The following is a 57671-nucleotide window of genomic DNA, read 5'->3' on the forward strand; positions in this document are numbered from 1 at the left end:
CCAAGCTCGGCACCGACGAGGTCGCCGGCCTCAAGGAGGCCCTCGGCCTAGACCCGTCCACAAGCTTCGACGTCCCCGCTGACCTGCTGGACTACACCCGTGGGCACGCGGCCGAGCGCGCCAGGGCTGCTCGCGAGGACTGGGACGCACGCTTCGAGGCCTGGAAGTCCGCCAACACCGAGGGCGCGGCCCTGCTGGAGCGCCTAGAGGCCCACGCCCTGCCCGAGGGCCTGGCCGACGCACTGCCCTCCTGGGGGCTTGGCGAGTCGGTGTCCACCCGCTCCGCCTCCGGCAAGACCCTCACCGCCCTGGCTCCGGTCATGCCGGAGCTGTGGGGCGGCTCGGCCGACCTGGCCGGCTCAAACAACACCTCGATGGCCGGCGAGCCCTCCTTCCTCCCGGCCAGCCTCGCCCGGAACGAGGGGGACGGCCCCTACGGCCGCACCCTCCACTTCGGCATCCGCGAGCACGCCATGGGTGGCATCCTCAACGGCATCGCTCTGGACGGCCTGACCCGCCCTTACGGCGGCACCTTCCTGGTCTTCAGCGACTACATGCGTCCGGCCGTCCGACTGGCCGCCCTCATGGGCCTGCCCTCGACCTTCGTGTGGTCCCACGACTCCATCGGCGTGGGCGAGGACGGTCCCACCCACCAGCCGGTCGAGCACCTGGCCGCCCTGCGTGCCATCCCGGGCCTCGCCGTCGTCCGCCCGGCCGACGCCAACGAGACCGCGGCTGCGTGGCTGGCGGTCCTGGAGCAGCGCGGCCCTGCCGGACTCATCCTGAGCCGCCAGAACCTCCAGGTCGCGGCGACCCCGCAAGCGGCCCGCGAGGGCCTGCGCAAGGGCGCCTACGTCCTGGCCGAGGCCACCGACGCCTCCGGCGCCGAGGTCAGCCCCGCCGTTGTTCTCGTGGCCACCGGCTCCGAGGTGGGCGTGGCGCTGGGCGCCCGCGAGCTGCTGCAGAAGGAGGGCACCCCCGCACGCGTGGTCTCCGCACCCTGCCTGGAGTGGTTCGACGCCCAGGACGAGGCGTACCAGGCCTCCGTCCTGCCCCAGGACGTCACCAAGGTGGCCATCGAGGCGGGCATCGCCATGGGGTGGCGCGAGTACGTGGGCGACGGCGGCGCGATCGTCTCTCTGGAGCACTACGGAGCCTCGGCCCCGGGCTCGCTGCTGTTCGAGGAGTACGGCTTCACGCCCGAGCACGTGGCTGAGGTCGCCGCTCAGGCTCTCAGCAGGGCCTGACACCCCCGTTTGGCCCTCGGGTCACGGATCCCCCGCAGGCGGGGCTGCCACGACGGCGGCCCCGCCTGCTTCCTGTAGTCACCATGCGGATTTTGCCAACAAGAACCTTATGTATTAGGTTGAACTTACTTAGGGTCACCTTTCCTTATCTTCCCGAGAGGTAGGGACCCTCCCTGATCCGACGACTCAAGAGGCCCCATGGTGAACAAGTCCTCCGCCCTCCTTGCCCTGGCAGCAGCCTGCCTTGCCCTGACAGCCTGCGGCTCGACCCCCTCCACATCCGCCACCGCCACTGCATCCTCCACGGCCCAGGAGCAGGCCAGCGGCCCCATCACGATCGAGACGAACAACGGCCCGGTGGAGGTCACCCGTCCCGCGCAGCGCGTCGTGGCACTGGACAACCGCAGCTTCGAGATACTCGCCTCCTGGGGGGTGCCGCTCATCGCCGCCCCCAAACCCCTCATCCCCTCCACTGTCACCGCCTACAACGGCGATGAGGTGACTGACATCGGAAACCACCGCGAGCCCAACCTCGAGGCCCTGGTCGCCGTGGAGCCCGACCTCATCATCTCCGGCCAGCGCTTCAGCCAGCATGATGAGCAGATCGCCACCCTGACCCAGGGCACCCCGCTGCTGGACCTCGAGCCCCGTGAGGACCAGCCGCTGGACAGCGAACTCATTCGCCACGTCACCGCCCTGGGTCAGGTCTTCGGCAAGGAGGCCGAGGCCACCACGCTCATTGACGACTTCAAGGCCGCGCTCGCACGCGCCAAGGAGGCCTATGACGGTTCCTCAACCGTCATGGCGCTCAATGTCTCCGGCGGAGAGATCGGCTACGTGGCCCCTGTCAAGGGACGCACCTTCGGCCCCCTATTCAACCTGCTCGGCCTGTCCCCCGCCCTGACGGTCGACGGTGCCACTACCTCCCACACCGGTGACGACATCTCAGTCGAGGCCATCGCGCAGTCCAACCCGGACTGGATCCTGGTCCTGGACCGTGACGCCGCCGTCGCGGCCAACACGGAGGGCTACACCCCCGCCCAGGACGTCATCTCGGGTAACGCCGCGCTCGGCAACGTCACCGCGCTAAGCAAGAAGCAGGTGGTCTACGCACCAGCCGACACCTACACCAACGAGTCGATCATCACCTACACCGAGATCCTGGGTGCTATCGCCGACGCCTTCGAGGCCGCCGGCAAGCAGGCCTGAGACTCTCTCGCGATGGCTTCTCCCACCCAGTCCTGTCGGGCGCTGGCACCTGCCGGCGCCCGACAGGCCGTCCCAGCCCGGTCCGCACTGTGGTCCCCCGCCCTCGTCCTCGGCGTCGTCGCCGTCCTGGCGCTGCTCGCCCTGAGCCTGGCAACCGGGGAGTACTCCATCAGGTCCCATGACGACGGCTGGCAGATGTTTGGCAACGTCCGCGTGCCACGCACGATCGCACTGGTCCTGGCCGGGGCAGCGATGGCAGCTTGCGGGCTCGTCATGCAGCTGGTGACCCAGAACCGGTTCGTCGAGCCGACGACGACCGGCACCACGGAGTGGGCCGGCCTCGGTCTGCTCGTGTGCATGATCGTCCTGCCACGCGCGAACGTACTGACGCGTATGGCCATGGCCTCCATCAGCGCCTTCATCGGGACGATGGTCTTCTTCCTCCTGCTGCGACGGGTCTCGCTACGTGACTCCCTCCTGGTACCGGTCATGGGGATCATGCTGGGCGCCGTCGTGGGCGCCCTGACCACCTTTCTCGCGCTCCAGGCCGACGCCCTCCAGCAGCTCGGCATCTGGTTCCAGGGCTCTTTCACCTCGGTGTACAAGGGGCAGTACGAGGTGCTGTGGGTAGTGCTCGTGGTCCTGGCCGGGGTGGTCCTCCTCGCCGACCGCCTGACCGTGGCGAGCCTGGGCGAGGAGGTCGCCACGAGTGTGGGCGTCAGCTACCGGCACACGGTGCTGGCCGCCACCGCCCTCATCGCTCTGGCCACAGGCGTGGTGACAGTCGTCGTCGGCTCCCTGCCCTTCCTGGGGCTGGTGGTGCCCAACCTCGTGTCCATGGCACGTGGGGACGATCTGCGCTCGAACCTGCCATGGGTGTGCCTGGTGGGCATCGGCCTCGTCACCGCCTGCGACCTGCTGGCACGCACCATCATCTCCCCCTTCGAGGTCCCCGTGTCCGTAGTACTCGGCATCATCGGTGCCGCCGTCTTTTTGCTCCTCATCATTCGACGCACGAGGGCCGGCGTATGACCCTGACCTCGGCCATCCCCGCAACCCGTGGAGGCGACGCCACCGGCACCCCGCCAGCGACGCCGTCGTCCACGACAGGCCGCGAGCGCTCCTCGGGCGCCTTCCCCACTCTCACCGCACGACGGCGCTGGTGGCTGGTCTACCTGGCCATGACGGCGGCCGCGCTTGTGTGCGCTGTAGGTCTGCTGACCTGGAACAACCCGATGCCCCCCGGCTCACGCGGCTTCTGGCTCATTGCTCAGCGCCGCGCCTGGTCCGTCCTGGCAATGGTCGTAGTCGCTGTGTGCCAGTCCCTGGCCACCATCGCCTTCCAGACCGTGACCGCCAACCGCATTGTGACGCCGTCGATCATGGGCTTTGAGTCCCTCTACCGCGCGATCCACACCTCGACCGTCTTCTTCCTGGGGGCCGCAGGCCTGACAGCAGCACGGACCACAACCACCTTCGTCGGCCAGCTGGTGCTCATGGTCGGCTTGTGCCTGGTGCTGTACTCCTGGCTGCTGACCAGCAAGCAGGCCTCGATGCACGCCATGCTTCTCATCGGCGTCGTCCTGGGGGCGGGGCTGGGATCGGTGTCCACCTTCATGCAGCGCCTGCTGACCCCCAGCGAGTTCGACGTGCTGACGGCACGCCTGTTCGGATCGGTTAACAACGCTGATCCTGCGTACTACCCGATCGCGCTACCCGTGGTCGTCATCGCAGCCGCGGCCCTGATCGCCGCCTCTCGCCACCTCAACATCCTGGCGCTGGGGCGCGAGGCCTCAACGAGCCTAGGACTGGACCACCGGAAGATGTCCGTGACCGTCCTCGTGCTTGTCTCCGTCCTTATGGCCACCTCGACGGCGCTGGTGGGGCCGATGACCTTCTTCGGGTTCCTCGTGGCGACGCTGACCTACCAGATCTGCGGCACCTACGACCACCGCTACTTGTTCCCCATGTCCGTCAGCCTGGGTACAGCGGTCCTCACCAGCGCCTACTTCCTCATGAACCACGTCTTCTCCGCCCAAGGTGTGGTCTCCATCATTATCGAGGCGGTCGGCGGCCTGGCCTTCCTCGTCGTCGTCCTGAGAAAGGGGCGCTTGTGATTACCCTGACCGATGTCTCGAAGGTCTACACCTCCTGCGGGCACGCCACCACCATCGGACCGGTGGACCTGGAGATCCCCGCGGGCGGGATCACGGCTTTTATCGGGCCCAACGGTGCCGGGAAGTCCACACTGCTGACCATGGTGGGGCGTCTGCTGGGGCCCGATGCCGGGACAATCACAGTGGGAGGCCTGGATGTGCGGCGCACGCGCTCGGCAGAGCTGGCCAAGGTGGTCTCGATCCTGCGCCAGGACAACCACTTCGTCTCCCGGCTCACGGTACGTCAGCTTGTGGGCTGTGGCCGCTTTCCCTACAGCCACGGTCGCCTGAGCGAGCAGGATGAGCAGATCGTCTCCCGCTACATCGACTTCCTGGCGCTGGGCGAGCTGGAGAACCGCTTCCTTGACGAGCTCTCCGGCGGGCAGCGCCAGCGGGCCTACGTGGCGATGGTGCTGGCCCAGGAGACGCAGTACGTGCTGCTGGATGAGCCGCTCAACAACCTCGACATCGCCCACTCGGTAGAGATGATGCGCCACCTGTCCGTGGCCGCGCGCGACCTGGGACGCACGATCGTCGTGGTGCTGCACGATCTCAACTTCGCCGCCCGCTACGCGGACTGGGTGGTGGCGCTCAAGGATGGGGGTGTGGCGTACAGCGGCACGCCCGATCAGGTCATTCGCTCCGAGGTCCTCACTGAGGTCTTCGGGACCCCAATTACGGTGGTGGACGCGCCCGGCGGCCCCCTGGCCTGCTACTGCTGAAGGGGGGCTGGACCAATGGCGGCTGACACCGTGGGCGGCAGGCGCTACCCTGGCACCAAGGTGAACGTTCACATTGCGGTGCCGTCCGACGCCGGAGCCCCGGCCCGCCAGTCCTCTCAGGAGCCATCATGACCACCGTCCCTGTCCTGACCGAGCTTGACGACAGCCTCCAGGTCGCCGTCGCGGCCACCCGCGAACGCGTAGCCGCGCTCCACGCCGAGCTGCCCCGCTGGGGGCTGGTGGTGTGGACCGCCGGCAACGTCTCGGAGAGGGTGACCGTGGACCGGGGCGAGGGCCTCGAGCCAACCGACCTGTTCGTCATCAAGCCCTCGGGCGTCTCCTATGACGAGCTGAGCGCGGACAACATGGTCGTGTGCACCCTGGACGGCACGAAGATCGTGGACGGAACGCCTGAGCACCTCGTCCCCTCCTCGGACACCGCGGCGCACGCCTACGTCTACCGGCACATGGACGGGGTCGGTGGCGTGGTCCACACCCACTCCACCTACGCCACCGCCTGGGCCGCCCGACGTGAGCCGATCCCCTGCGCCCTGACCATGATGGGAGACGAGTTCGGCGGCGAGATCCCGATCGGGCCCTTCGCCCTCATCGGCGACGACTCCATCGGCCGGGGCATCGTCGAGACCCTGCGTGGCTCCAAGTCCCCCGCGGTCCTCATGGCCAACCACGGTCCCTTCACCATCGGCAAGGACGCACGCGCCGCCGTCAAGGCCGCCGTCATGTGCGAGGAGGTCGCCCGGACCGTGCACGTGGCGCGCCAGGGGGGCGAGATCCACCTCATCCCGCAGGACCTCGTCGACCGCCTCAACGACCGCTACCAGAACGTTTACGGGCAGCACTGAGACGCAGGCCCGCAGCCAGGTTCTGGCTGTCACGATTGACACCAACTTCCTCCAGGCCTCGCAGAGGGACGACGACGCAGCCAGGAGACCGTTGAGATCCTGCGGTTTTCCTGTGCCCGTTGCTCACAGTGCGCCGACACCGAGAAAATTGGCACCAATCGTGACAGCCTCTCCGTCTCTCGGAGACTGGCACTAGCCTGCTGCCATGTCTTCGACGACGACTACCGGCGCAGCTCGCAGCTCCCGTAGGAGCCGCGTGTCCTACGTGTGCACCGAGTGCGGGTGGACCAGCCCCAAGTGGCTGGGCCAGTGTCGCGAGTGCCGCGAGTGGGGCACCCTGGAGGAGTTCACCGAGGCCAGCCTCGGCAAGGGCACCGCGCTGGCTCAGCAGCCAGTCGTCCGGCCGACCGTTCCCGCCCGCCCGATCGGGGAGGTCAGCGCTGAGGAGGCCCGCGCACGCTCCACCGGGGTCGGTGAGCTCGACCGCGTGCTCGGCGGAGGGATCGTGCCTGGTGCCGTGGTCCTGCTCGCCGGCGAGCCGGGCGTGGGAAAGTCCACCCTCCTGCTCGACGTCGCCGCCAAGGCCGCTGCGGTCTCCCGCGAGCGCGGCGAGGGACCGGTCCTCTACGTCACAGGTGAGGAGTCAGCCAGCCAGGTCCGTCTGCGCGCTGAGCGCATCGACGCGATCGACCCTGCCCTGCTTCTGGCCAGCGAGACCGAGCTCGGCGCGCTCCTCGGGCACGTCGAGGCCGCCAGCCCCTCGCTCCTCGTCGTCGACTCCGTCCAGACCATCGCCTCCGCGCAGGTGGAGGGGTCCGCAGGAGGGGTCACACAGGTCCGGGCCGTGACCAGCGCACTCATCGCCGTAGCCAAGGAGCGCGCGATTCCCGTGCTCCTGGTCGGTCACGTGACCAAGGACGGAGGGATCGCCGGGCCACGCGTGCTGGAGCACCTGGTGGACGTGGTCTGTCAGTTCGAGGGAGACCGCCACGCCCGGCTGCGCCTGCTGCGCGCCGTGAAGAACCGTTACGGCCCCACCGACGAGGTCGGGTGCTTCGACCTGGGCGAACGAGGCATCGTCGGCCTGGCAGATCCCAGCGGCCTGTTCCTGTCCCAGGCCCGCAGCGAGGTGCCGGGCACCTGCGCCACCGTCACCTTGGAGGGGCGCCGGCCCATGCCGGTCGAGGTCCAGGCCCTCGTGGCACAGACAGCCGCGGGCTCGCCCAGGCGTACCACCTCTGGGGTGGACCACTCACGCGTCTCCATGGCGCTCGCCGTGCTCACGGCTCGGCTGCGGGTCGACACCTCCTCCTCAGACGTCTACGTCTCCACCGTGGGCGGGGCCCGGGCGGTTGAGCCTGCCACGGACCTGGCCGTCGCCGTCGCCGTGGTCTCCGCCGCGCAGAACCTGCCCACTCCCCCAGGGCTCGTCGCCTTTGGCGAGGTCGGGCTGACCGGTGAGGTACGAGCGACGGTCGGCATCCAGAGACGCTTGGCTGAGGCAGCACGCCTCGGTTTCGACCGAGCGATCGTGCCCCTGGCCGGCTCCCGGGAGCTGCGCCCTGTCCCAGGGCTGCAGGTCCTTCCTGTGTCTCACGTCGGGGAGGCGGTGGGAGCGGCCCTGCCACGAGGCTGACCGCACCCTGAGGACCTGTGAGCGACGCAGGTCACGACGTCCTTCTCAGCCACCCCGATACGATTCCCAGTCGGAGCCGAGCACCACCCCAGGACCTGTCCTGCTCACACCCAGGAGCTGTAGCCATGACCGATCCCCACTCCCTCATCTTGCGCGAGACCCTGGCGCTCATCGCGCCGGGAACCGTGCTGCGTGACGGTCTGGAGCGGATCCTGCGCGGACGCACCGGAGCGATTATCGTCCTCGGCTTCGATCCTACGGTCGAGGCCATCTCCTCCGGAGGCTTCGAGCTCGACGTCGACCTGTCCGCCGCACGGCTGCGTGAGCTGTCCAAGATGGACGGGGCCGTCATCGTGGACCGGGCCGCCGGGCGGATCCGACGCGCTAACGTCCAGCTGCTTCCCGACTCCTCGGTCGAGACCACCGAGTCCGGCATGCGCCACCGTACCGCTGAGCGTGTGGCCCGGCAGACCGGCTACCCCGTGATCTCCGTGAGCCAGTCGATGCAGATCATCTCGCTGTACGTTGACGGCAAGCGCCACGTCATCGAGCCCTCCGAGTCCATCCTCGCCCGTGCCAACCAGGCGCTGGCCACGCTGGAGCGCTACACCACCCGCCTCGCCCAGACCTCAGCGAGCCTGGACGCCCTGGAGATCGAGGACCTCGTGACCGTGCGCGACGTGGCCACCGCTGTCCAGCTGCTGGAGATGGTGCGCCGCATCGCCTTCGACGTCGACGGCTACGTCGTCGAGCTCGGTACCGACGGACGCCTGCTCGCCCTCCAGCACGAGGAGCTCACCCGAGGGCTCATGGCCGAGCGCGACTTCCTCCTGGCCGACTACCTGCCCGAGGACCTGGACACCTCCACCGTCGAAGCTCGCCTGAAGTGGGTGGGCTCACCCGCTCTGCTAGACCTGGCCATGGTGGCCCGCTCGATGGGTCTAGGCGGCCCGGACGGGCAGGACCTGGACGCCTCCCTGTCCTCCCGCGGCCTGCGCATCATGTCCAAGATCCCCCGGCTCCCACTGGTGACGGCGCGAGCCGTCGTCGACCACTGGGGTTCCCTCCAGGCGGTTCTGGGGGTGAGCCTGGAGGAGCTGGAGGCCCTGGACGGCGTCGGCCCCCGCCGGGCGCGCACGCTGCGCGAGGGCCTGTCCCGCCTGGCTGAGATCTCCCTGGTCGAGCGGTACTCCTGAGGCGGACCGTCGGCCGCAACACCCCTGGGCGTCGCGGCCGGGCGTGCTGCGTGCAGGCACCGGCGACAAACCGCCCACCGGGCCACAGGACGCGCTGGGACCGAGCACGCGAGGAGCTCCTGCTCCTCCCCGCCACCAGCGCTCAGACCATCAGCAGCGTGAACGCAGGCCCCAGGTCCTGGCCACCGAGCTGGAATCGCAGCTGGTAGGTCCCGGCCGTCGCGTAGTCGCCACCGCCGGAGACGCTCACGGCGCTGGGCTGGCGGCCCGCCTGGGCACTCGCCTCGACCGTTGCGCTCGGGGTAGGCGTGGGCCGGTCAGACGCCGCGGTACCAGAGCCCTCGGCTCCAGGCGTCGCGTCCGCCTGCGCCTCCTGCTCGCCCGTCTCAGCAGCCGGGTCTGGGGTGGCGGACGCAGCGGCGTCGTCCTGCTCCTCCGTCTGCCCGTCCTCGCCGGTGCCAGGCTGTACCTGCTGGTCGTCTGCGCCTGCCGGGGAAGTAGCCGCCTGGCTCGGCGCACCTCCGGCCGCGCTCACGCACGAGGACGAGGCGACCGTTCCGTCCCACCACAGGGACACGCTCGCAGAGTCACCGGCGTCCACCAGGAGCATGCGGCTAGCCGGGGTCGAGGTGCACATGGCTGAGCTCAGCAACGTTGCACCTCCCGAGGTCACGACCAGCGCGAGGTTCTGACCACCCACGTCCAGCAGGCAGGCGTCGTCGCCCTGGTTGCGCAGCGTCAGGGAGACGGTGGCCCCGGCCCCGGCGCTGACCTGCGAGGGAGCGGTGACAGAGACGTCAATATCTTGCGGCCTGCAGGCCACCGGCACCGGATAGGTCGTCGGGGTAGCGCTGGCCGCGCGCTCAGTCTCCTGCTGCCGGATCGTGTCACGCACCCATATCGCCGTCGCGATGGCGCCAAGGCAGAAGGAGGCGATCAGCGCCACGGCGACGCCGAAGACGACGGCGCGCCGCAGCCCGTAACGCGGCTGGGTCGAGCGACGTGGCCCACCGGCGCCGCCGCGGGAGGCCGACGGCGGCCGGCCAGGTCCTCCGCCACGGCCGCCCCCGCCCCCTTGGTGAGCAGCACCTCGCTGCGCGGCCCGGCGCTCGGAGGCCCGTCGTGCCGCACTGGCACGAGCACGTGCCGCTGACTCGCCTGTGCGCTCAGAGGCCGGAGCGACGACGGGCTGACCAGCCCCCGGGCGCCCGCCTCGACCGCGTCCTGCGGACGCGCCAGAGGCTCCTGCCCGCCGCGGAGCGGGCGTCCTGGAGGCCTGACCGGAAGCCGCTGTCCTGCTCCCCGAGGAGGAGCGGCGACCTGCCGTGCCGCGCTCACTACCACCTCCGCGTCGGCCCTGTGATCCCACCCCGGTCTGTCCGTCCTGCTGGCCGCGCGGGCGCAGCTGGTAGACGCGCGCACGGCGCTCCTCACCCTCACAACCGCGTCCGTTAGCCATGACGCCGACTCTACCTGCGAGTACCTCGCGCACCGGGCAGCGGCCCGCCCGGTGCCTATAGGGCCACAGGCCTCACAGCCGCCGGCACCCGCCTCAGGCGGCTGCGGCGCACGCGTGCGGGCCCTGGCCGACGTCCACGGGGACACTCTCAGGGAAGACGGAAGCTGGCGCCGTCGTCGTCAGAGGCGATGAGCCCGTCAGCCAGTAGACCGGCCAGGGCACGGGCCGGCTGCTCAGGATCCCTCACCCCGGCCCACTCGGCGGCGGCCTCGCCCCGCCCGCGCCGGCTCGTGCCCGCACGCGCTGCCTCGGCCAGGAGCTCAGCACGCGTCACCGCAGAGCCTGCCCCGGCCAGGCGCAGGCGTGCCATCACCAGCCCACGGGCCTGGCGGTCGGTGCCGTGCCAGGCCTGGCTCCGCCGTCGTCCGGCGTGCTCGTCCGCAGGCTTGCCCTCGGCCACCCACCGACACTGCCCCAGCCACGGGCAGTCCTCACAGCGCGGGTCACGGGCCGTGCACACGAGCGCCCCCAGCTCCATGACCGCCACCGACCAGCGGGCGGGATCCACCGCGCCTCCCTCTGGCGGCAGAAGAGCCTCCGCCCGTTCCCGCTCGGCACGGGTCAGGGCCGGAGCCGGCAGGGCCTGGCCCCCCGCAGCCCGTGCCAGGACGCGCCGGACGTTGGTGTCCAGCGTAAGCGCGCGGCGCCCGTAGGCGAAGGCCAGCACTGCTCCGGCGGTGTAGTCACCAACACCTGGTAGGGCAAGGAGCTGGTCGCGGTCGCACGGCAGCTCCCCTCCGTGACGTTCGACGACGGCGCGCGCTGCCTCCACCAGCCGCAGGGCACGCCGGGGGTAGCCCAGGCGCCCCCACACCAGCAGCACCTCAGCCCGCTCAGCCCCTGCCAGCGCGGCGGCGTCAGGCCAGCACCGCATCCACTCCCGCCAGGCGGGCACGACGCGGGCCACTGGGGTCTGCTGGCTCATGACCTCCGAGACCAGCACCGCGTACGCGCTCGTCCCGCTCGCCCTCCACGGCAGGTCGCGAGCGTGGACGCGGTACCACTCGACGACGACGCGCGGGTCCGGGCCGCCCAGCGCCTCCTGCAGGGGGCTCACAGCTCCAGCAGCATGCGGGAGTTGCCCAGGGTGTTGGGCTTGACCCGCGCCAGGTCGAGGAACTCGGCCACGCCGTCGTCGTGAGAGCGGACCATCTCGGTAAAGATGTCCGTGCCCACGGGGGCTCCCGCGATCGGGTGGAAGCCGTGGGCGGTGAAGAAGTCGACCTCGAAGGTCAGGCAGAAGACCCGCGTGAGGCCAAGGGCCCGGGCGCGGGCGACCAGCTCGCCCAGGAGCGCCGAGCCCACCCCACGGTGGAGGTAGTCGCTGCGCACCGCCAGGGTACGCACCTCCGCGATGTCGTCCCACATGACGTGCAGCGCCCCGCACCCGATGATCCCGCTGACCGCTCGACCGTCCGGCCCCGCGGCCGAGCTCTCCGCCACGGTGAACTCCTGGATGTCCTCGAAGTAGGCGATGAGGTCCTTGCCCAGCAGGATGCGGCGCTCGGCGTAGGGACGAACGAGCTCTGCGATGGAGCGGGCGTCCGCAGGGCGCGCCGACCGGAGCACCAGGTGGTGTCCGCCAGGGTCGCCGGCGGCCCTCTCACCACGCGGCTCATGGTGGGGTGCCGTGCTCATACCGTCTCCTTCCGGTGGGCGAGCGCGAGGACCGCACGCGCCGTGGCGTCGTCGATCACCAGGTCCGTCGCGACCCGGGCCCGCAGCGCGGCCAGCGTCGCCCGGGCCTTGCCGGTGCCTGCCACGATGCACAGTCTGCGCGGGATCCGAGCCAGCTGGACCGGGGTGGGACCGGTGGCACGCGCGTTGAGGTCGATGTCACCCCAGGTGCCGTCGCCTCGCAGGAGCACCGTGCACACGTCCCCCACCACCTCCTCGCGGCGCAGCAGCGTCATGTCCGTGCGGGACAGGTGCCCACCGGCGTAGACCTGGGAGGGCACGTCCGCCCCGAGCGAGCCGACGCCGAAGACCGCCAGACGGGCGCTGCGGGCCACCGCCAGGACGCGCTTGACCGAGCGCTCGGACCACATCGCCTGGCGCGTGGCCACCTGGTCGAAGAAGGCCGGTACGGGGAACGAGATCGTGCGGGCCCCGAGCACCTGGCCCATGCGCGTGAGCACCTCGGCGGCGCTCGGTCCCTCCCGCAGCGGGTCCGAGGCGCCGTTGAGCTGGACCACGGTGAGCCCAGGGACCTGGCGTACCGGCAGCGCCGCCGCCACCTCGCTCATCGTGGTCCCCCAGGCCACGCCGACGACGAGGCCCGGCTCAGCCGTCGCCTGGTTCTCCCCCGCGGACGCAGGCAGGGGCGAGAGCTCGGTGATGAGATCCATCATCCGCGCCGCACCCACAGCAGCCACCTGCTGGAGGCGGTGGATCTCCGTGGTTCCCTCACGCACGGGGACGATCTGGGTGCGCACCCCCAGCTCGTCGTGCAAGGCACGCTCCAGGCTGCCGGCACCGCCGGGCTGAACGACCTCGATGCGCACGATGCCCTGTGAGCGGGCACGTGACAGCAGGCGCGAGACGGTTGAGCGTGAGACACCCAGGTGACGGGCAATCACTTCCATGGTCTCGCCCTGGGCGTAGTACATGGAGGCCGCCTCATAGGCGACCAGGGCGTCCTCGGAACCAGACAGGGAGGAGGCGGTGGCGTCATCGTCCTGAGGACGGCTGGTGTGGCCGCCAATCACCTCACCGACCTGTCTCGTAGGCCGCGGCCTCAGCGGGCTGGCCATATTCCCTCCTCCACGGACCCGACATGCACATCCGTGCATCTTTCTTGCCCATTGTCACACCTGCTCGGGATGCTCGGCCACAAACCGCCAGGGCACACGCCGTCGTGCCCACCGGCCACTGTCTGCGACCCGAGGAGCATCATGAGCACCACCCGGCCCACTGCCCTGACCACTACCCAGCGCGCCGAGGCACTGGCTGCCATGAGCCAGGCTGAGGGACTTGACGTCCTCGTCGTGGGAGGCGGGGTCACCGGGGCCGGGATCGCCGTCGACGCCGCCAGCCGCGGGCTGCGCACCGGCATCGTCGAGATGGGCGACTGGGCCTCAGGCACCTCCTCCTGGTCCTCCAAGCTGGTCCACGGTGGCCTGCGCTACCTCTACCAGCTCGACTTCGCCCTGGTGCACGAGGCCCTGACCGAGCGTGGCCGCCTGCTGGAGACCACCGCCCCGCACCTGGTCAAGGCCCAGCCCTTCCTGTGGCCGCTGAAGAACCAGATCGAGCGCTCCTACTCCGCCGTCGGCATCGGCATGTACGACGCCCTGGCCATCGCTGGCGCGCACGGGCGCCAGACCGTTCCCGTCCAGAAGCACCTGGGCCGCAAGGGCACCCGCGCCCTGGCCCCCGCGCTCGACCCGTCCAAGATGGCCGGGGCCATCCGCTTCTACGACGCCCGTGTGGACGACTCCCGCCTGGTCATCGACCTGGTGCGTACCGCCGTGGGCCTGGGCGCCTACGCCGCCAGCCGCACCAAGGTCACCGGCTTCCTCAAGGACGGCTCCGGTGCCGTGCACGGGGCGGTCGTCACGGACCTGGAGACCGGCGAGAGCCACGAGATCAAGGCCACCCAGGTCATCAACGCCACCGGCGTGTGGACCGAGGACACCCAGGACCTGGCCACGGACGCCGGAGGCCTGAAGGTCCTGGCCTCCAAAGGCATCCACATCGTGGTGCCCAAGGAGGCGATCGACGCCGAGACCGGCATCTTCCTGCGTACCGAGAAGTCCGTCCTGTTCATCATCCCCTGGCCGCGCTACTGGGTTATCGGGACCACGGACACCCCCTGGAACGAGGACGTGTCCAAGCCCGTGGCCACGAGCGCGGACATCGACTACGTGCTCGACCACGCCAACGCCGTGCTGGCCAAGCCGGTGCGTCGCGAGGACGTCATCGGCGTCTACGCCGGCCTGCGTCCCCTCCTCCAGCCCCGGCTGCGTCCGGGCGCCGAGGCAGCCAGCACCAAGGTCTCGCGCGAGCACACCGTCACCCGCGTGGCCCCGGGCCTGACCGCGATCGCGGGTGGCAAGCTCACCACCTACCGAGTCATGGCCGAGGACGCCGTCGACCACGCCCTGGGCGAGGCCGGCGCCAAGGCCCACCCCTCGACGACGGCGACCCTGCCGCTGGTAGGTGCCGCCGGCTACCACCAGCTGGCCAGGCAGGCCGGCACGATCGCCCGCGAGCGCAGCTGGACCCTGGCCCGCGTCACCCACCTGCTCGACCGCTACGGCGACGAGCTGCCGGCGATCCTGGAGGCGATCGACTCCGAGCAGGGCCAGGCCGGGCGCTGGGGCGAGCCGCTGGCCACTGAGCCCGCCTTCCTGCGCGCCGAGGTCGCCTGGGCCGTCACCCACGAGGGAGCCACTCACCTCGATGACGTCCTGCTGCGCCGCGTGCGGCTGGACATCGAGCGCCGCGACCACGGTCTGGGCGCCGCTGACGAGCTGGCCGAGGTCATGGCCCCGCTGCTGGGCTGGGACGAGGAGACCGTCAAGGCGGAGAAGGCCGCCTACGCCTCGCGCGTGGAGCAGGTCCTGGCTGCCGAGGCCGAGGCTACTGACGCGGCCGCCGTCGCCCACGTGACCACGGCTATCTGACCCCCTGCCCCCAGATGGACAACCTTTCCGTCAGCCGGACAACCGTCAACCCCAGGTTTACGTTGTCTGGCTGACGGAAAGGTTGTCCGTCTCGTGGGTGAGTGGGCGAGAGGGCGAGCGTTACTCCTCAACGCCTGCCAGGCGGCTGAGACCGTAGGCGGCATGCAGGACGGCGATCGGGTGGACCGTGCGCACACCCGAGGACTTCTCGATCTGCCAGCGGCAGGTCTCGGTGTCGCACACAGCCAGCTGGTCGTTGACCTCGCGCACCATGTCGAACAGGGGCCGGCCCACGGCCTGGGCCACCTCGTACTTCTCCTTCTTCAGCCCGTAGGTACCAGCGATCCCGCAGCACGCCTTGCCTGACTCCACCGCGTGGAAGCCGGGGACCAGGTCCATGATCTCCACCGCTGGTAGACCCATGTACTGCCCCTTCAGCTGGCAGGGCGCGTGGTAGGCGACGGTAGCCTCGATGCGCCGGAAGTCGTGCGGAAGCTCTCCGACATCCTCCAGCTCGCGGAAGAACTCCGAGATCTCCACGATCCTGGTGGAGACGTTCTCCAGGTCCTCGCTTCGCACACCCATGATGTCGTGCGCCTCATGCTTGAGCATCCCGGCGCAGGACCCGGAGGCCGTGACGATCCTCAGCTCCTCGCCAGCAGCACGCAGCTGCCCGGCCAGCTTGACCACGGAGGCCGAGGCCTGCCCGTACAGGCTGTTGGACTGGGCCGCCAGCCCACAGCAGCCCTGGGGCGGGACGATGACCTCGTAGCCCAGGTGCTCAAGCACCTCGACAGTCTGCTTGGAGGTCTCGACCTCGAAGTACCCTCCGGCGCAGCCGTGGAAGAAGACCACCGGTCCGCGGCTGCCACGCGGTACCAGGGTGTCGGAGCGCGGCGTGCGCCGCCGAAGCCACCCGTGGAAGGACTGTGTCTTGGCAGTCGGCATCGGGGCGTCACGGTGGATGCCCACCACCTTCTCCACCACGGTACGGATCGGCTTGTTCGCCAGCGCGGCGTTGGCCACCGGGGCCATCGGCGTCATCACCTTACCCATGAGCGTGGTCTGGGTGATGAGCCGGTCACGCAGCGGGATCGCCCCCTTCTGCTGCTTCATGACGGCACGCGCCTGGGAGTTCAGCTCAGCGATCTTGACGCCCTGGGGACACACGCGCGTGCAGGTCCCGCACGAGGAGCAGTAGTCGATGGAGTGGTCCACGCTCAGGCCGTGACGGAAGCGCTCGGCCTGCGGGCCGACGAACTTCGGTCCGGGGAAGAGGTCGGTGACGGCAGCAACCGGGCACATGGTCTCGCAGATCGTGCACTTGACGCAGGAGTCCAGGCTCGCTCTGGCCAGGTCGTGCGCGGGCTGCTCGACGGCGAACCCTCCCGAGCGCACGTGCTGCCCACCGGCGCCGGGAAGGGGAAGGTCCCATCTGGTGGCAAGGGCGTCGACGTCGAACATCAGTAGGTCTCCTTTGTCATCTCAGGTCCGCCAGCCGATGGAGGCGCCGACGACGGCGTCCTCCCGGCTCCCTCATTCGCTTCCCCACCCGTGGCCTCGGCCTCAGCCAGGAGCGAGTCGGTGGCGGCCCGGGCCGAACCGAGCGCGATTCCCTCTCCTGAGCACTCGCTCCAGCGCACGGCGCCGGCCAGCAGTCCGCCGACGGCGCGCAGACCGTCCAGGACCGGCTCTCCGTCGGGGCCGATCGGACGCATCTGGGAGTCGGTGAGCACACCGACGCGGAACAGGCCCTGGGGCTTGCCCCAGTAGTCGTTGTGGACCAGGCGACGCAGGTTCTCCTCGCCATCGTCCACCACCCCGGCCACAGGCAGGCCGAGGACGGTCTCCCTCACCTGCCCGTGGGAGTCCAGCGTCAGCGCCCCGGACTCGAAGCCGCCGGTGGCCAGCACAAAGGCACCTGCACGGTGAGTCAAGGTACGGCCGGCAGCCGCACTGGTCACACTGACCAGCCGCCCGTCGCGAACCTCGGCACTGACGACGCCAGCCCCCTGGACCAGGCGCACGCGCTCGTCAGAGGCCAGGCGTGCCAGCCGGTTCTCCAGGCGCAGCCCGGGCACCGAGGGCGGGGGCAAGGGGATCTCCCCCACGGGGGCTCCCAGGCGCTGGGAGAGCCAGGAGAAGACCTGCGGGTCCTCCATCCCTAGGACGGCCGGCAGCAGGACGGTCTCCCCCTCACGTACGTGGCCGCTCAGGGCCTGGACCAGGCTCTCGCGTGCCGGGGTGCGGTCCAGGGCGCGGGCGTGGACCAGGCCGCTGGAGTCCTGCTCACCATCGCGTACCTCGAGATCGATCGTCAGAGCCCGGGCCTGGACCCTTCCACCGCCGGGCAGCTCCGTGCGGTTGAGGTTGCCGGCCACGAGCTCAGGGGTCAGGTCCTTCAGCCGGCGCAACCCCACCACCAGGTAGCGCCCACCATCAGTCAGGACGCTGTCCTGCATGGAGGGCGGGACCAGGAAGCTGGGACGCACGGCTCCCACAGCGGTGGGCAGCCAGAGGTTCTCAGGCCCGGCTGCGCCGTCATCCTGCCTCCAGGTCAGCAGTTGAGGGCCCACCAGCGCGGCGAAGTCCTCCACGCCGCGCACCACGGCCTGGCGGCCGATGGTGAGGTAGGGGTGCCCGGCAGGCAGGAGCCCTCCGTCCTGGATCTCACTCAGGGGCCGGGCCACCGGGCGCCGGACCATGCGCTCGCTGTCCGTGGCCCCGCCCGCTGGGCCGCAGGGGCCCGCCGCGCCACCAAGGCGACCGAGCACGTCGATCGTGCCGGTGGACAGAGGTAACCCGCCCACCCCCTTGGTCACCAAGGTGACGGTAGCGCCAGCCCGGCGCAGCCACAGCGCGGTGGCGTAGCCGGCGATACCGGCTCCGACGACGACGACGTCACTGCTCATGCCAGAACCTCCTGTCCTCTCGCAGATGATTCGGTCCCGGTGGCGACCGGTGAGATGGTGGGCAGGGCGCTGCCTGCCAGCACGGGCGGGTGGGACAGGGCCTGCTCAGCAGCAGCCTGCTCGTCCGCGGTCGCCATGCCGTCCTCGGCGTCCACCAGAGCGGTGGCCACGGCCGATGGTGCAGGCGCTTGTGGCAGGTCCTCGATGTCGAGGGTCCCCTGGAGCATCCAGAAGTCCAGTGCCGTCTCTCGCACCTGTTCCCCGTGCAAAATGGTCCACAGGCCGATCCAGCGGTGACGCAGGAAGGTCTTGAGGCTCTCCGAGGCATCGGCAGCCGAGTACCCCGAGCAGCAGGCTCGCAGACCCGCCACCCGTGGGGCACAGAAGCCCCCCTGGCACGGCCCCATGGCCACCCGGAGCTGGCGGCGCAGGTCATCGAAGGAGGCGTCAGGCTGCTGCTCCATGAGGTCGGTGACCGCCTTCCGCCCCACCAGCTCACACTCGCAGATGGTCTGGTCCCCCAGGCGGTTGTCCTCCCGCTCCCCCAGGCGGTGGGTGATGTGGTAATTCGGTGTGCCGACGCTGCCGGGGACCTCCTCCTGCGCCGTCCGGCAAGGGGCGGTGACCCCCAGCTCGGCGCACATGGCGTCCACGGCGTGCTGGGCCATCAGGCGGTAGGTGGTGAGCTTGCCGCCGGCCACCGTGATCATGCCGGCCAGCCCCTCGGCCCGGGCGTGGCTGATCACTGTCATCCCTCGGCTCATGTGGCGCGTGTCATCGGAGGAGACGGAGGTGTCCAGGACGAGCGGGCGGGCGCCAGCCCAGGCGTGCAGAGCACGGACCTGGCGGAAGCCAGGGATCAGGACCTCCCCGGCGTCGAGCATCTGGGCAACCTCCTGGCGGGGGATCGCCAGGTGGTCAGGGTCCTCGGCACGGCGGTCGGTGGTACCGATGATGGAGACGGTGTGGTCGGGCACGATGATGTCCCCGTCAGCGGGGTGGACGCAGCGGTTGACCACGTGGTTGACCAGACGGTGGTTCATCGCGATCATGACGCCCCGGCCAGCGGCGATCTTGACCGAGGTCGATCCGGCCATCGTGGCCAAGCGCCCGCCCCAGGGGCCGGCGGCGTTCATGAGCATCCGGCAGCTGACGGTCAGCTCCTCGCCGGTCTTGACCCCACGGGCACGCACGGCCACCACGCGGCGGCCCTGCCCCTCGCCCTCGACGATGACATCGGTGACCTCGTGATAGGTCAGCACCTGAGCGCCATAGGCCTGAGCCGAGCGGGCCGCGCCCCAGACCATCTGCCAGCCGTCAACGGCGCCGTCATGGACGCGGAAGGCCCGTTTAATGCCCGGGTTCAGGCGTGGCTCCAGGCGCAGGGCCTCAGACAGGCTGATCTCCTCAGCCGGCACCCCCGTGGCACGGGCACCGGCGATGAAGTCGTCAGAGAAGGCGAGGTCGTCCTCGGGCGTGACGACGAACAACCCTCCCACCCGTTCAACGGCGGAGGAGTGGATGCGTGAGACGATCTCGTTCTCCTGGGCGCACTCCGTAGCCGACTGGGGGTCGGAGACCACGTAGCGTCCACCTGAGTGGAGCAGGCCGTGGAAGCGTCCGGACGTGCCCTGGGCCAGGTCCGCCCTCTCTAAGAGCACCACGCTCAAACCTCGCATCGCCGCGTCCCGGGCTATGCCGACTCCCGTCGCACCGCCTCCCACGACGACGACGTCGGCACTCAGGCTCTTCATGCTGGACCTCCTCGTCCCTCGATCACATGGACCCCCTGGGGTACCGCTGAGCACGTGCACCGCTGCTGCGGGGTTGTCATGAGCCATGACTAGCACCAGCAGACTCCTGCGCCGGGAAAAGTGCACGCCCGCTGCACATTCGTGCACAGAGAGTCTGCTCCTCTCGCACGTCCTTTCGCCCCTACACCAGGACGCAATCAGAGATTGTCCAGTGATGACGGCACAAACAAGGCCTCAGGGTGATGGTGCGGGCCGACCGGTACCCACACTCACGGGCCGCTCGCACGGTACGTTCTCACCGGCACCGCAAGAACCTGGCCCGCGCGGCTGCGATGCCGCCGCCATCAGCGCACAACGTCGTGCAGAAAGGGAGCGATCATGACTCCGACTACCGGACAGATCTTCCTGTCCGAATTCTTCGGCACTGCCGTCCTCATCCTCTTTGGTGCGGGCGTCTGTGCCGGAGTCACCATGAAGCGGTCCAAGGCCAACTCCTCAGGCTGGATCGTCATCACCTTCGGATGGGGACTTGCCGTCTTCATGGGCGTCTACGCCGCCTACGCCACCGGTGGGCACCTCAACCCCGCCGTCACGGTCGGCAAGTGGATTGCCGGCCAGGACCTGGCAGCCAACGTGCCCGCCACCGCCACCAACGTGACGATCTACATCATCGCCCAGATGCTGGGTGCCATGGTTGGTGCTGCCTGCGCGTGGCTGGCGTACAAGAAGCAGTTCGACGACGACCTTCCCGCCGCCTCAAAGCTCGGCTGCTTCGCCACCGCCCCTGAGATCCGCTCCTACGGCTGGAACTGCGTGACTGAGGCGATCGCCACCTTCGTGCTGGTGGCCTGGTGCCTGTACGCCGGCAAGTCCCCCAGCGAGCTCGGCCCTCTGGCCGTCGCCTTCGTCATCGTCGCGATCGGCCTGTCCCTGGGCGGCCCGACTGGCTACGCCATCAACCCCGCCCGTGACCTTGGCCCGCGTCTGGCCTACGCGATCCTGCCCATCCCGGGTAAGAAGGGTGCTGACTGGGGCTACGCATGGGTCCCGGTGGTTGGCCCGATGATCGGTGGCGCCGCAGCCGGCCTCCTGATCCCACACATGGCTGGCCTGTTCTGAGCCAGCACCCACCCTCGCCTCACACAACGAAGTGAAAGGACACCATCGTGAGCAAACAGGAAAAGTACGTCCTCGCCATTGACCAGGGCACCACCTCCTCGCGCGCCATCATCTTCAACCACTCCGGTCAGATCGTGGCCGTCGGGCAGCAGGAGTTCACCCAGATCTTCCCCAACCCCGGCTGGGTTGAGCATGACCCGGTGGAGATCTGGGGCTCGGTGCGCGCCGTCGTGGCCGAGGCCCTCCAGAAGGCGCAGATCAACCGCCACCAGCTGGCCGCCGTCGGCATCACCAACCAGCGCGAGACCACCATCGTGTGGGACAAGAACACCGGCGAGCCGGTCTACAACGCCATCGTGTGGCAGGACGTGCGTACCGGCGACATCGCCCGCGAGATCGCCGCAGGTGACCCTCTGGGGACCGAGCGCTACCGGCAGATCACCGGTGAGAACATCTCCACCTACCCCTCCGCCACCAAGGTCAAGTGGATCCTGGACAACGTCGAGGGCGCACGCGAGAAGGCCGAGGCCGGCGACCTGCTCTTCGGCACCCCGGACACCTGGGTGCTGTGGAACCTGACCGGCGGGGTCGACGGTGGCGTCCACGCCACCGACGTCACCAACGCCTCACGCACCCTGCTCATGGACGTGCGCACGCTGCAGTGGCGCGAGGACATCTGCGCCGACTTCGGTATCCCGATGTCGATGCTGCCTGAGATCAAGTCCTCCTCCGAGGTCTACGGCTACGGCCGCAAGAACGGTCTGCTGGTCGACACCCCGATCGCCGGCATCCTCGGTGACCAGCAGGCAGCCACCTTCGGCCAGGCCTGCTTCGAGAAGGGGACGGCAAAGAACACCTACGGCACCGGCTGCTTCATGCTCATGAACACCGGTGAGGAGCCCATCTTCTCCTCCAACGGTCTGCTGACCACCGTGCTCTACAAGCTGGGTGACAACAAGCCGGTCTACGCCCTGGAGGGCTCGATCGCCGTGGCCGGCTCACTCGTACAGTGGCTGCGGGACAACCTGGGCATGATCGTGAAGTCCTCGGACATCGGTGAGCTGGCCAAGACGGTGGAGGACAACGGCGGGGTCTACTTCGTCCCGGCCTTCTCCGGCCTGTTCGCCCCCTACTGGAAGGACGACGCCCGCGGCGCCATCGTGGGACTCACCCGCTACGTCAACAAGGGCCACATCGCCCGCGCGGTGGAGGAGTCCACAGCCTTCCAGTCCGCCGAGGTCCTCGACGCGATGAACGCGGACGCCGGCGTGCCGCTCAAGGAGCTCAAGGTCGACGGCGGCATGACGCACGACGACCTGGTGATGCAGTTCCAGGCGGACCTGTGCGGTGTGGACGTGATCCAGCCCGTGGTCGCCGAGACCACGGCACTGGGTGCCGCCTACGCGGCCGGTATCGCCGTGGGCTTCTGGAGCGGCACTGAGGACGTCGTCGCCAACTGGCAGGAGGGCAAGCGCTGGAGCCCGTCGATGGACGAGGCGGAGCGCGACCGCACCTACCGCCTGTGGAAGAAGGCCGTGACCCGGACCTTCGACTGGGTTGACGAGGACGTGAAGTAGCCAGCGACCGGGTACGCCCACTCCTCTCCGCAGGCCGTGGCCGCGGGCGCGTCAAGCAGGTAGCGCGCCCGCGGCCACGGTGCTTGCGGGGCCGGGCGTCGAGCCGTGCCTGTGGGCCCGACGAGCCTGGAGGCGCCGGGCCCGCGAGCACGGCGCGTTGCCTGGCAGGACGCTCCAACCCCCGCTCCGAGGAGTCAAGGCAGTCATCGTGGTGCCACAATAGCGGGGTCACGACGCACCGCTGCGGCACCCACCACTCCCGGAGACTGAGATGACCACACTCCTGGCGGCATCGTTCCTCATGCCCCCCTCTGCCTTGCTGGCCCCTGCCGCGTTCACCCCCTCAACGACGGCGGTCGGCGGCTCGGTCGTCTTGACGGCGCTGATCGGACTGGTCCCTCTCCTGGTCTTCTTCACCCTCATGGGGATCTTCAAGGTCGCCACCCACTGGTGCGCGCTTATCTCGCTGGCGGTGGCCTGCCTCATCGCGGTCCTCGCCTTCAGGATGCCGGTGGGAATGACGCTTCTGTCCGCCTCACAGGGCGCCGCCATGGGCCTGCTGCCGATCATCTACATCATCGTGGCGGCGGTGTGGCTCTACAACCTCACCGAGACCTCCGGGCGCAGCCAGGACCTCAAGGCTGTCTTCAACACGATCGGCAAGGGTGACCAGCGCGCCCAGGCCCTCATCGTCGCCTTCTCCTTCTGCGGCCTGCTGGAGGGGCTGGCCGGCTTCGGCGCACCAGTGGCGATCTCCGGCGCCATGCTGCTGACCCTGGGCGTGCACCCCTTGCGTGCGGCCGCGGCCACGGTGGTGGCCAACTCGGTCAACGTGGGCTTTGGTGCCATGGCGATCCCGGTGACCACGGCGGCCCGCCTCGGAGGGGTCGACCCGGTGGAGACGGCCATCGATATGGGGCACATCAGCTGGGTGCTGGCGCTGGCCGTCCCCTTCCTCGTCCTGCTCATCCTCGACGGGGCACGTGGGCTCCGCCAGCTGTGGCCGCTGGCACTCGTAGCCGGCGGGGCTGCCGCAGTCGGCCACTTCTTCACCCCGTCAGTCTCCTACGAGCTCACGGCCGTGGTGGCCTCGCTGCTGGGACTGGTGGCCTGCTACTTCTTCCTGCTCGTGTGGAGCCCGACGACCCCCCAGGAGCTGCGCACCCACGTGGAGGACTCTGACCGTCCTGACCGCCAGCGCGTCTTTCTGGCACTGCTGCCCTACGTGCTCGTCGTCGTCATCATCGCGGTGACCAAGCTGTGGAAGATCGGTGTGGACCTGTCTGCCACGCTGTCCTCCGCCGATGTCGCCATCCGGTGGCCCGGCCTGTACGGCCACCTGCTCACTGAGTCCGGCGAGGTCTCCAGGTCCCCGGTCTACACCCTGCAGATCCTGTCTAACCCTGGGACCTGGATCTTCGTCACCGCGGCGATCGTGGCGGTGGTGTACGGACGCTTCTCCTCCGGGGGCCGTTATGCCACCAGCGTGGGCGAGATGTTCATGGTGCTGCCACGCACGATCTACTCCCTGCGGCTGTCCGTGCTCACCATCGTCACGGTCATGTCACTGGCCTATGTCATGAACTTCTCCGGGCAGACCACCGCCATCGGGGCGGCCCTGGCCGCCACCGGAGCCGCCTTCGCTTTCCTCTCACCCTTCCTGGGATGGATCGGTACCGCCGTGGCCGGCTCGGCGACCTCGGCCGGGGCGCTGTTCGCGAACCTGCAGTCCACCGCGGCGGCGGGAGCAGGGATCGACCCACGGATCCTGCTGGCGGCCAACACGATCGGCGGTGGGCTGGGCAAGATCGTCTCCCCCCAGAACCTGGCGATCGCGGCCGGGGCGGTGGACGCCCCGGGCACCGACGCCGAGATCCTCAAGAAGGTCGCGCCCTACTCCCTCGGCCTGGTCATCACACTCGGCCTGCTGGTGCTGGCCGCCTCCCAGGGGTTCTTCGGGCCGCTCATGGTCGGCTGACAGGGTCCCGTCAAGGCCAGGACGCGAGCCTGGTGCGGGTCCTGACCAGGAACGGGTCCGGCGCACGCATAACCACACTCCAGCCTTGCGCATTGTCAGCCTGGACCAGGCACGGTGCCCGGCACGTCACCAGGTGGGACCTCGGAGGTGAGCAGGCACTTTGCCGCACGACCGCACGCAGCCGGGCGACGCCGTCGGCGATGGCAGACCCAGCACGCATGCACGTACCGGCGCCCTCTCCTACCCTGGGGACGTCTTGTTCCCCGACGGTGAGGAAGTTCCGTGCGCATCGCCCTGTTCGCGACGTGTCTGGCTGACACGATGTTCCCCCAGGCCGCCCAGGCGACCGTCACCTTGCTGGAGCGTCTGGGCCACGAGGTGGTGATGCCTGAGAACCAGACATGCTGCGGTCAGATGCACGCCAATACCGGCTACTTCTCTGACGCCGCCAAGATCGTGCGCAACCACGTCGAGACCTTCTCACCGGTCCTGGACGGGGAGTGGGACGCCGTCGTCGTCCCCTCGGGCTCATGCACCGGAGCCGTGCGCCACGAGCAGAAGATCGTGGCCGAGCACGTGGGGGACGCCTCCCTAGGCACACGTGTGGACGCAGTGGCCGCCCACACCTACGACATCTCCGAGCTGCTCACTGACGTCCTGGGACTGGAGGACGTGGGCGCCTACTTCCCTCACACCGTCACCTACCACCCCACCTGCCACTCCATGCGTGTGGCCCACCTGGGCGACCGGCCCTACCGCCTGCTGCGCGCCGTGGAGGGTCTGACCCTCATCGACCTGCCTGACGCCGAGATCTGCTGCGGGTTCGGCGGGACCTTCTCCATGAAGAACTCTGACACCTCCACCGCCATGGTGGCGGACAAGGCCGCCAATGTCATGTCCACGCGCGCCGAGGTGCTGTGCACCGGTGACTACTCCTGCCTCATGAACATCGGCGGGGCGCTCTCGCGCCAGAACTCCGGGGTCCGAGTCATGCACCTGGCCGAGATCCTGGCCTCCACCAAGGACGCCCCCTTTGAGGGGCATGTCTCCTTCCAGCCCAGCAAGGACGCGGTGAAGCTCTGATGACACAGACATTCCTAGGAATGCCCTCCCACGCTGAGGATGTCCCCCACACCGGCGGTTGGGTCACTAACGTCACCATCCCCAAAGACACCCTGCGCTGGGGCCACACCTTCCAGGAGGGCGCCCACCGCACCCTGGCCAACACCCAGATGCGACGCAACCTCGGCCACGCCACGCGCACCATCCGCACCAAGCGGCAGATGCGCGTGGACGAGATGCCCGACTGGGAGGACCTGCGCAACGCCGCTGAGGCGGTCAAGTTCGAGGTGGCCTCGCGCCTGCCCGAGCTGCTGGAGCAGTTCGAGGCCAACGTCACCGCTCACGGAGGCATCGTCCACTGGGCACGCGACGCCGCCGAGGCCAACCGGATCGTCGCCTCGATCCTGAAGTCCAAGGGCTGCGACGACGTCGTCAAGGTCAAGTCCATGGCCACCCAGGAGACCAACCTCAACGAGTACCTCAAGGACGAGGGCATCACCGCCCACGAGACGGACCTGGCCGAGATGATCGTCCAGCTCGCCGACGACATGCCCTCCCACATCGTGGTGCCCGCGATCCACCGCAACCGGGCCGAGGTCCGGGGCATCTTCCTGGACCGCATGGAGGACGCGCCGGCGGACCTGTCCGACCAGCCCGAGGAGCTGGCCGGGGCAGCGCGGGCCCACCTGCGCAAGAAGTTCCTGCACGCCTCGGTGGCGATCTCAGGCACCAACATGGGTGTGGCTGAGACCGGTACCGTCTCCATCTTCGAGTCCGAGGGCAACGGCCGCATGTGCCTGACCCTGCCGGACACCCTCATCACCCTCATGGGCATTGAGAAGCTGGTGCCGCGCTATCAGGACGTGGAGATCTTCTCCCAGCTCCTGCCCCGCTCGGCCACAGGTGAGCGGATGAACCCCTACACCTCCATGTGGACGGGTGTGACCGAGGGTGACGGCCCGCAGGAGTTCCACCTCATCCTCATGGACAACGGGCGCACCAAGACCCTCACCGACCCGATCGGTCGCCAGGCCCTGGCCTGCATCCGCTGCGGCTCGTGCATGAACATCTGTCCCGTCTACCAGCACACCGGTGGTCACGCCTACGGCTCGGTCTACCCCGGCCCCATTGGCTCGATCCTCACGCCCCAGCTCACCCAGGGCCTGGCCGACGACGACCCCGTCCACACCCTGCCCTACGCCTCCTCGCTGTGCGGGGCCTGCGCGGACGTGTGCCCGGTCAAGATTGATATCCCGACGATCCTCATCCACCTGCGTGCCCGTAGCGTGGACGTCAAGAAGCGCATGGTGCCGGACATGTGGGACATCGGCATGAAGGCGACGGCGCCACTCATGTCCAACCCCACGCTGTGGCAGTCCGCCCCTTACGCGGTCAAGGCCTCACGCCTTCTAGGCGGAGCGGATGGCGCCATCGGGGCCCTGCCATTCCCAGCCTCCCTGTGGACACGTTCGCGCGACCTGCCGGTGGCCCCCAAGGAGTCGCTGCGGTCGTGGTGGAAGCGCACACACCCAGATGGCATCACTCCGCCCGAGACAGTAGCCACCGCCCAGGCCGCCCTGGCGGAGCAGGAGCCGGAGACCGCCCCTGCCACGAGTGACGAGGAGACCAAGTGATGGATGCCAGGACCGCGATCCTCGCCCGTGCCCGTGACGCCATCTCCCGTTCCCAGGCCGGGCGGCCGGTGCAGGAGATCCCCCGCGACTACATCCGTACCGGTGAGCACGCCCCTGGTAGCCAGCCGGTGGTGGCAGACATGGTTGAGAAGCTGGAGGACTACTCCGCCCAGGTTGTCCAGGCTGCTGCGGATCACGACGTCGCCGATGCCATTGACCGCTACCTGACCGAGGCCAAGGCACGCAGCGTCGTCGTCCCTTCCGGCCTCCCCCAGGAGTACAAGGACGCTGCTGGTCGTGGCGGGCGCACCGTGCGTGAGGACTCGCGCCAGGCACCGATCCCGACGCTGGAGCTGGACGAGATCGACGCCGTCGTCACGTGCTCGCGGGTGTCGATCTCCATGTCTGGAACGATCTGCCTGGACGGGGAGAGCGACCAGGGACGCCGCGCCATCTCACTCGTCCCAGACACCCACGTCGTGGTGATCGAGCGCGAGATGATCATGCCGACCGTGCCTCAGGCGGTGGACGTGCTCGGGCGCCACCCCGAGCGTCCGACGACCTGGATCGCCGGAGGTTCTGCCACGAGTGATATCGAGCTTGTGCGCGTCAACGGCGTGCACGGGCCGCGCAATCTGCGCGTCGTCATCGCGCACTAGCCCTCACTGCCCCAGGCGGACAACCTTTTCGTCATCCGGACAACCTGATACCCCCAGTTTGGGTTGTCTGGATGACGAAAAGGTTGTCCGCCTGGCACTAGTAGAGCCGCCCTCAGTGACAAGGAGCCTTCCATGGATACCCTCGCTGCCCACCCGCTCGCCCCCTCCTACGACCGCTCCGCCGTCACCACAGGCATCGTCCACATGGGCGTGGGCGGATTCCACCGCGCCCACCAGGCCATGTACCTCGACCGCCTCATGCGCAAGGGCAAGGCGCTGGACTGGGGGATCTGCGGCGTCGGCCTGCTGCCGAGCGACCGCGCGATGCGCGACGCCCTGGCAGCCCAGGACTACCTGTACTCCCTCACCCTCAAGCACCCCGACGGCCACCACGAGACCTCGGTCATCGGCTCGATCCACGACTACAAGTTCGCCCCCGAGGACCGCGCCGGGGTCCTTGAGGTCATGACCGCGCCGACCACCCGCATCGTCTCGCTCACCGTGACCGAGGGCGGCTACAACATCGACGACGTCACCGGTGACTTCCGCACCAACTCGGCCGGGGCCGTGCACGACGCCGCCCACCCCAGCGAGCCAGAGACCTCCTTCGGCTACATCGTCGAGGCGCTGCGCCTGCGGCGTGAGGCCGGCACCGCGCCCTTCACGGTCATGAGCTGCGACAACCTGCCTGGCAACGGGCACGCCGCCCGCACCGCCGTCGTCTCCCAGGCCCGCATGAGCGACCCTGAGCTTGCTGCCTGGATCGACGAGCACGTGTCCTTCCCCAGCTGCATGGTCGACCGCATCACTCCCAAGACCACGCCGGCGGATATCGAGGAGGCTGAGAAGGTCCTCGGCGTGCGCGACACCTGGCCCGTGGTCGCTGAGCCCTTCAACCAGTGGGTGCTGGAGGACCAGTTCACCCTGGGCCGCCCGCCGTACGAGGAGGTTGGCGTCCAGCTGGTGGAGGACGTGGTGCCCTACGAGCTGATGAAGCTGCGTCTTCTCAACGGCTCCCACCAGGCACTGGGTCACTGGGGCCGGCTGCTGGGTATGACCTACGCCCATGAAGCCGCCGCGGATATGGACATCTCCACCTGGATCCGCACCTACCTCGAGCGTGAGGCACTGCCGACCTTGCAGCCGGTGCCCGGAATCGACCTGCACGAGTACATCAACATCCTCTTCGAGCGGTTCACCAACAAGGCGATTGCGGACACGTTGGCGCGCCTGGCCTTCTTCGGTCCCTCGGGCATGCCCAAGTTCGTGCTCGCCGGGCTGCGCGAGAACCTCGCCGCTGGCCGCCCGATCCGTATGGGCACGGCGTTGTGCGCAGCGTGGTCCCTCGGGGCGCTTGGGCGCGATGAGCTGGGCGGGCAGATCGAGCAGGTCGACGACCTGCAGCCCCTTGCGGAGACTCAGGAGGCCGGGGGAGGCGGCGAGGGAGAGCTGGCTTTCATCCGCAACACCGCGATCTTCTCCGACCTCGCCAAGGACGAGCGCTTCCGCACCACCTACCTGGCCGAGCTCGCCGCACTACGCAATCAAGGTGCGCGGGGGCGCCTGAAAACGAGCCTCCTCCCAGACTGACAACCTTTTCGTTATCCGGACAACCAAGAACCCCGGTTTGACGTTGTCTGAATGACGAAAGGGTTGTCCGTCGAGAAGAAAGGAGGGCTGCTGCGACCGTTAGACTTCCCGCATGACTGACGCGACTGACCGCTCCGCTTCCCTGCCCGCCGACGCGCCCACCCAGGCGCAGGACAAGCAGACAGCCAGGAAGCAGCCCAAGGCTGAGCCCGGCCCAGGCGAGCAGTTCGCCATCCGCGCCGCCAAACGTGAGCGTCTGCGTGCCGAAGGCTGGGAGCCCTACCCCGTCCAGGTCCCTGTCACCACCACCATCGAGGCCGTCCGCGAGCGCTATGCCCACCTGGCGGCCGGGGATGAGACCGACGACGTCGTCGGCATCGCCGGGCGCGTCACCTTCCTGCGCTCCTCGGGCAAGCTGTGCTTCGTTGCGCTGGCCGACGGAGCTGGCCACACCCTTCAGGCCATGATTTCGGCAAAGAACATGCCCGGCCACGGCCACACCAGCCTGGCGTCTTTCAAGTCTGACGTCGACCTGGGTGACCACCTGTTCGTCCATGGTCGCGTGATCTCCTCACGCCGCGGCGAGCTCTCCGTCATGGCGGAAGCTGAGCTCACCGAGGGCCACACCGCCGAGCAGCTGCCCGAGCTGGGCGACGACGACGTCGTCACCCCGGCCTGGCGCATCGCGTCCAAGGCCCTGCGCCCACTGCCCAAGACCTGGACTAACGACAGGGGCGAGACCGTCTCCCTGAGCGAGGACAACCGCGTGCGCCGCCGCGAGCTCGACCTGCTCACCCGCCCGGCCGCCCGTGACATGGTGCGCATCCGTGCCGCCGTCGTGCGCTCCCTGCGCGAGAACTTCCACCGCCGCGACTACCTGGAGCTGGAGACCCCCATGCTCCAGGTCATCCACGGAGGCGCCGCCGCGCGGCCCTTCGTCACCCACATGAACGCCTTTGACATGGATCTCTATCTGCGTATCGCGACCGAGATCTATCTCAAGCGTGCCGTGGTAGGCGGCGTGGACCGCGTCTTTGAGATCAACCGTAACTTCCGCAACGAGGGCGCTGACTCCTCCCACTCCCCTGAGTTCGCCGCCCTAGAGGCCTACGAGGCCTACTCCGACTACAACGGCATGGCCGAGCTGGCCCGCAACCTTGTTCAGCAGGCTGCCCGTGACGCCTTCGGCCTGGAGGAGGGCAAGGAGATTGTCACCCTCGCCGACGGCACCGAGTACGACCTGTCAGGACAGTGGGACACAATCGACCTCTACACCTCGGTCTCCGAGGCCTTGGGCGAGGAGGTCACAGTGGACACCCCCCGCGAGCGACTGGTGGCCTTGGCCGGGAAGCTGGACCTGGAGGTGGACGACTACGCAGTGGACGGCAAGATCGTCGAGGACATCTTCGAGGAGACGGTCGGCAACACGCTGTGGGCCCCGACCTTCGTCTACGACTTCCCCGAGGACACCTCACCCCTGACCCGCTACCACCGCTCCAAGCCGGGACTGACGGAGAAGTGGGACCTGTACGTGCGCGGCTTCGAGCTGGGCACCGCCTACTCCGAGCTCGCCGACCCGGTGGTTCAGCGCGAGCGCTTCGAGGCCCAGGCTCTGGCCGCCGCCAACGGCGACCCTGAGGCCATGGTGCTGGATGAGGACTTCCTGGTCGCGATGGAGCAGGGCTTCCCGCCCTGCGGCGGCATGGGCATGGGTATCGACCGCCTGCTCATGGCCCTGACCGGCCAGGGAATCCGCGAGACCATCACCTTCCCGCTGGTCAAGCGCGCCTGAGCGCGCGAGCGGCGCTGAAGGAACGCTGCTTCCGAGCCAGCACGAGCATGCACGACTGTGGCGTGCTCCCCGAAAAGCCGGGGAGCACGCCACAGTCCGTGGAGCGCGCACCAGTGCGCGAAGGTGCGTACCAATCCACCGGTTAACGCACCGTGGTCGGCAGTACCACCGCCAGCAGCACCTCACCCGGTCGTGCCACACTGAATCAGTGCTACACTGGTTCTATGGCTACGCTCACCTTGTCCGTTGACCCACAGGTGCTGCGCCAGGCCCGGATTCGCGCACTCAAACGCGGCGAGTCCGTCAATAAGTACCTCAGCGAGCAGCTGGAGCGATACGCCGGCCTGGAGGCGGACGACGTCGTCTCCGATCTCCTGTCAATCGCGCGAGAGCACCCAGCCACCAGCGCTTCGGGCCCGGCAGCCGGCCAACGAGGCTGGCAGCGCGAGGACCTCTACGATGTCTAAGGTCTTCCTCGACACCAACATCCTGGCCTACCTGTTCGACTCCGCAAGTCCAGGCAAGCACGCTGCCGCAAGTGAGGCACTCTCACAGCCGCACCACTACGTGGTGAGCACACAGGTGATGCTGGAGCTGTACACGGTCCTCACTCGCAAGCTGAGTCCGGCGTACTCACCGCAGGAGGCGCGCCACGTCATCCAGCGGATCTGCGACTTCGAGGTGGTCAATGCCGACGCAGCCCTGGTCGACAAGGCCATGCAGCTGAGCGCCACACACCAGCTGTCCATCTGGGACTCTATGATTCTCGAGGCTGCAGCCGAGGCAGGGTGCGCGGTGCTGTGGACTGAGGACCTGACCAGTGGTTCACGGCTCCGCGGCGTCACGATCACCAACCCGCTGGTCAAGCGCGCCTGAGCGCGCAGGCGCAGCAGCGCAGCCGCACGGACGGCTACCCGGCCCCAGTGCTTCGCGCGTGCACGACGATGGTGCGCTCCCCAGAGCCGGTACGCGCGAACCGGGCTCAGGACCGGATGACTCCCCGGATCGTCTCCTCGCACTCCTGCCGGGAGACAGCCCGGCAGCCCTGACGCACCCACGCGTCGATCTTGGCCGGTTCCTCACGTGCCAGGCGCACTCCACGCGTGAGCAGGACGTGCAGGGGCTTGCGGTGCTCACTGACGTCCCGACGCAGGCGGAACCACCAGGTCTGGATCGTCGGCCTGCGCAGCACCAACGCGTCAGCCAGGACACCCTCCTCGCGGCAGCGCTCCACCAGCTCCGCGGCAAAGATGCCTTCAGCAACGAAGGCTGTCGCGTCCCCGATCTCCAGCTCCTCACTGCCGATAGTGGCGTTGTCAGCGATCGAGTAGACCGGCACCGTCGTCCGTCCGCTCTCACACAGCTGGAGGATCGCTGTCATCGCGCGCTCAGCGTCCCAGCTGCCCGGGTGGTCCCAGTCCACCAGGCTCATGGCCTCGGCCTGGCTCACCCCGTCCTCCCCGGCGACGCGTCCGTCCAGCAGGGGCATGCCCGGCTCGTCGCCGTCGCGGTAGAAGTCGTCCAGCTTGAGCCGGCGCGCACCCACCCGCCGCAGCAACGAGGTCTTGCCAGAGCCGGAGGGGCCGGTAAGCAGAATGACACGCGCGCTCACGGGACCTCAGCCTAGAGGCTCAACGAGCGGCGAGGGCTGCGCAGCAGCCCGCCCCGGTGTCGGTCTGGGCCAGGTGCGGGGCGACCTGAGCCAGCAGCACCACCCGGGCCAGGTCCCTGCGCCCTCGTCACTGACAGTCGTCCCGTCCCCGCGCACCTCAGCCACGAGCCTGGGCGAAGGTCGTTCCCGAGGGCCGCAGGCCCTGCAGCCGCGCGACGTCTGAGTCCGGCGGCACCTGGCCGGGCTCGCTCCCCCGGTCCACGACCTGGTTCCTGTCGTCCACGAAGACGACGTGGGGCTGGTAGCTGCGCGCGGCTGCGTCGTCGATCTGGGAGTAGGCGATGAGGATGACGACGTCACCGGGAGAGACCAGGTGGGCCGCCGCACCGTTGACACAGATCTCGCCCGCGCCGCGCTCACCGGGGATGACGTAGGTGGACAGGCGGTTGCCGTTGGTGCAGTTGCAGATGTCCACGCGCTCGCCGGGCAGCAGGTCAGCGGCCTCCAGCAGCGCGGCGTCCACGGTGATCGAGCCGACGTAGTTCAGGTCAGCCTGGGTGACGGTGGCGCGGTGGATCTTGGACGTCATCATCGTCCGGGTGCGAGTGCTCATCGCGGCCAAGGGTATGCCGTGGCACGTCTCGCGGGACGGCGAGGTGAGCGAGGCGACAGCACGCGTGCCTCACACCCTCGCCCGGAGGAGCAGACGACGGCGCAGCCGCCCGCCACTCACCGTCACCGCACCGGTCGCACGGACCGGGCAGGCCGGTTCACCCCAGCGTGACCAGCGTGTTGTCGATCAGCCTGGTCGAGCCGACCTCGGCAGCCAGAGCCAGCAGGACGGTTCCCTCAGTGGCAGCTGCTGCGTCGTCGTCCTCAGGAGGCAGGCCCAGGCCCGCAGCCGCCCGCTCCGTGAAGGTGTCCGGGTCGACGACCGCGACGTAGTCGACCTCGACGCCCTCGGCACTGGCGAGCAGGTCCACGGCAGCCTGACGGACCCCGGCAGCGTCGGCACCGCCCGCCGCCGCCTGGCGCCCGGCCTCCAGCGCACGAGACAGCGCGAGGGCCTGGCTGCGCTCGGTGGCAGAGAGGTAGGCGTTGCGTGAGCTCATGGCGAGCCCGTCCTCCTCGCGGCGGATGTCCACCGGCACGATCTCCAGCGGGACCGCCAGGTCACGGACCATGGCGGAGACGATGGCCAGCTGCTGGGCGTCCTTACGGCCGAACAGCGCCCAGCGCGGGCGAGTCAGGTGCATGAGGGTGAGCACCACCTGGAGCACGCCGGCGAAGTGCGTGGGCCTCGTCGCGCCCTCGAGGACGGTGGCCACAGGGCCCGGGTCCAGACGCACCGACGGCTCGCCGTCGGGGTACATGACCTCGGGCGTCGGGGCGAAGACAACCAGGCGGCCCACCCGCAGCGTGCCGGTGTCGTCCGTCAGCGCGGCGGTGACGCCGGAGACGTCGGCGTCCAGGGTGCGCGGGTAGGCGTCGAGGTCCTCCCCCGGCGCGAACTGAAGCGGGTTGAGGAAGATCGTGACGACGACGGTACCGTCCGGCCCGACACGGCGGGCTGCCTCCGCGACGAGGTCGAAGTGGCCCTGGTGCAGGGCGCCCATGGTCATGACGACGGCGCGTGGGGCGCCGTCGCCGTCCAGGGCGGCCGAGAGCTCGGCACGCGTGCGGGTCAAGGTCGCAGGAAAGGAGGCAGAGGGAGGCGCAGTCGATGTCACGGCTCCAGGGTAGTCCGGCCCGAGACCGGGTCCCGCGGCAGCAACGCACCGGCCACCGCGCCTACCCTGCGTCCGCTTCCGCCCGCGGCCTGTCGCCACCGGTCTCAGCCCAGGACGTCCCGCAGGCCCTCCACCTGTCCGGCCTGGAGCTGGCCGGTGGACCGGCAACGCTCCACGGTGGCCGTCGCGAGCGCGCGGTAGGTAGCCACGACGTCCTCAAGCGGTCGGTCCTCACCGTCCCGCAACGCTGACAACGCCTCCAGGTGGGCTCTCACGGTCCCGACGTCGCCGCGCGCCACCGGTCCGGTCAGCGCCTGGTCGGCCCCCTCGCGCAGCGCACGGTCCAGGGCCGCGGACAGCAGCGGACGCAGGGTCGCCGTGCCGTCCTCCACACCAGCCGCCGCCAGCGCACGTACTGCCTGCCCCACCAGTGTCACCAGGTGGTTCGCCCCGTGGGCCAGCGCCGCGTGGTAGGCAGCACGCGCCTCCTCGGCCAGGACGAAGGGCTCACCACCCAGCTCCACGGCCAGCGCCTGCCCGATCGGCAGGAAGGCCGGCGGAGCGGTCACGGCCATCGGGCAGCCCGTCAGCCTGGCCAGGTCCGTGGACATCCCGGAGAAGGTCATCGCCGGGTGCAGGGCGACGGGGATCGCGCCAGCAGCCTGAGCCGGCGTCAGGACCTCGATGCCGTAGCGCCCGGAGGTGTGGACCACGATCTGGCCCATCTGCCAGGCGCCGACCTCGGCCAGCCCGGAGACCAGGTCCGCCAGGGCGTCGTCAGGAACCGCGAGCAGCACCAGCTCAGCGCGACGGACGATCTCCTCGACCTCCAGCACCGGCACGCCTGGCAGCATGACCTCGGCACGCTCGCGCGAGGCCTCCGAGACGGCGTGGACGCCCACCACCTGGTGCTCCACCGCCCGCAGGGCCGAGCCCAGGACCGCCCCGACCCTGCCCGCCGAGATGACGCCGACCCCGAGCCGTCCGGGCCTGGCGGCCTGGGACCCGGGGACCGGAACGGAGGAGTGGTTCGGCTCAGTCATGACGTGATCGTCTCATGACGAGGCGCGACGCCGGTGCGGCCTCCCCGTCCTCCCGTGCGTGGTACCGCCGCGCAGGGCCAGGGAGCCGAGGCCTCTCAGGACGGCGTCTCAGCCACGGCACGTGCCAGCCAGCGGTCAAGCCTCTCCTCCCGACGGCGCCGCAGCGCACGCTCGGAGATCACCCGTTCCAGGGCAGCCACGTCCTTGAGCTCAAGGTTGGACATACTGGTGGACACCTGGCCGGGGCTCACCATGCACAGCTCGATCTTGGCCAGGCCGCGACGTCGGGCGAGAGGCCCCTGCTGCACGATCACGGACTGGATCCGCTCATAGGGCACCACGCTGGCGCTCCTCCACAACCGGCCCGTGCGCAGGATGACGCAGGTGTCGGTCAGGACGATGCCCTCACGTCGCCACGCCAGGGGTGAGAAGACCCGTCCCCGCGGGCTGACTCGGACCAGACCGCGCTCGGCTGAGCCGATCGGCGCGCTGAGGTCGGCCACGCCGTCGTCGTCCGTGCCGGACAGGACGGCGTCCAGCAGCGCGTCCGGGTCGCTGGTACCCAGGTCAGGGGTGACCAGCCACAGGGCCCGCAGCGCCGTGTCCCGCTCGCCCACGGGCAGAAGGAGGCTGGAGCCGCTCTCCTGCACCTGCCCGGAGGAGGAGACGTCAGCGGTCTCTCTGCCTGCCACACAGGCCTCGACCTTCCACCAGTCCTTGCTGCGCCACAGCGGCCCCTGCTCCAGGCCCACCGCGTGGACGCGTCCGGGAGGCAGCGTCGAGGACGTGTCTGAGGTCAGTCCGTAGCGCACACGGATGCCGGCAGGGGTCGCCGCGGCCCGGAAGCCCCACCCTCGGTTGACTCGCGACCACGCCACGCCGATGACCGTCACGGGGAGAATCGCAGCCGGGATGAGGGCGCCGATGAGCTCACCGACGTCACTTCCCTCCGTTTTGCTCCCGACGACGAAGGCCACCAGAATGATGAAGGCGGACAGGACGACGACGGCGCCGATCGCGATGGCCGAGCGCAGGATCGACCCGAGGAGGACCTTGGTGTCGACCTCGTACAGCGGGTGCTCCTCGCGCCGACCAGCCAGCGCGCGCGGAGCCGCAGCCGCGTCCTCGAAGCCGCTGGGTGGGCGCCTGCCACCGGATTCTGCCTCCGCCTGGGGCGACGTCTCCGGGAGGAGACCACCAGCAGGAGCGCCCTCAGGTTCCTGGGAACCGAGCGGTGACGTGGCCGGAGCCTGCGAGTGCGCACGAGGAGCCTCGGGCTGCACGCCCGCTGCCAGGTCGAGGATGGTGTCACGCAGATCCTCCAGCTGCGCGGTGGGCAGGTACCCGAGCACCACTCGCGAGTCTCCGCTGCCAGCGACCTCGACGGTGAGCTGCCCGAGCCCGAAGACCCGGCCCAGCAACGGGTGGACGACGTCGACGGCCTGGATGCGGGGCAGGCGAGCGATCCGCAGCTGCTTGGTCAGCACGCCCGAGCGCAGGTAGACGCCGTCACGGTCGACGGCATAGGTCTTGTACCGCCAGCCCAGGAACAGCGCGATCCCCAGGAGCACGAGGACCGCCCCGACAGCAGGCAGGATCCACACGAGCTGGGACTCGCTGAAGGGCAGGCCCTCCTTGGAGATTGCCTGATAGGCCTGGTAGGCCTCGCCCGCGTTCTGGAAGGTCAGAAAGGCGATCACCGCGGCGATCAGCTTCCACCCTTCCAGCAGCGGTGTCACGGGATGCATCCGGAGCCACTGCACACCCTCGGGCAGGCTGATGGAGCGCTCAGCCGCGTCTGCACGGCCCCGGCGCGCAGAGGTCTCAGCACCGTCGGCGCCGGGGCCTGCGTCACCAGACCCCGCTCCGGGCGAAGGGAAGATCTTCCTGGTGCTCACAGACCGCTCATCCTCTCCTCGCCACGCTCAGACAGGAGCTGGCGCAGGTGCTCGGCCTCAGCCACCGGCAGCCCGTTGATGGTGGCGTCGGTGGAGGCGGAGGCTGTGTGGAGCTTGACCTCAGCGATACCGAGGTGCCGGGCCAGCGGCCCCTGGGAGGTGTCCACGAACTGCATGCGCCCGTACGGGACCACCGAGATCCGGCGGAACATGATGCCCTTGCGCCATAGCAGGTGGTCCTCGCCCAGGGCGTATCCCATGGCACGCACCTGGCGGGGGATGAGCCACGACTCCCACGACGTCGTGGCTGTCACCAGCCCAGCCCCCAGGAACCACCAGTGGTCGTGCACCACGCCGAGCACGAGGAAGACGACGATGAGCACGGCGTCGAAGCCGAGGTTGAGCGCAAGACGAGCAGTGATCAGCGTGGGCGAGACCGGGTGGAACTCGACACCCTCAGGCTCGAAGGGCGAGACAGCGGCGGTGTCACTGGGCCGACCAGAGTCAGGGACGGTCGGCTCAGTCGGACGGGAGGCAGTCACGGTGGCTCCTTGCGTGTCGGGGCCCTCACCGTCTCACGCCTAGGCCGTGCCGGCATCCTCCGTCAGGAGGACCTTCGTTCTTCTGAGGACTCAGGCCGTCGCCCCGCCGCTGGGCACCGCGCCCTGGGAGCCGTCCTCGTCGTCGTCATCGCTCATGTCGATGGCGCACCAGTGCTCGACCACGAGCCCGCACGCGCACCACACCAGGGAGGCCACGAGGCAGCCAGCAGCCGTGAGCCCCAACGAGTCCATGGCAGGGGAGGCCGGGGCGACGAGCGCCACGGCCAGCTCGCCGCCGTAGACGCCCCCGACGACGGCGCCGACGAGCGCCGAGGCCTGGGCGGCGGCCGCGGTGACTGCGGCGCCGGTCGGCGTCATCCACGTGGGGCGGTGAGCACGCAGCCTCCGCACCGCCTGGCCTGCGACGAGCACGACCAGGGCGACGGTCAGGGCCACGGCGGCGCCCCACGGGGTCAGTGCGGGGACCCAGCCGCGATGACGCAGCACCAGGTCGACAACGACCCAGCTCACCACGACCGACGTGACGAAGCACGCGAGGACGCCGGTCCAGCGCGTGCGGTGCATCAGGACTGCCCGTCCCGTCCGCCGATCACCTCGTCCCAGCCCAGCGGCTGGGACCACTCCTTGTCAGCCTCTGCCGCGGCGTCCTCCGGCTCAGCGGCTGGCTCCGGGGTGAGGACCTGCGGGGAGCCGGGCACCGGAGGCGTCTCCGGCTCCGGGGCACAGGCCGACGGCGGAGCCGGGGGCGCAGGCGCCGGGTCAGGGACGGAGTGCGTCGTCGACCCCTCAGTATGCGCGAGCGAGTCAGCAGGTCGCGGCGCCGCTTCATCGGCGGAGGCGACCGGCTTCTCGGGTGCTGGTGGCGGCGGCGCGTCAGCCGGCTCGGGCGCAGGAGCAGCCTCGTCCTCACCCTGCGGGGCGGGAGGCAGCGGAGCCTGCGGCACCTCGGGCTCCTGCGGCGGCAACGGCGGGGCGACGTACTGCCCCGTCGGCAGGGCCGGAAGGTGGTCGGAGTCCAGCCAGTCCAGGGCGAGCCACCGCACGCCCTCACGGTCCGGCGCCTCCTCCGCCAGAGCCGCGACGGACTGGTCACCGATCTCAGCGAAGGGGTCCGCCTGCGCCCAGGGCACGAGGACGAAGGCCCGCTGAGCGGCCGCCGGGTGCGGCAGCGTCAGCACGGGATCGGTGGAGGTGACGCCCTCATAGGTGATGAGGTCGGCATCCAGTGTTCGCGGCCCCTTGGGCTCGGTGCGTACGCGTCCGGCGTCAGCCTCCAGGCCCTGGCACACGGCCAGCAGGTCACGCGGGGACAGGGTCGTGGTCGCGACCACCACCGTGTTGAGGTAGTCAGGCTGCTCGGTGCCGCCCTCCGGGACCACCGCCGCCGTACGGGCCAACGGGGCGACGTCGGTGACGCTCACACCCGGCGTGGATCGCAGCGTGCTCACGGCCTGCCGCAGGGCCGGGACGACACCTCCGACGTTACCGCCCAGCGCGATGACGACCTCAGCCGGGTGCTCCGGGGTCTGAGCAAGCCGGTCAGGTGAGGCTGCGAGCGCAGGAGCCGGCTCCGGGGCGGGCTCAGGCTCCGTCTGGTCCCCGGGCTCCGCCTCAGCCACAGGTGCCGCCTCCTCCGCTCCAGGCTCACGGTCCTTCTGGGGCTCCGCGCCCTCGGGCTCGACAGGCGCGTCAGCCTCGGCGACCTCGGGGACCTCGACGGCGTCCGGTGCGGCACCGTCGTCGTCAAGCAGGCCCGCTGCCTCAGCCATGCCGGCAGCACCGGCGAGCCCGACCGCAGAGGCTACGGCCCCGGCGCCCAGAGCGTCGGCCGGCGCCGGGGGCTCGGGAGCAAGACCGGCGGCGAGAGCGTCCTGAGCCTGGACCTCCTGCGGCGCCTCGGGCAGCTCCTCAGCCGGTGAGGGCGCTGCCGCGGGCTCGGGCGAGGACGCAGCAGGCTCCGCAGTCTCCCAGACCGGGGCCGAGGCAGGCTCCGCCAGCGCTGCGAGGGCGGGCAGGGCGTCAACACGGCCACCGGCCGGCTCATGCGGCACGGTGGCGTCCTCGTCGCGGCGGACGATGGTGACCGAGACGTCCTCGAAGGCGACCTCCAGCGGGGCCTGCGGCTTGTGGACAGTGACCTCGACCTCACGCACCGCCTCGAAGGCGAGGACCGCCTGCGCCACGCGCGCGGCCAGCGTCTCGATGAGGCGGACAGGCTCCCCCTCGATGACGTCGATGATCGCCGTCGCCACGGCGGAGTAGTCCACGGCGTCGTCCAGGCAGTCGGTCACGGCAGCCGCGGCCGTGCCCCGTGCGCCCAGGCGCAGCCCGGCGTCGACGACGAAGAGCTGGCCCTCCTCGCGCTCGCTGGGCAGCACGCCGTGGTAGCCCCGGGCGGACAGCCCGGTCAGTCGGATCTGGTCCTGTGTCAGGACGGTGCTCATCGTGATTCCTTCCAGAGGGAGGCAGCCATGACGGCGTCCCGGCTGGCCGGGACCTCGTGGACTCGGACGGCCCAGGCGCCGGCGGCACCGGCGAGGGCTGAGGTAGCAGCGGTAGCGGCGTCGCGCGCCGTCGGCTCTCCGGCACGGTCCGCGGCGACGGCGGAGGCCAGGAAGCGCTTGCGTGAGGCGCCGACAAGGACCGGGTGGCCCAGGTCCTCTCGCAGCCGGGCGGTAGCAGCCAGCAGCTGCCAGGACTGCTCGTGCGTCTTGGCGAAGCCCAGGCCCGGGTCGATGACCACCTGGGTGGGGTCGACGCCAGCGGCCTCGAGCTCGTCCAGACGCTGACGCAGCTCGGCCTCGACCCCGGCGACGACGTCGCCACCGTAGTCGGTCAGCCGGTCCATGGTCTCAGGGCTGCCCCGCCAGTGCTGGCAGACGTAGACCACTCCGGTGTCTGCGACGACGGCGTGCATGCGGGGGTCCGCGAGGCCGCCGGAGACGTCGTTGACGACGAGCGCACCGGCCTGGACCACGGCCTCGGCGGTGGCGGCGTGGATCGTGTCCACCGAGACCACCGCGCCGGCAGCCACGAGCTCACGTACCACCGGCAGCACCCGCTCGGTCTCCTCGGCTGCGCTCACCCGGCTGGCGCCAGGGCGGGTCGACTCCCCGCCGACGTCCAGCAGGTCCGCCCCCTGCCGCACGAGCCCCAGACCGTGCTCCACCGCCTTGTCCACCTCGAGCCAGCGACCGCCGTCGGAGAAGGAGTCCGGCGTGACGTTGATGATCGCCATGACCAGGGTGCGTCCCTGGCGCGTGGCGGCAGCCAGGTGGTTCGGCAACGGTGACGGAGCAAGGGGATCGGCCTGGTTCATCGCCCCAGCCTAACGTGAGCGTCCTGCCGGCGCCCGGATCTTGCTGCAGGCGCACGCGTTGGAACAACATTGAAGCAAAGCCGAACTTTATTAGATCTAGATAAAGCGCCTTAAGGTTTGTAACCTCGTCACATGGACAACGTTAACAACCCCTACACGCCGAACGCTGGGGCGACGCCAGAGGCACTCATCGGTCGCGACGGACAGACCGAGGCCTTCGATACGCTGCTTCAGCGTCTCAGCCGCGGACGAACCGAGCAGTCCATGATCATCACCGGACTACGCGGAGTGGGGAAAACCGTCTTGCTGACTCGATTCAGCGAGATCGCAGAGGACGCCGGCTGGGAAGTCATCGAGATCGAGGCTTCCAAACATGATGAGCACACATTTCGTCAGTCCATATTCTCCAGGTTCCGTACCGCGCTTCTCCACCTGTCTCCGCGCGCCCGCTGGACAGACCGTGCACGACATGCCGCCGAGGTTCTCAGTGCATTCGTCCTGTCTGTCGACCAGGCTGGGACGTTCTCAGTCACCTGGGACATTCCGCCTGCAGAAGGCTATGCAGATCACGGCGACCTCGGCCTCGACCTTACCGATGTCTTTCTTGCCGTCGGCGCGGTCGCCAAAGAGCGCAAGAAGGGCATCGTCACGCTGATCGACGAGGTACAGTTTCTCACGCCTCAACAGTTGGAGTCCCTGATCCAGGCTGTGCACAAGTCCGTCCAGAAGAAGCTCCCCATTACTTTTGTGGGCGCCGGACTACCTCAGATCGCTGAGTTGGCGGGGGACGCCAAGTCGTATGCCGAACGCCTGTTCAGGTTCCCTCACATTGATTCCCTCAACGCCGAGGACGCACGCCAGGCCCTCATCGAGCCTGCCCAGGGTGAAGGCGTGACCTTCACCGACGACGCTGTCGACCTCGCAGTCGACATCACACATGGATACCCGTACTTTCTTCAAGAATTGGGCTATCAAGCGTGGATCATCGCTCAGGACCACACGATCACTCGCGACAACGTCGTGGCAGCACAGGAAGCCTACGAAGCCAAGCTCGATAGCTCGTTCTTTAAAGTCCGCCTTGACCGCGCCACCCCGTTGCAAACAGCGTATATGCGTGCCATGGCACAACTCGGCCCGGAACCGCAAAAGGCCGCGGACGTCGCTGCGCTCATGGACCGCGAGTCCTCTCAGGTCGCTCCGATCAGGTCCCAGCTCATTGACATGGGACTGCTGTACACCCCTCAACACGGGTATGCGGCGTTCACCGTCCCAGACTTCGACAAGTTCATGCTCCGTGCCGTACCGGTGCTCGAAGTGCCGGAGCTACACCACCGTCGTCGTCCCCAACGACATGCCGGTCATGCACCCAGGCACGGAGACTAACTCCCTGCTATCTCAGTGACGCCCCAGGATGAGGCTCATGGCCTCCGCGCGCGTGGCCGCGGCCCGCAGCTGTCCACGTACCGCCGAGGTCACGGTCGAGGACCCGGGCTTACGGACTCCGCGCATCGACATGCACAGGTGCTCGGCCTCGACGACGACGAGCACGCCGCGCACGTCCAGGCGCTCGACCATCGCGTCAGCCACCTGCGCGGTCAGCCTCTCCTGGACCTGGGGACGACGCGCGTAGCCCTCGACCAGGCGCGCCAGCTTGGACAGGCCGGTCACGTGCCCGTCCTCGCTAGGGATGTAGGCGATGTGGGCGACGCCGTGGAAGGGCAGGAGGTGGTGCTCGCAGACCGAGTACATCGGGATGTCACGGACCAGGACCATCTCGTCGTGCCCGACGTCGAAGACCTTCTCCACGTGAGCGCCCGGGTCCTCCCGCAGGCCCGCGAACATCTCCTCGTACGCCCGGGCCATCCGGTCGGGCGTCTCCCGCAGCCCGTCACGGTCCGGGTCCTCCCCGATCGCCACGAGCAGGTCACGCACCGCCCGGCGCACGCCCTCGGCGTCATAGGGACGCCGAGCGGCAGGGCCGACGTCGTCGGGCCCAGCAGCCTCCCGGCGGTGGCTCATGCCTGGGGCCCGTCCGCCGGGCCGGACGGAGCGGCCTGCGTGCTGTCAGCAGGTGCCGGGGCCACGCTGACGCCTGCACCGTCGTCATCCTTGCCCGCCCGCCGACGAGGCAGCGCGGAGCCGGTGAAGTAGGTACCTGCGGCCAGCTCCCCGTCCAGGACCAGGGACTCGTCCGAGCTCCACAGGGGCCGCTCGGGCTGCTTGACGACGGGGGCGAAGATGCGCTCCAGGTCCTTCTCCAGCAGCGTCTCCTTCTCCAGCAGCTGGGTGGCCAGCTCCTCCAGGACGGCACGGTTGCGGGTCAGGATCTCCCACGCCTCACGGTGGGCGGTGTCCATGAGCGCACGCACCTCGACGTCGACGTCGGCCGCCACCTGCTCAGAGAAGTCACGCTGCGTGGCGCTCAGCCCCAGCACGGTCTCGTTCTCGGTGGTTCCGAGCCTGACCGCGCCCACCGAGCGGGTCATGCCGTAGTCGGTGACCATCTTGCGGGCCGTGGCCGTGGCCTTCTCGATGTCGTTGGAGGCCCCGGTGGTCGGGTCACGGAAGACCAGCTCCTCGGCCGCGCGCCCGCCCATGGCGTAGACCAGCTGGTCGAGCAGCTCGTTGCGGGTGGTGGAGTACTTGTCGTCGGAGGGCATCACCATCGTGTAGCCCAGCGCCTTGCCGCGCGGCAGGATCGTCACCTTGGTGACCGGGTCGGAGTAGGCGCCCGCGGCCGCGCACAGCGCGTGCCCGGCCTCGTGGTAGGCCGTGACGGCCTTCTCGTGGTCGTTCATGACGCGGGTGCGCTTCTGAGGGCCCGCGATGACGCGGTCGATCGCCTCGTCCAGCGCCCGGTTGTCGATGAGATGGGCGTTGGAGCGGGCCGTGAGCAGAGCGGCCTCGTTGAGGACGTTGGCCAGGTCCGCGCCGGTGAAGCCAGGAGTGCGCTTGGCGACCTGGTCGAGGTCGACGTCACGGGTCATCGGCTTGCCCTTGGCGTGGACGCGCAGGATCGCGGCGCGCCCAGCCATGTCCGGGGCCTCGACAGCGACCTGCCGGTCGAAGCGTCCCGGGCGCAGCAGCGCGGGGTCGAGCACGTCAGGACGGTTGGTGGCAGCGATGAGGATGATGTTGGTCGAGGCGTCGAAGCCGTCCATCTCCACGAGCAGCTGGTTGAGGGTCTGCTCGCGCTCGTCGTGACCACCGCCGGTGCCTGAGCCGCGGTGCCGGCCGACGGCGTCGATCTCGTCGACGAAGATGATGGCCGGCGCGTTCTCCTTGGCCTGCTCGAACAGGTCTCGCACGCGCGAGGCACCCACGCCGACGAACATCTCGACGAACTCCGAGCCGGACATGGAGAAGAAGGGCACGCCCGCCTCCCCGGCCACGGCCTTGGCCAGCAGCGTCTTACCGGTTCCGGGCGGGCCGTAGAGCAGCACGCCCTTGGGGATCTTGGCTCCCACGGCCTGGAACTTCTCCGGCTCAGCCAGGAACTCGCGGATCTCCTCCAGCTCCTCGACGGCCTCGTCCTCACCGGCGACGTCGTCAAAGGTGACCTCGGGCATCTCCTTGGAGCCGACCTTGGCCTTGGACTTGCCGAAGCCCATCGCCCCGCCTCGCCCGCCGGTCATCCGTCCCATGATCCACCACATGAGACCCAGCAGCAGGAGCATGGGCAGCATGAGCTGGAGCATCGAGGCCCACCAGCTGGTGGTGGGCACGACGGAGTTGAAGCCGCCTGAGGGCTCGGCGTCCTGGACGAGCCTGTCCACCTGCTCAGCCTGGGCGTGGGTGAAGGTGAACTGGACCTTCTTGCCCAGCTTCTGGTCGGTCTGGCCGGACTCCTTGGCCTTGCGGGTGTAGCTCTCGGTGAGCGTCAGCTCCACGCGCTGGGTCCCGTCGATGACGGTCACGGACTTCACGGTGTCAGGTGAGTCCTTGAGGATCGCCAGGCCGTCAGAGGTGTCGATGGCGCGGTAGCCGCCCATGGCGGACAGGAGCATCCAGGCCAGCAGCGCCAGGAGCACCACGGGCGCGGCCCACATGAAGGGGCTGGACAGACGGCCACGCCTGCGTGACCTGCCGCCCCTGCCCCGCTTGGGGCCGTGCCCTAAGGGCGAGGAGCCCTTCTTGTCCTTGGTGTCCACCGAGCGGCTGCCGCCGGGCTGACCAGTGTCGCTCATCGAGGTGTGTTCCCTTCGCGCGTGTGATCACCCGACGGTATCCGACAACCTCGTGCACGCACCACGAGGCAGGGCGTCCGTTCGCCTCAGGCGTGCAGACCGGTCCGGCGGGCGACCAGTGCCGACGCCCTCCGAGCTCGCTCCTCGCTGGCGGTCACGACGGGCTGGCCCTGCGAGGGCTGGACGGCGACGAAGCCGGGGCCTATGAGCACCCGCGGCATCTTGCTCGGCTACAGCGTCCAGCGCTGGGTCGGCTGCTGCTCGGCGTAGGGCTGGTTGACGATCTCGCTACGCACGCTCTCAGCCCCCGTAGACCTCAGGACGCAGGGTGCCGATGAACGGCAGGTTGCGGTAGCGCTCGGCGTAGTCCAGGCCGTATCCGACGACGAACTCGGTGGGGATGTCGAAGCCGACGTACTTCACGTCCACCTCGACCTTGGCCGCCTCGGGCTTGCGCAGGAGGGTGGCGATCTCCACGCTGGCCGCCCCGCGGCTGGAGAGGTTGCCCACGAGCCAGGACAGGGTGAGCCCGGAGTCGATGATGTCCTCGACGATGAGGACGTGGCGCCCGGTCAGGTCCGCGTCCAGGTCCTTCAGGATACGCACCACGCCCGAGGACTTGGTCCCTGAGCCGTAGGAGGACACTGCCATCCAGTCCATCGGGGCGCTGCGGTGCAGGCGCCGGGACAGGTCCGCCATGACGTAGACCGCCCCCTTGAGCACCCCCACGAGGAGCAGGTCCTTGCCCTCGTAGTCAGCGTCGATCTGAGCGGCCATCTCGTCGAGGCGCTGGGCGATCTCCTCCTGCGAGACGAGAACCTGCGCCAGGTCGTGACCCATGTCAGTGGCGTCCACCTTCACCCTCCGTGCGGATCGAGACGATAGGAAAAGAAAACCGCAGGACGAGTCTGTCACGACGACGGCGCAGGCGCGAACGCTGCCGGCCCACCTGCCGTCTGCGTCAGGCGGAGGCGTCTGTCCTGCGTGCCCGGCCTCAGCCCTGGCAGCCGCAGTCCGCCATCGGGGTCACCAGGTCCCGGTCCAGCGCCACGCGCGCGGAGTACAGTCCGCCGGTCTCGAAGCCGTCGACGATGACGGAGAAGGCGAGCATCCTGCCGTCGCGGGTGACCACGGTGCCCGTCAAGGAGGCGGTCTCGTCCAGCGAGCCGGTCTTGGCCCGGACCGTCCCGGTCGCCGCCCCCTGGGTGAGACGGTCGTGCAGCGTACCGTCCAGGCCGGCCACCGGCAGTGCGGTGATGAGCGAGCGACCGACGGTCCCTCCGTCCTGGCCAGCGGCCCTGGCCACGATCTGGGCGAGCAGGCGGGCGGGCACCTTGTCCCCGCGCGCCAGTCCTGAGCAGTCGAGCATGGTGACGTCCGAGACGTCGAAGCCGTCCGCCTTGAGGCGCTCCAGCACGGCCTGCGTGGCTCCGGTGAAGCTGGCCTCGTGGCCGGTGGCGGCCGCGAGCACCCGCCCCTCGACCTCCGTCATCGCGTTGTCCGAGGCCTTGAGCGAGACGGCCAGGATCTCTGACAGAGGCGCGGACTCCACCGAGGCGACGACCTCAGCCCCCTCAGGAGCGCGGTCGCGGGTGACGTCCCCCTCGACGGTGACGCCCGCCTGCGTCAGCGCCGCGGCAAAGGCCTGTGCCGCCTCCAGCGCGGGGTCCTGCGGGTACGGGGTCGCACCACCGTAGGAGGTGACGTCAACCATGAGCGGCTGGACGGGGGCGACCCACGCCTCGTTGCCGGCCTCCCAGTCCGGGGAGAAGGTGGCCCCGGTGAAGAGCGTGTCGTCCAGGGCGAGCCTGACGCTTGTCACCCCCTGGTCTGCCAGCCTGGCGGCGGCCGCACGAGCCAGGTCGCCCAGTCCCGCGTGGCCGACGACGGAGTCCGGGTCCCCCTGGTCAGCCGCCAGCAGGACGTCCCCACCGCCCACCAGCGTGAGCGTGCCGTCCTGGAAGGTGGCCTGCGTGGTCATGCGGTGGCCGGCACCCAGCTCAGACAGGCTCGCCCATGCCGTGAGCAGCTTGTTGGACGAGGCCGGGGTCAGGGCGCTCGAGGCGCCGTGGTCCACCAGTGTCTGTCCGGTGACGACGTCGATCACCGACACCCCCGTCGTCGCGGTCCCCACCAGCGCGTCGGCGGCCAGCGCCTGGGCGTAGCCGGCCAGCACCGTGGCCTCGGGCACGGCAGCGCCGTCGTCCAGGCCTGCGGCAGCCTGAGCGGCGGGAGTGGCCGAGGTGATCGTGGGGAAGGGCTGGAGCTCGTGAGTCACCGGCGCGACGGTCAGCGGCCCAGGCACGACGTCAAGGGCGTCGGCCAGTCCGTAGTAGCCCCCGGCGACGAGGAACGTCGCTGCGGTCAGGGCTGCGATGGTGGCCTTGCGCACTGGTCCTCCACGTCATGAGACAGGTCTGGATTCCCGCCGAGACCAGGTCGTGTGACAGGATCCCACCCTCAGGCGGCGTCGTGAGCCACACTAGTGCCATTGAAGCCGCCCGTCCCGGAGCGGCCCGCTCGCCGTTCCTCATCGGCAAGCACCGGACAACAGCTGGGAGGCACTCGTGGAGTTCGACGTCACGATCGAGATCCCCAAGGGAAACCGCAACAAGTACGAGGTAGACCACGAAACCGGCCGCATCAAGCTCGACCGCATGCTCTTTACCTCAACCCGCTACCCCGATGACTACGGATTCATCGACAACACCCTGGGTGAGGACGGTGACCCGCTGGACGCGCTGGTGCTCCTGGAGGAGCCCACCTTCCCCGGCTGCCTCATCCGCTGCCGCGCCCTGGGCATGTTCCGCATGCGTGATGAGAAGGGCGGCGACGACAAGGTCCTGTGCGTGCCCAGCGCTGACCAGCGCGCTTCCTGGCGTACGGACATCGAGGACGTCAGCGAGTTCCACCGCCTGGAGATCCAGCACTTCTTCGAGGTCTACAAGGACCTGGAGCCCGGTAAGAGCGTTGAGGGCGCCCACTGGGTCGGCCGCGAGGAGGCCGAGGACGAGATCCGCCGCTCCTACGAGCGAGAGGCCGAGCGCGTGGCGCGCGAGGGTCACTGAGGCTGCCTGCTGCTAGCGCACCGTCAGGCAGCCAGCAGCGCAGCACCACAGAACACACCGGGGCGGGGCTCACGATCGTTCGTGAGCCCCGCCCCCGCGTCACGGTGACGCCTGGCCGGCACGCCTGTCAGGGACGCACGGCGTAGGGCATGATCTTGCTGTAACGCACTGGTGTGATACGCACCACCATGTTGAAGTTCGGGGCCTCGATCATCTGACCGTCACCCACGTACATCGCCACGTGGTAGATGCTGGGCTGCGTGCCGTTCTGGGACCAGAAGATGAGGTCCCCCGGCTGCATCTCAGACAGCGGCACCTTGGCGCCCTGACCGTACTGGACGCGCGAGGAGTGGTAGAGGCTCACGCCGACCTGCCGGTAGGAGAGCATGGCCAGCCCGGAACAGTCCACGCCGTTGTAGGACTCGCCACCCCACACGTAGGGGACTCCCAGGAAGGTCTTGGCCGCTGCCACCGCCGAGGCACCACGCCCTGAGGAGGCCACCGGGGCGCTGGGAGCCGGGGCCTGGGGCTGCGCCACCGCCTGCTGCTGAGCCGCAGCCTGGGCGGCAGCCTGCTGCTGGGCCTGCGCCTGAGCAGCCGCCTGAGCCTGGGCAGCCGCCTGCTGGGCGGCCGCCTCCTGCGCCGCCTTCTCCGCGGCAGCCTTGGCCGCAGCCTCCTCAGCCGCCTTGCGCTGAGCGTCAAGCTGCTCCTGGTACTGGGTCTCCAGCTCCACCGTGGTGTTGCGCTGGGCAGCGAGCTGGGCGATCAGCCCCTGACGCCTGGTCTGCGCCGAGGACACCGCGCTGGCCGCGGCGCTGGCCGCCGAGTCCGCCGACGCCTTGGCACTGGCGGCAGTGTCAGCCGCAGCCTGCTTCTCACCCTGCTTCTGGTCGGCGATGCCCTGCATCGTCTCCGCCACGGCCTGGAGAGCCTCGACGGACTGCACCTGGGCGTCAGCCTTCTCTCCCGCACGGGTCAGAGCCACGTCGGCGTCAGCGAGGTCAGCCAGGGACTCGCTGGTGAGGTAGGGCTTGAGCGCGCTGAGAGCGTCCCCGCCCTCCTGGTAGGTCTGGACGACGGCGGCGCCGAGCTCGCCACGCGCGGCGGCAGTCTTGGCCGCAGCCTCGTCAGCGCTCTTCTGCGCCTGGTCAGCCTCGGTGGTCGCCGTGTCCAGGTCCGCCTTGGCCTGGAGGTAGTCCTCGTTGGCGGCCTGGGCGTTGACGGAGGCGACGTCGGAGTCGGCGCTGAGCCGGGCGAGCTGGGTCTCCAGGTCCGCGATCGAGGCGGAGGTCGTGGCCTCAGCCGACTTGGAGCGGTCGATGTCGCCCTGGGAGACCGGGTCCGCCAGGGCGCCGGGCACGAGCAGGGAGGCGACCAGCGCGAGGCCCGCCGTCGTTGCCGAGGTACGCATGAGGTGGCCGCGCAGACCTGCGCCCTGACGCGAGCGCAGGCGGGGGCTAGGGATACGACTCACAGGTCCTCCGTCGTCATGCGGCGCGCCTGCTTGACGAGCGCACCGAGGTCTCTGGACACAGTAGTCACTCGGCGCACTTTCTGACACATAAACAACTGGATTCACAGGCGCCCCAGGAGCCCCGCACGCCCGGGCTCCTCACTCTCTGCCGCAGAATGCCGCCACTACACACACTTTGTGAGTTAGCGCACGACATCGGTGTCATTTCCACCCTGTGAGCCCGGTTTGCCTCGCAGACCGGCTCGCGCGCTATGGTCGCGCCATGCTCATTCTCGCGAGCCGAATGCGCCGTCGAATGCCTCGCTGACGCGCGCGCCGCCGTCCTACGCCAGCCGAGCCCGAGGCGCTCGGTCGGCGACCGGTCCCACGGACCTCGGCCCTCGCGCGCGTCGCCGCTGACCCGGCTCCCCCTCATGCCGCACGAGGAGGACGGCGCCAGGCCCGGTACAGGCCCGCAGGACACGCCGTCGTCCCGCAAGGTCGCAAGGACGAACAATGACTGAGCACACCCCTGTCCCTACCCACCCCTCGCAGGCAGCCTGGTCCCCCTGGCCCGGGGTCGGCTCGGCCTCAGCCAAGCTGGTCGAGCGCCGTGCCGGCTCCCCCACCGGCGCCTGGCGTCCCGGCGACGACCCCGGTCAACGCCACTTCGTCGAGATCGGTGACCTGCCGCTGGAGTGCGGCGAGGTCCTTCCCGGCACCGTGCTGGCCTTCGAGACCTGGGGACAGCTGAGTCCCCAGCGCGACAACGCCGTTCTCGTCCTGCACGCCCTGACCGGGGACTCCCACGTCACCGGGGAGGTCGGACCCGGCCACCCGAGCCCTGGCTGGTGGTCAGAGCTGGTCGGGCCCGGACGCGCGATCGACACCGAGCGCTACTTCGTCGTCGCCGCCAACATCCTGGGCGGGTGCCAGGGCTCGACCGGCCCTTCCTCCACCGCCCCGGACGGACGCCCCTGGGGCTCGCGCTTCCCGTGGCTGACCACCCGCGACCAGGTCGAGGCCGAGACCCGACTCGCCAACGCCCTGGGTATTGAGACCTTTCACCTCGTACTGGGCGCCTCGCTCGGCGGGCACCGCGCCATCGAGTGGGCCGCGAGCCACCCCGACCGGGTGCGCAACCTGGCGCTGGTCGCCACCGGCGCCTCGACGACGGCCGACCAGCTCGCCTGGTGCCACCTGCAGGAGCTGGCGATCGTCGCAGACCCCTACTTCTTCGACGGCGACTACTACTCCCACCCCGTCGGACCGGTCCAGGGCCTGGGTCTGGCTCGGGCGATCGCGCACACGACCTACCGCAGCGCCGCAGAGCTCGACGCACGCTTCGGACGCGCCCACCAGGGCCAGGAGGACCCGGCTGTGGGCGGGCGCTACCAGATCGAGTCCTACCTCGACTACCACGCCGGCAAGCTGCTGGCACGCTTCGACGCCAACAGCTACCTCATCGTCACCCACTCGATGATGGTCCACGACGTCGGCACCGGCCGCGGCGGCACCGAGAAGGCCCTGGGGCAGGTCACCGCCCGTACGCTCGTGGTCGACGTCGACTCCGACCGCCTCTTTCTCCCGGACCAGGCAGAGCAGCTGGAGCGATGCATCCCGGGCGCCCGCCGCGAGACGATCTCCTCGCTCCACGGGCACGACGGCTTCCTCATCGAGTCCGAGCAGATGGACCGCGTCCTGCGGGACTTCCTGGCCGAGGCCTAGCGCCCGGCCAGACCACGGACGATCCGGCCGGCGGCGCTCAGCCCTGCCGCACGTCGGTCGGTGACGCCAGGAAGCTGCCCAGGCGCGGCCCGCCCTGGCCCACTCGCCACACGCGCCAGCCGTCCACGTCCTGGGTGTGCTGGACCGTGCTGGCAGCCAGGCTCGGGTCGGTGAAGACGCGGCCGTCGGCGACCCTGATCCGTCCCTCCGGCTCCAGCACCGCCTCGTGGCTGATGCCCCGGCGCAGGCTGCGCCACACCAGGCGGGCTGGTGCCGGGACGGCGGCCGCAACCTGGGCCAGGGCGCGGGCGGCCGCCTCGCCTGCCGCAACGGTCGGCTCGGCGCCAAGAACCGGTGCTGCCGAGCGGTGGCTGGCCCCGGTACGTGACTCCTCCGGCCTCGCTGCGGCGAGGGAGGTGGCGAGAGCCCCTGCGGGCTCGTCCTCCTGCGCCGGGCTCGGGGCTGAGGGCGCAGTGGGACCGGTGAGCGCCGTCAGACCCGAGGGCGCAGTCGGCGCAGAAGCCAGAAGCGCCGCCCGGCGCGGGTCACCGGCAGGAAGCGTCGCTGGTGCGGCCGGTACGGTCACAGGGCTGGCAGTCTCCGCGTCCGTCACCGCGAGTGCGCAGGTACGACGTCGAGGCGCCCGGGCCACCAAGAGCGGCGCCCCGCTGCCCACGGTGCTGGTACGCAGCTGCTCGATCCCCACCAGCAGCCGGGTCCCGCCACCAGCCTCCTCCAGGACCCGCACGTCGACCAGGTGCACCTCGATCCCGGAGTCGCCCAGCAAGGAGGCTCCCGCGTGCACGTCGGCAGACACCGCGGTCGTCAGGACGATCAGGCCCGGTCCGGCCTCGGCGTGGACCGGCAGAGCCTGACGGAACTCGTTCCAGTCCTGGGAGAACGCCGCCGCGCCACCCGGGTAGCGTGCCGCCAGCCGGCCCCGGCCGGTGCTTGAGGCCTGCTGCTGCCTGGCCAGCGCCGCGAGCAGCCCGGCGGGAGACAGCGAGCGCACGACCTCCACCGTGACCACCTGGCCCGAGGGGTCCAGGGCCGTCAGGGCATGACCGTGGTCCACCTCGGTCCACTCCAGGGGCAGCAACGGGCGTCCCAGCACGTCCACCAGCTGACCGCGCACAGCCGCCAGGGCCGCAGCCTGAGCCTCCTCGTCCGCCGCGCTGCCGATGCTCACGGCCTCAAGCCGGCCCTGTGTCAGCTGAAGGAACGTCATTGCAGTCCTGCCCTTTCCTCACCCGCGCCAGCGCCTGACCGCAGCCGTGTCCGTCGGCGCCGGCCTGGCAGCGGTTATCCTCTCACGCCCGTCTGAGAGGTCCTCCGACGCTGCCTCGACCCGCCCGTGCTCCTGGCTGACCACGTCCGCGGCGCACGGCGCGCAACCCTGCCACCCACACGTGAGAGCAGGGCGGACCACGCCCCGGGACGGGAGGGAAGGATCACAGCCGCAGGCTGCGTACCGACCCTGGCAGCAGGCTGGCCGGTACCAGGACCGCGAGCCGACGGCGGCGGGGAGAGACAGCCTGCGCCAGGTCCCGGCGCACCCGCCCCAGGTCACGGCGCAGCCGCGCGAGCACCTGTGCACAGGCCAGGCGCGCCTGCGTCGCAGAGGCGTGACGTCCAGCCGGAACCAGGCGGTGGGCCAGCGCCGCCGGGGCCATCTGGGCGACGTCGTCAGGAGTCACGAAGCCACGTCCCGCCATAGCCGCCCGCGCCCGCGCCAGAGCGAGCAGGGCCAGCCCCGCACGCGGGCTGGCTCCCAGCGCGAGATCGGGATCACGGCGCGTAGCCCGGGTCAGCTCGACGACGTAGCGCGCCGGGTAGCGTGCGGCCAGCCGGCCCCGGCCGGTGCTTGAGGCCTGCTGCTGCCTGGCCAGCGCCGCGAGCAGCCCGGCGACGGCCTGACGAGCCTGCACGACCGACCGACGGCTCGCCACAGGAACCACAGCGGTCAGCGGGTCACTGCCGCCCCGGGCCAGCAGCATCTCGGTCTCGTGCCCCGGGTCCGGGTACCCCATCGACATCCGCGCCATGAAGCGGTCACGCTGGGCCTCCGGCAGCGGGTAGGTCCCCTCCATATCCAGCGGGTTCTGGGTCGCCACGACGATGAAGGGGTCGGGCAGGGGCAGGGTACGTCCCTCGACACTGACACGCCCCTCCCCATCGCCTCCAGCAGGGCGGACTGGGTACGCGGCGTGGCACGGTTGATCTCGTCGGCGATGACGACGCCGGAGAAGACCGGACCGGGGTGGAAACGGAACTCACCAGTCGCCTGGTCGTACACGCTGACGCCCGTGATGTCGGCAGGCAGCAGGTCAGCGGTGAACTGGACACGACAGACCTCCAGGTCCAGGCAACGGGCCAGCGCCAGGGCAAGCGTGGTCGTGCCCAGTCCCGGCACGTCCTCAATGAGGAAGATGGCCCCCGGCCAGGAAGACGGCGACAGCCGTGTCCACCGCCTCGTCCTGCCCCACCACCACGGCACCGATCGCCCGGCGCAGGGCACGAGCCAGGCCCGCCACGTCCTGGACGCCTGACGAGACCGTCCGCCCAGGGCTACGAGGCTTCTCAGGGACACTTATGCGCCGATTGTGACACGGACCCCACCAGACAGCAGACGGTCCCTGGTACCCGAGACGTCTCGGGTACCAGGGACCGCACGACCACGTCAGGCCGAGGCCCAAGCCTGCGACCTGAGCCTCGCCCCCAGCCTCAGGCCTCCTCGGACTCCGGGTAGAAGATCGCCGAGCGCCCAGCCTCCAGACGGGCCACAGGCACGCGGAAGGGAGAGCAGGAGACATAGCTCAGACCCATGCGGTGGAAGAAGTCGATGGACTCGGGGTCACCACCGTGCTCACCACACACGCCCATCTTCAGGTCCGGCTTCGTGGCGCGGCCGTGCTCCACGCCCAGACGCACCATCCGGCCCACACCCCGCTCGTCCACGGTCTCGAAGGGGGAGACCCCGAAGACGCCGTAGTCCAGGTACTCCTTGAAGAAGACGCTCTCGACGTCGTCGCGGGAGAAGCCCCACGTCGTCTGGGTCAGGTCATTGGTGCCGAAGGAGAAGAAGTCCGCCTCCTCCGCGATGGTATCGGCACTCACCGCAGCGCGCGGCAGCTCGATCATGCAGCCGATCGGGAAGTCCAGCTTGTAGCCGGACTCGCCCGAGACCTTCCGCAGGACAGCCTCGACACGCTCACGCGCGATCTGGAGCTCACGCACCGACCCCACCAGCGGGATCATGATCTCCGGGTGCGGGTCCCCGCCGGCCTTGAGCCGCTCGACCGCCGCCTCAGCGATAGCACGGACCTGCAGCTCGATGAGACCCGGCATGGTCAGCAGCAGACGCACACCTCGCAGACCCAGCATCGGGTTGGCCTCGTGGCTGCGCCGCACGACGGCGAGCAGCTCCTCGTCAGCCGGGTCCAGGGTGCCGCGCTCGCGGTCCAGGGCCACCTTGACGCTGAGCTCGGTGAGGTCGGGGAGGAACTCGTGCAGCGGCGGGTCGATGAGGCGCACCGTCATCGGCCTGCCGTTCATCGTCTCGAACATCTGGATGAAGTCGCCCTTCTGCAGCGGCAGGAGGGCAGCCAGCGCGTTCTCGCGCTCCTCCTCGTTGGAGGCCAGGATGAGGTTCTGGACGAGCTGCTTGCGCTTGCCGAGGAACATGTGCTCGGTACGGCACAGGCCCACGCCCTCGGCGCCACGGTGGATGGCGTGGCGGGCGTCGTCGGGAGTGTCAGCGTTGGCACGCACCTGCAGACGGCGCACCTTGTCCGCGTGGCGCATGAGGCGGTCGACGCTGGTGACGAGCTCGCGGGTGTCCACGTTGCCGGCCACATCGAGCGCCTCCTCCAGGCCACGGCGCAGGTAGGTCATGACCGGGGAGTCAGAGACCGGTACCTCGCCGAGGAAGACCTCACCGGTCTGGCCGTCGATGGCGATGACGTCCTCGGAGGTGAGCACCAGGTCCTCACGCCCAGCCACGCGCACGGTGCGGGCAGCGGCGTCGACCTCCAGCTGGTCCGCGCCGCACACGCAGGTCTTGCCCATGCCACGGGCGACGACGGCGGCGTGGGAGGTCTTGCCACCGCGCGCGGTGAGCACGCCGGCAGCCACGACCATGCCGGGAAGGTCGTCCGGGTTGGTCTCACGACGCACCAGGATGACGGACTCACCGGCCTCGGTGCGGGCGATGGCCTCGGCGTTATCGAAGGCGATGTGGCCCACGGCGGCGCCCGGCGAGGCAGGCATGGCACGGGTGAGCACCTCGCGGTCCCCGGTGTACTCGAACTGGGGGAACATGAGCTGGGTCAGCTGGTCCCCGGTGACGCGGGTGAGGGCCTCGTCCATAGTGATGAGCTTCTCGTCCACCAGCTGGGTGGCCACCCGGAAGGCTGCGGCCGCGGTGCGCTTGCCCACACGGGTCTGCAGGAGCCAGAGCTTGCCGCGCTCGATCGTGAACTCGATGTCGCACAGGTCACGGTAGTGGGTCTCCAGACGACGCATGGCGCTGCGCAGCTCGTCGTAGCTGGTGCGGTCCAGGGTCTTCAGGTCCGCCAGGGACAGGGTGTTGCGGATACCGGCGACGACGTCCTCACCCTGGGCGTTGACCAGGTAGTCACCGTAGACACCAGTGCGACCGCTGGAGGGGTCGCGGGTGAAGCACACACCCGTTCCAGAGGTCTCCCCCATGTTGCCGAAGACCATGGTGCACACGTTGACTGCCGTGCCCAGGTCGTGGGGGATCTTCTCGCGGCGGCGGTAGATGTGGGCCCGCTCGGTGTTCCAGGAGCGGAAGACAGCCTCGGTAGCCATGTCCAGCTGGGCGCGCGGGTCCTGGGGGAACTCGATCCCGGCGTGCTCCAGGACCACGGCCTTGTACTCGGCGACGAGCTCCTTGAGGGCGTCGACGTCGAGCTCGTAGTCGAGGCTGACCCCGTGCTCGGCCTTCTTGGCGTCCAGCCGCTCGGAGAAGTGGTCGCCGTCGACGTCCAGGACCGTCTTACCGAACATCTGGATCAGGCGCCGGTAGGAGTCCCACGCGAAGCGGGCGTCCGAGGAGACCTCGGCCAGGCCCAGCACCGACTTGTCGTTGAGGCCGATGTTGAGGACGGTCTCCATCATGCCGGGCATGGAGAACTTGGCGCCCGAGCGCACCGAGACGAGCAGCGGGTCCTCAGGGGCGCCGAGCTCACGGCCCAGCTCTTCCTCGACCTCACGCAGGGCGGTGGTGACCTGGACGGCCAGCTCGTCGGGGACGGTTCCGTCAGCGAGATAGGCACGGCAGGCGTCGGTGGTGATGGTGAAGCCCGGGGGGACAGGAAGCCCCAGACGGGTCATCTCAGCGAGGTTGGCCCCCTTGCCGCCCAGGAGGTCCTTCTGGTCCTTGTCGCCCTCGCTAAAGCGGTACACGTACTTGGGCATCGTCGCCTCTTTCAGTTCTCGTGCAGTCACGGACAGCCGTGATCGTTCATGGGACACGGCGGCGCGACTGTGCGCCGCCACACACACTCTAGTGTGACTGAGGTCCTAGAACCAAACCAGTCATTTGTCAGTCTCGCCCACCTCATGGCGACAGGTGTGCAGCGACGCCGTCGGGTGTACAACCGAGGACTGCACACCCGACGGCGTCGCTGCACACCCGTCAGGGAGAGAGGGCGGAGGTCAGTCCTCCGCCGCGCGCTCCTCAGCCGCGACGACGGCCTCTCGCGCGGCCTGGGTCGCTCGCTGAGCCTGTGCCAGCTGCTCACGTGCCTCCTGCTCGGCGGCCAGAGCCACCTCGACCTCGGCACGCGCCTC

47 protein-coding genes and 1 pseudogene (2 of these 48 cut by a window edge) are annotated in these 57671 nt (G+C 69.6%); 22 read left to right on the plus strand and 26 right to left on the minus strand.

Annotated elements, in window-relative coordinates:
• The 8 genes from tkt to disA form a co-directional block, all read left to right on the plus strand.
• Window positions 1-1247, plus strand: the 3' portion of a protein-coding gene (gene tkt, locus HRL51_RS09645; RefSeq protein WP_172191520.1) for a transketolase. 838 nt of this gene lie to the left of the window's left edge; the window shows 1247 of its 2085 coding nt (coding positions 839-2085); its start codon lies beyond the left edge, outside the window; its stop codon occupies window positions 1245-1247.
• Between the two features lie 198 nt (window positions 1248-1445).
• Window positions 1446-2456 (plus strand): siderophore ABC transporter substrate-binding protein, encoded by a 1011-nt coding sequence (locus HRL51_RS09650; protein ID WP_172191522.1) that lies wholly within the window; start codon window positions 1446-1448, stop codon window positions 2454-2456.
• A gap of 12 nt (window positions 2457-2468) precedes the next feature.
• Window positions 2469-3488 (plus strand): ABC transporter permease, encoded by a 1020-nt coding sequence (locus HRL51_RS09655; RefSeq protein ID WP_172191524.1) that lies wholly within the window; start codon window positions 2469-2471, stop codon window positions 3486-3488.
• Window positions 3485-4573 (plus strand): iron chelate uptake ABC transporter family permease subunit, encoded by a 1089-nt coding sequence (locus tag HRL51_RS09660; RefSeq protein WP_172191526.1) that lies wholly within the window; start codon window positions 3485-3487, stop codon window positions 4571-4573. Before HRL51_RS09655 ends, HRL51_RS09660 begins: the two co-directional genes overlap by 4 nt.
• The gene (locus HRL51_RS09665; RefSeq protein WP_172191528.1) at window positions 4570-5334 is read left to right on the plus strand and encodes an iron ABC transporter ATP-binding protein; all 765 of its coding nucleotides are present in this window, start codon (window positions 4570-4572) and stop codon (window positions 5332-5334) included. Before HRL51_RS09660 ends, HRL51_RS09665 begins: the two co-directional genes overlap by 4 nt.
• Before the next feature lie 128 nt (window positions 5335-5462).
• Window positions 5463-6197, plus strand: a complete 735-nt coding sequence (locus HRL51_RS09670; RefSeq protein ID WP_172191530.1) for an L-ribulose-5-phosphate 4-epimerase — start codon at window positions 5463-5465, stop codon at window positions 6195-6197.
• A gap of 205 nt (window positions 6198-6402) precedes the next feature.
• Window positions 6403-7833 carry a DNA repair protein RadA gene (radA, locus tag HRL51_RS09675; protein ID WP_172191532.1) on the plus strand — a complete coding sequence of 477 codons (1431 nt, stop codon included), beginning with the start codon at window positions 6403-6405 and terminating at the stop codon, window positions 7831-7833.
• A 125-nt stretch (window positions 7834-7958) separates the two neighbouring features.
• Window positions 7959-9029, plus strand: a complete 1071-nt coding sequence (gene disA, locus HRL51_RS09680; protein WP_172119460.1) for a DNA integrity scanning diadenylate cyclase DisA — start codon at window positions 7959-7961, stop codon at window positions 9027-9029.
• Between the two features lie 142 nt (window positions 9030-9171).
• Here disA and HRL51_RS09685 read toward each other — a convergent pair whose 3' ends face one another.
• From HRL51_RS09685 to HRL51_RS09700, 4 genes are all read right to left on the minus strand, one after another.
• Entirely contained in the window at window positions 9172-10488 is a 1317-nt protein-coding gene (locus HRL51_RS09685; RefSeq protein ID WP_172191534.1) for a hypothetical protein, read from the minus strand.
• A 148-nt stretch (window positions 10489-10636) separates the two neighbouring features.
• Window positions 10637-11605: an HhH-GPD family protein gene (locus HRL51_RS09690; RefSeq protein WP_218957632.1), complete on the minus strand. Its 969-nt coding sequence runs from the start codon at window positions 11603-11605 to the stop codon at window positions 10637-10639.
• Entirely contained in the window at window positions 11602-12186 is a 585-nt protein-coding gene (locus tag HRL51_RS09695) for an amino-acid N-acetyltransferase (RefSeq protein ID WP_172119458.1), read from the minus strand. The genes HRL51_RS09690 and HRL51_RS09695 overlap by 4 nt, the downstream gene beginning before the upstream one ends.
• Window positions 12183-13301, minus strand: a complete 1119-nt coding sequence (locus tag HRL51_RS09700; protein ID WP_413228060.1) for a sugar-binding transcriptional regulator — start codon at window positions 13299-13301, stop codon at window positions 12183-12185. Before HRL51_RS09700 ends, HRL51_RS09695 begins: the two co-directional genes overlap by 4 nt.
• A gap of 141 nt (window positions 13302-13442) precedes the next feature.
• On the opposite strand from HRL51_RS09700, the gene HRL51_RS09705 reads away from it, so the two are divergent.
• Window positions 13443-15176: a glycerol-3-phosphate dehydrogenase/oxidase gene (locus HRL51_RS09705; RefSeq protein WP_172119457.1), complete on the plus strand. Its 1734-nt coding sequence runs from the start codon at window positions 13443-13445 to the stop codon at window positions 15174-15176.
• 120 nt (window positions 15177-15296) lie between these two features.
• On the opposite strand, the gene HRL51_RS09710 is transcribed toward HRL51_RS09705, so the two are convergent.
• Genes HRL51_RS09710 through glpA form a run of 3 tightly spaced genes read right to left on the minus strand, consistent with a single transcriptional unit; the run spans window position 15297 to window position 19842 of the window.
• Complete coding sequence (locus HRL51_RS09710) at window positions 15297-16640, minus strand: anaerobic glycerol-3-phosphate dehydrogenase subunit C (protein WP_172119456.1); 1344 nt, start codon at window positions 16638-16640, stop codon at window positions 15297-15299.
• Window positions 16640-18088, minus strand: a complete 1449-nt coding sequence (gene glpB / locus HRL51_RS09715; protein ID WP_172191536.1) for a glycerol-3-phosphate dehydrogenase subunit GlpB — start codon at window positions 18086-18088, stop codon at window positions 16640-16642. Before glpB ends, HRL51_RS09710 begins: the two co-directional genes overlap by 1 nt.
• Complete coding sequence (glpA, locus tag HRL51_RS09720; RefSeq protein ID WP_172191538.1) at window positions 18085-19842, minus strand: anaerobic glycerol-3-phosphate dehydrogenase subunit GlpA; 1758 nt, start codon at window positions 19840-19842, stop codon at window positions 18085-18087. Before glpA ends, glpB begins: the two co-directional genes overlap by 4 nt.
• A gap of 378 nt (window positions 19843-20220) precedes the next feature.
• Between glpA and HRL51_RS09725 the strand changes: the two genes are divergently transcribed.
• The 10 genes from HRL51_RS09725 (at window position 20221) to HRL51_RS09770 (ending at window position 32129) form a co-directional block, all read left to right on the plus strand.
• Entirely contained in the window at window positions 20221-20961 is a 741-nt protein-coding gene (locus tag HRL51_RS09725) for an MIP/aquaporin family protein (RefSeq protein WP_172119453.1), read from the plus strand.
• A gap of 47 nt (window positions 20962-21008) precedes the next feature.
• The gene (gene glpK / locus HRL51_RS09730) at window positions 21009-22538 is read left to right on the plus strand and encodes a glycerol kinase GlpK (RefSeq protein WP_172119452.1); all 1530 of its coding nucleotides are present in this window, start codon (window positions 21009-21011) and stop codon (window positions 22536-22538) included.
• 271 nt (window positions 22539-22809) lie between these two features.
• A complete protein-coding gene (locus HRL51_RS09735; protein ID WP_172119451.1) occupies window positions 22810-24516 on the plus strand; it encodes an L-lactate permease in 1707 nt (568 codons plus the stop codon).
• Between the two features lie 282 nt (window positions 24517-24798).
• Window positions 24799-25599 carry a (Fe-S)-binding protein gene (locus HRL51_RS09740; RefSeq protein ID WP_172119450.1) on the plus strand — a complete coding sequence of 267 codons (801 nt, stop codon included), beginning with the start codon at window positions 24799-24801 and terminating at the stop codon, window positions 25597-25599.
• On the plus strand, window positions 25599-27212 hold the full coding sequence (locus HRL51_RS09745) for a LutB/LldF family L-lactate oxidation iron-sulfur protein (protein WP_172191540.1): 1614 nt from the start codon (window positions 25599-25601) through the stop codon (window positions 27210-27212). The genes HRL51_RS09740 and HRL51_RS09745 overlap by 1 nt, the downstream gene beginning before the upstream one ends.
• On the plus strand, window positions 27212-27871 hold the full coding sequence (locus HRL51_RS09750; protein ID WP_172119448.1) for a LutC/YkgG family protein: 660 nt from the start codon (window positions 27212-27214) through the stop codon (window positions 27869-27871). Before HRL51_RS09745 ends, HRL51_RS09750 begins: the two co-directional genes overlap by 1 nt.
• Window positions 27872-28003: 132 nt before the next feature.
• Window positions 28004-29461, plus strand: a complete 1458-nt coding sequence (locus tag HRL51_RS09755) for a mannitol dehydrogenase family protein (protein WP_172191542.1) — start codon at window positions 28004-28006, stop codon at window positions 29459-29461.
• A 112-nt stretch (window positions 29462-29573) separates the two neighbouring features.
• Window positions 29574-31253, plus strand: coding sequence for a lysine--tRNA ligase (locus HRL51_RS09760; protein ID WP_172191544.1), 1680 nt, complete (start codon window positions 29574-29576; stop codon window positions 31251-31253).
• Window positions 31254-31477: 224 nt separating this feature from the next.
• Window positions 31478-31720, plus strand: coding sequence for a hypothetical protein (locus tag HRL51_RS09765; RefSeq protein WP_172119445.1), 243 nt, complete (start codon window positions 31478-31480; stop codon window positions 31718-31720).
• A complete protein-coding gene (locus HRL51_RS09770; protein ID WP_172119444.1) occupies window positions 31713-32129 on the plus strand; it encodes a PIN domain-containing protein in 417 nt (138 codons plus the stop codon). Before HRL51_RS09765 ends, HRL51_RS09770 begins: the two co-directional genes overlap by 8 nt.
• Window positions 32130-32235: 106 nt before the next feature.
• Here the strand turns inward: HRL51_RS09770 and HRL51_RS09775 are convergent, their stop codons facing one another.
• The 9 genes from HRL51_RS09775 to folP all read right to left on the minus strand — a co-directional run bounded on the left by HRL51_RS09775 (window position 32236) and on the right by folP (window position 41418).
• On the minus strand, window positions 32236-32865 hold the full coding sequence (locus tag HRL51_RS09775; RefSeq protein ID WP_172191546.1) for an ATP-binding protein: 630 nt from the start codon (window positions 32863-32865) through the stop codon (window positions 32236-32238).
• A gap of 157 nt (window positions 32866-33022) precedes the next feature.
• On the minus strand, window positions 33023-33478 hold the full coding sequence (gene panD / locus HRL51_RS09780; protein ID WP_172191548.1) for an aspartate 1-decarboxylase: 456 nt from the start codon (window positions 33476-33478) through the stop codon (window positions 33023-33025).
• A gap of 157 nt (window positions 33479-33635) precedes the next feature.
• Entirely contained in the window at window positions 33636-34595 is a 960-nt protein-coding gene (gene panC, locus HRL51_RS09785) for a pantoate--beta-alanine ligase (RefSeq protein ID WP_172191550.1), read from the minus strand.
• Window positions 34596-34699: 104 nt separating this feature from the next.
• The gene (locus HRL51_RS09790) at window positions 34700-35638 is read right to left on the minus strand and encodes a Rossmann-like and DUF2520 domain-containing protein (protein WP_172191552.1); all 939 of its coding nucleotides are present in this window, start codon (window positions 35636-35638) and stop codon (window positions 34700-34702) included.
• Between the two features lie 95 nt (window positions 35639-35733).
• Window positions 35734-37536 (minus strand): PH domain-containing protein, encoded by a 1803-nt coding sequence (locus HRL51_RS09795; RefSeq protein ID WP_172191554.1) that lies wholly within the window; start codon window positions 37534-37536, stop codon window positions 35734-35736.
• Window positions 37533-38078, minus strand: coding sequence for a PH domain-containing protein (locus HRL51_RS09800; RefSeq protein WP_172191556.1), 546 nt, complete (start codon window positions 38076-38078; stop codon window positions 37533-37535). Before HRL51_RS09800 ends, HRL51_RS09795 begins: the two co-directional genes overlap by 4 nt.
• 90 nt (window positions 38079-38168) lie before the next feature.
• Entirely contained in the window at window positions 38169-38663 is a 495-nt protein-coding gene (locus tag HRL51_RS09805) for a DUF3180 family protein (RefSeq protein WP_172191558.1), read from the minus strand.
• The gene (gene folK / locus HRL51_RS09810; RefSeq protein ID WP_172191560.1) at window positions 38663-40543 is read right to left on the minus strand and encodes a 2-amino-4-hydroxy-6-hydroxymethyldihydropteridine diphosphokinase; all 1881 of its coding nucleotides are present in this window, start codon (window positions 40541-40543) and stop codon (window positions 38663-38665) included. The genes HRL51_RS09805 and folK overlap by 1 nt, the downstream gene beginning before the upstream one ends.
• Window positions 40540-41418, minus strand: a complete 879-nt coding sequence (gene folP / locus HRL51_RS09815; protein ID WP_172119435.1) for a dihydropteroate synthase — start codon at window positions 41416-41418, stop codon at window positions 40540-40542. The genes folK and folP overlap by 4 nt, the downstream gene beginning before the upstream one ends.
• 132 nt (window positions 41419-41550) lie before the next feature.
• Between folP and HRL51_RS09820 the strand changes: the two genes are divergently transcribed.
• Window positions 41551-42801, plus strand: a complete 1251-nt coding sequence (locus tag HRL51_RS09820; RefSeq protein WP_172191562.1) for an ATP-binding protein — start codon at window positions 41551-41553, stop codon at window positions 42799-42801.
• Window positions 42802-42813: 12 nt separating this feature from the next.
• Here the strand turns inward: HRL51_RS09820 and folE are convergent, their stop codons facing one another.
• The 4 genes from folE to dacB all read right to left on the minus strand — a co-directional run bounded on the left by folE (window position 42814) and on the right by dacB (window position 47997).
• Window positions 42814-43437 carry a GTP cyclohydrolase I FolE gene (folE, locus tag HRL51_RS09825; protein WP_172119434.1) on the minus strand — a complete coding sequence of 208 codons (624 nt, stop codon included), beginning with the start codon at window positions 43435-43437 and terminating at the stop codon, window positions 42814-42816.
• Window positions 43434-45605 (minus strand): ATP-dependent zinc metalloprotease FtsH, encoded by a 2172-nt coding sequence (gene ftsH, locus HRL51_RS09830; protein ID WP_172191564.1) that lies wholly within the window; start codon window positions 45603-45605, stop codon window positions 43434-43436. The genes folE and ftsH overlap by 4 nt, the downstream gene beginning before the upstream one ends.
• A gap of 300 nt (window positions 45606-45905) precedes the next feature.
• A complete protein-coding gene (hpt, locus tag HRL51_RS09835) occupies window positions 45906-46460 on the minus strand; it encodes a hypoxanthine phosphoribosyltransferase (RefSeq protein ID WP_172119432.1) in 555 nt (184 codons plus the stop codon).
• Between the two features lie 139 nt (window positions 46461-46599).
• On the minus strand, window positions 46600-47997 hold the full coding sequence (gene dacB / locus HRL51_RS09840) for a D-alanyl-D-alanine carboxypeptidase/D-alanyl-D-alanine endopeptidase (protein WP_172191566.1): 1398 nt from the start codon (window positions 47995-47997) through the stop codon (window positions 46600-46602).
• Between the two features lie 175 nt (window positions 47998-48172).
• On the opposite strand from dacB, the gene HRL51_RS09845 reads away from it, so the two are divergent.
• Complete coding sequence (locus tag HRL51_RS09845; protein ID WP_172119430.1) at window positions 48173-48673, plus strand: inorganic diphosphatase; 501 nt, start codon at window positions 48173-48175, stop codon at window positions 48671-48673.
• 127 nt (window positions 48674-48800) lie between these two features.
• Here the strand turns inward: HRL51_RS09845 and HRL51_RS09850 are convergent, their stop codons facing one another.
• Complete coding sequence (locus HRL51_RS09850; RefSeq protein ID WP_342355647.1) at window positions 48801-50147, minus strand: C40 family peptidase; 1347 nt, start codon at window positions 50145-50147, stop codon at window positions 48801-48803.
• 495 nt (window positions 50148-50642) lie between these two features.
• Here HRL51_RS09850 and metX point away from each other — a divergent pair, with 495 nt between their 5' ends.
• Complete coding sequence (metX, locus tag HRL51_RS09855) at window positions 50643-51854, plus strand: homoserine O-acetyltransferase MetX (protein ID WP_172191568.1); 1212 nt, start codon at window positions 50643-50645, stop codon at window positions 51852-51854.
• 37 nt (window positions 51855-51891) lie between these two features.
• On the opposite strand, the gene HRL51_RS09860 is transcribed toward metX, so the two are convergent.
• The 5 genes and pseudogenes from HRL51_RS09860 to HRL51_RS09875 all read right to left on the minus strand — a co-directional run.
• Entirely contained in the window at window positions 51892-53082 is a 1191-nt protein-coding gene (locus HRL51_RS09860) for a restriction system modified-DNA reader domain-containing protein (RefSeq protein WP_172191570.1), read from the minus strand.
• A gap of 223 nt (window positions 53083-53305) precedes the next feature.
• Window positions 53306-53944, minus strand: coding sequence for an AAA family ATPase (locus tag HRL51_RS11775; protein ID WP_425321758.1), 639 nt, complete (start codon window positions 53942-53944; stop codon window positions 53306-53308).
• A gap of 12 nt (window positions 53945-53956) precedes the next feature.
• Window positions 53957-54267, minus strand: a pseudogene (locus tag HRL51_RS12025) (AAA family ATPase); the annotation flags it as partial.
• 311 nt (window positions 54268-54578) lie between these two features.
• Window positions 54579-57296 carry a pyruvate, phosphate dikinase gene (ppdK, locus tag HRL51_RS09870; RefSeq protein ID WP_172119427.1) on the minus strand — a complete coding sequence of 906 codons (2718 nt, stop codon included), beginning with the start codon at window positions 57294-57296 and terminating at the stop codon, window positions 54579-54581.
• Between the two features lie 240 nt (window positions 57297-57536).
• Window positions 57537-57671, minus strand: the end of a protein-coding gene (locus HRL51_RS09875; RefSeq protein WP_172119426.1) for an MFS transporter. Its footprint extends 1650 nt past the window's final position; 135 of the gene's 1785 nt are visible here — the last part of the coding sequence; the start codon falls outside the window, past its right edge — the gene reads right to left on this strand; its stop codon occupies window positions 57537-57539.

The organism is Actinomyces faecalis, from assembly GCF_013184985.2.
GTDB classification, from domain to species: Bacteria; Actinomycetota; Actinomycetes; order Actinomycetales; family Actinomycetaceae; genus Actinomyces; species Actinomyces faecalis.

Coding starts and splice junctions, on each gene's coding strand:
- HRL51_RS09695 (WP_172119458.1), bottom strand. CDS start 12,186: ATGAGCACGGCACCCCACCATGAGCCGCGTGGTGAGAGGGCCGCCGGC.
- radA (WP_172191532.1), top strand. CDS start 6,403: ATGTCTTCGACGACGACTACCGGCGCAGCTCGCAGCTCCCGTAGGAGC.
- HRL51_RS09685 (WP_172191534.1), bottom strand. CDS start 10,488: ATGGCTAACGGACGCGGTTGTGAGGGTGAGGAGCGCCGTGCGCGCGTC.
- glpA (WP_172191538.1), bottom strand. CDS start 19,842: ATGAAGAGCCTGAGTGCCGACGTCGTCGTCGTGGGAGGCGGTGCGACG.
- ftsH (WP_172191564.1), bottom strand. CDS start 45,605: ATGAGCGACACTGGTCAGCCCGGCGGCAGCCGCTCGGTGGACACCAAG.
- HRL51_RS09790 (WP_172191552.1), bottom strand. CDS start 35,638: ATGACTGAGCCGAACCACTCCTCCGTTCCGGTCCCCGGGTCCCAGGCC.
- folE (WP_172119434.1), bottom strand. CDS start 43,437: ATGAGCCACCGCCGGGAGGCTGCTGGGCCCGACGACGTCGGCCCTGCC.
- HRL51_RS09805 (WP_172191558.1), bottom strand. CDS start 38,663: ATGCACCGCACGCGCTGGACCGGCGTCCTCGCGTGCTTCGTCACGTCG.
- disA (WP_172119460.1), top strand. CDS start 7,959: ATGACCGATCCCCACTCCCTCATCTTGCGCGAGACCCTGGCGCTCATC.
- HRL51_RS09660 (WP_172191526.1), top strand. CDS start 3,485: ATGACCCTGACCTCGGCCATCCCCGCAACCCGTGGAGGCGACGCCACC.
- glpB (WP_172191536.1), bottom strand. CDS start 18,088: ATGAGCAGTGACGTCGTCGTCGTCGGAGCCGGTATCGCCGGCTACGCC.
- HRL51_RS09755 (WP_172191542.1), top strand. CDS start 28,004: ATGGATACCCTCGCTGCCCACCCGCTCGCCCCCTCCTACGACCGCTCC.
- HRL51_RS09745 (WP_172191540.1), top strand. CDS start 25,599: ATGACACAGACATTCCTAGGAATGCCCTCCCACGCTGAGGATGTCCCC.
- HRL51_RS09705 (WP_172119457.1), top strand. CDS start 13,443: ATGAGCACCACCCGGCCCACTGCCCTGACCACTACCCAGCGCGCCGAG.
- HRL51_RS09760 (WP_172191544.1), top strand. CDS start 29,574: ATGACTGACGCGACTGACCGCTCCGCTTCCCTGCCCGCCGACGCGCCC.
- ppdK (WP_172119427.1), bottom strand. CDS start 57,296: ATGCCCAAGTACGTGTACCGCTTTAGCGAGGGCGACAAGGACCAGAAG.
- HRL51_RS09725 (WP_172119453.1), top strand. CDS start 20,221: ATGACTCCGACTACCGGACAGATCTTCCTGTCCGAATTCTTCGGCACT.
- HRL51_RS09750 (WP_172119448.1), top strand. CDS start 27,212: ATGGATGCCAGGACCGCGATCCTCGCCCGTGCCCGTGACGCCATCTCC.
- HRL51_RS09670 (WP_172191530.1), top strand. CDS start 5,463: ATGACCACCGTCCCTGTCCTGACCGAGCTTGACGACAGCCTCCAGGTC.
- HRL51_RS09655 (WP_172191524.1), top strand. CDS start 2,469: ATGGCTTCTCCCACCCAGTCCTGTCGGGCGCTGGCACCTGCCGGCGCC.
- folK (WP_172191560.1), bottom strand. CDS start 40,543: ATGAGCACCGTCCTGACACAGGACCAGATCCGACTGACCGGGCTGTCC.
- HRL51_RS11775 (WP_425321758.1), bottom strand. CDS start 53,944: ATGGAGGGGACCTACCCGCTGCCGGAGGCCCAGCGTGACCGCTTCATG.
- HRL51_RS09860 (WP_172191570.1), bottom strand. CDS start 53,082: ATGACGTTCCTTCAGCTGACACAGGGCCGGCTTGAGGCCGTGAGCATC.
- HRL51_RS09710 (WP_172119456.1), bottom strand. CDS start 16,640: ATGTTCGACGTCGACGCCCTTGCCACCAGATGGGACCTTCCCCTTCCC.
- HRL51_RS09650 (WP_172191522.1), top strand. CDS start 1,446: ATGGTGAACAAGTCCTCCGCCCTCCTTGCCCTGGCAGCAGCCTGCCTT.
- folP (WP_172119435.1), bottom strand. CDS start 41,418: ATGAACCAGGCCGATCCCCTTGCTCCGTCACCGTTGCCGAACCACCTG.
- HRL51_RS09770 (WP_172119444.1), top strand. CDS start 31,713: ATGTCTAAGGTCTTCCTCGACACCAACATCCTGGCCTACCTGTTCGAC.
- HRL51_RS09735 (WP_172119451.1), top strand. CDS start 22,810: ATGACCACACTCCTGGCGGCATCGTTCCTCATGCCCCCCTCTGCCTTG.
- HRL51_RS09700 (WP_413228060.1), bottom strand. CDS start 13,301: ATGGCCAGCCCGCTGAGGCCGCGGCCTACGAGACAGGTCGGTGAGGTG.
- HRL51_RS09820 (WP_172191562.1), top strand. CDS start 41,551: ATGGACAACGTTAACAACCCCTACACGCCGAACGCTGGGGCGACGCCA.
- panD (WP_172191548.1), bottom strand. CDS start 33,478: ATGAGCACTCGCACCCGGACGATGATGACGTCCAAGATCCACCGCGCC.
- HRL51_RS09765 (WP_172119445.1), top strand. CDS start 31,478: ATGGCTACGCTCACCTTGTCCGTTGACCCACAGGTGCTGCGCCAGGCC.
- metX (WP_172191568.1), top strand. CDS start 50,643: ATGACTGAGCACACCCCTGTCCCTACCCACCCCTCGCAGGCAGCCTGG.